Here is a 56,104-nt window from a genome sequence, read left to right on the forward strand (position 1 = left end):
GGGAATCGGGAATCGGGAATCGGGAATCGGGAAAAGCAAGCTTGACCAAGCTTCTACTGTCAAGCACGCACTCGACCAATCTCTTAGCTACAGCATTCCCAGATCGTCAAACCACCGACCAACCGGACGCTGTTGCGATTCCCCATTCCCGATTCCCCATTCCCGATTCCCGATTCACTTTTTAGGCAAATACAGCAACGGATCCACCGGCTTGCCGTTGTAGCGGATCTCGAAGTGCAGCATGTCGCGCGCGGCGCCGCTGCGGCCCATTTCGGCAATCTGCTGGCCGGCCTTGACGTTCTGGCCTTCGTTGAGCAGGCGCTTGCGGTTGTGGCCGTAGGCCGACAGCCACTGGTCGTTGTGCTTGATGATGATCAGCTCGCCGTAGCCGACCAGGCCGGCACCGGAGTACACCACCACGCCGTCGGCGGCGGCACGCACCGCCTGGCCGCTGGCGCCGGCGATATCCACGCCCTGCTTGGTGGTCTCTCCACTCACGAACGTACCGACCACCACGCCATCGGCCGGCCAGCGCCATGAAAAACCGCTGCTGACCGGCGCAGCGACCGATGCTGCCGGCCGCGCCGGAACCACGGTACCGCCGGCCACCGGAGCACTGCTGCCGGGCTTGCTCGCCCCGCCGGGATACAGTTTGAGGGTCTGGCCCGGATAGATCGTGTTGGGAGACGACAGGCCGTTCCAGGCCGCCAGGTCGGCGGCCGTGATATTGGTCCGGCGCGAGATCGCATACAGGGTGTCGCCGCGCTGCACGGTGACGGTGGCACCGGGACGTGGCACCGACGGACGCGGCGCTGCCGCAGGGCGCGACGACGCAGAACCGCCGCCAGCACCGGGCGAACGTACCACCGTGGCACTGCTGCAGGCGGTCAGCCCGATGGCGACCAGGAGCATGACTGCTGTCTTGCGTACCGAATTCATCTGCGTCTTGCTCATCCGTTCGTTGTCTTCCATACCAGCCAGCCAGCGCCGGCCGCGAGCACTGCCATCGCCACCCAGCCCAGCGGCTCGATCCACTTGTGCAAGGCGGCCTCGGCACGCGCGCCACCCAGGCGGATGGCGCCGGCCACCAGGTACACGCGCTTACCGCGCCCCACCAGCATGCTGGCGATGAACGGCAGGATCGGCACGCCGACCACGCCTGAGGCCCAGGTGAAGATCTTCAGCGGAATCGGAGTGAAGCCGACCAGTACCAAGGCCCAGAATGCCTTCCAGGGTGAGTCGGCCACCAGCACGCGCAGGGTCTCGATCTGCGCCTGGATCTTTGTGCTCCAGCCCAGCCATTCGATCAGCGGCTGCAGCGCAGCAAACGCGAAATGCCCCAGCAGGTAGCCGACCAGCGCGCCGCAGACCGAGCCGATCAGGCTCAAGGTGGCGAACCAGAGCGAGCGCTTGGGCTCGGCCAGCGACATCGGCGCCAACATCACTTCCGGCGGCACCGGAAAGATGAAGCCCTCCACGAAGCTGAGGCCGGCCAGCAGCGCTGGTGCGCGGCGATGGCGCGACCAACGGATGGCCACGTCGTACAACGGCCCGAAAATCTTCATCGTGGAACTCTCATGGGGTCAATCCAGCATGCCCGACAACAGCGGGACGAACGTGACCGGGGCCAGAACCTGTTGCTCGATCGCGCCGTCGGCAGCGCGGGTAAGTTGCACCAGCGACTGCGAAGACGCACCACCGACCGGGGCGACCAGCCGCCCGCCGACAGCGAGCTGATCGACCAGCGCGTCGACCAGCGCCGGCGCGGCGGCGGTCACCACGATCGCGTCGTAGGGACCATGTTCGGGCCAGCCGATGCGGCCGTCGTCGTGCTTGCTGCGCACATTCATGCCCAGGTGACGGAAGCGCTTGCGCGCCTGCCGCAGCAGATCGCCGATGCGCTCGACCGTATAGACCTCCAGCCCCAACGCGGCGAGGATCGCGCCCTGGTAGCCGGACCCGGTGCCCACTTCGAGCACCTTGGTCGGCGCCACCTGCAGCACCGCTTCGGTCATGCGCGCCACCACCCAGGGCTGGGAAATGGTCTGGCCATGGCCGATCGGCAGCGCGGTGTCTTCGTAGGCGCGCGAGGCCAGCGCTTCATCGATGAACAGATGCCGCGGCACGGTGCGCATCGCATTGAGCGTGGCTTCGTCCTGGATGCCCGCCTCGCGCAGGCGCTCGACCAGGCGATCGCGCACGCGTTGCGAGGTCATGCCGATCCCCACCGATTCCGGTTGCAGGCGCAGCCTGGGCGTCATGCCGGTCCATCCAGCGCGGCGGTCAGGCCGCCGACCCAGCCGGCCACGGTCTCCAGCGCCTGGTAGCGGGTCAGATCGACATGGATCGGGGTGATCGAAATCCGCCCGGTGCGTACGGCGTGGAAGTCCGTGCCGGCGCCGGCGTCCTGTTCGGGACCGGCCGGGCCGATCCAGTACACGGTGCGGCCGCGCGGGTCGCGCTGCGGAACGCACGGCTCGGAACGGTGGCGGTTACCGAGCCGGGTGACCTCGAAACCGAGCACATCTGACCAGGGCAGATCCGGCACGTTGACGTTGAGGATGGTGTCGGCCGGCAACGGGTCGGCCTTCAACCGCGCAACGATTTCCACGGCTGCGCGTGCGGCGGTTTCGTAGTTGTGCGCTTCGTGATTCAGCGTGACCAGCGACACCGCCACTGCAGGCAAGCCCAGGAAGCGGCCCTCCATCGCGGCGGAGACGGTGCCGGAATAGATCACGTCGTCGCCCAGGTTGGCGGAGTTGTTGATGCCGGAGACCACGATATCCGGGTCGTAATCCAGCATGCCGGTCAGCGCCAGATGCACGCAGTCGGTCGGCGTGCCGGCCACCGCGCAGGTCTGCGCGTCGATGCGGCGGGTGCGGATCGGCACATCCAGCGTCAGCGAATTGCTGGCGCCGGAGCGGTCGCGATCGGGCGCGACCACCATTACTTCATGACCGGCACCACGCAGTGCCTCGGCCAGGATCTGGATGCCGGGGGCGTCGACACCGTCGTCGTTGCTAACCAGTACGCGCATGGGACTCCTCGGAAAACCCGGCCATGATACCGGATGCGTCCACAGGCTTCGCGCTTGATCTTCGCGTGCGTCTGGGGTTGGAACGGGTACGCTGTACCCATGTCGCATCCCGAAGACGAAGACGACGGCGCGCTGTTTCGCGCCGCCATTGGCGCGGTCCAGCCGATCCGCGAGGTCGCGCCGCCGGCCAACGCCAAGCCGCGCCCGAAGCCGCGCGCGCGCATGGCCGAGCGCGACGATGCGCAGGCGCACACCGAATTTGCCCGCCTGCTGCGCGACAGCACGCCGCTGGAAGCCGGCGATATCGCCAGCTATCGGCGCGACACGCTGCCCCCCCGGCTGTTCCAGCGCCTCAAGCGCGGGCAGTTCTCGGTGCAGGACGAACTGGATCTGCATGGCGCCACCGCCGCCCAGGCCCAGGCCTTGCTGCGCCAGTTCTTGCTCGAGGCGCATGCGCACGAGCATGGCTGCGTGCGCATCATCCATGGCAAGGGCCTGCAATCGGACAATGGCGCGCCGGTGTTGAAGAACCTGATGGACCGCTTGCTGCGCCAGCGCAACGACGTGCTGGCGTTTCATTCCGCGCCGCCTACGCAAGGCGGGACCGGCGCGTTACTCGTCTTGCTGGCGCCCAGGTAGGTGACTTCAGGCAATCACGCTTGCTGGCACCCGGCAGCGTCGGCGACCTCGGGCGATTGCGCTGGCATGGGAGGCATGCACCTGATGCCAGGCGAGATGGCCTGCGGCCGAGGCTGGCGATGTGCGTGCGCGCTCATTGAAGGTGTCGCCAGTGCAGTGCCGCCGATACCTGGCGCAACAGCAGCCAGCGCACGAAAGCGCCGACCTGGCGTGCTACCGAAGCGTGCACCAGCCAACCACGTCGCGCGCAGGCATTGTCACGACGGCGCAGCAGATCACTCGGCAGTCGCGTAGACATTCATCCCCGACGCGATGCCCATAGGTTCATCACGATCCGCAGCGGCCTGCCGACAGTGGCATGACTCTCATCGGCAACTCCTCCATCAGCGATGCAAAGCGGACCCGCCTTGACAGCGACGCGATGGAGCAATGTGCCTGGTAATCCAACGCAGCCAAGCGCGGGCCGGCGGCCTGGCGAAGGCATCCCACGCCAAGGCAGCTGATCACAAGGTAGTCGCACCGAAGCTCATCCTCGACGCGATGCCTGTAGCTTCATTGCGATCCGCAGCGCCGTAGCGGGCGTGGCATTGGCCCACCTCAGCAGCCTGCTCTCTCAGCGACGGCCCAGCAACACTGCAACCCGCATGTAGCTCGACAGCGACGCGACGGAGCAAGACGATTAGAGTTACAGCGGGAAATAGGTGTGCGCCTGCCGCCTGGCGAACGGCGCCTTGCGTGCCGGTCAGTCGAGACAACGACTTGAACTTGACATGCGTGGAGCGCCCTGCACCAACGCCGCTGCATCAATCGTCGGAACGCGCAACGGCCGCAGCATGCCCGGCATCGGCAACCTCACCCAACTCCCACAGCACGGCGGTGGCATAGCAGCCAGGCGGCAGTGCAAATTTCACCCGCAAGGTCTGGCTGTCCTGCCAGGCGTAAGCGAGGTTCTGCGGACGCAAGCGCAGGGCGCGGCGTTCCTGCTTCAACCCTGCGGCCTCCAGGCCCTGCTTCAGCGCCTGCGATTGCGGATCCGCCAGCGCGCCCTGCTCCACTGCGGCCGCCAGATCGGTGGGGCGCAGCTCGCCAGCGCCCCACAACGGGCCGCTGGGATGGATGTCGAAGCGCGCCAGCCGCTCGGCCAGCACGTCGCTCCACGGCTCGGGACCGAACACGCTGCGCGAGCCATCCAGCATCCAGGCTTCACCCTCCAGCGCGCTGTCCCAACTGCCCTGCTGCACGCGTGCGGCCAGCACGCGATTGAACAGCGCCGAGCGCGCCGCCGAGAGCAGGATCGAGCGCTGGTCGTTGCGCAGTCGCCGTTTCGATGGCGGCGCCGGCGCCAGGCTGCCGTCGGCGTGCTGCACATGGCCGAACATCGCCAGCGCCGATGCCACGTTGCCGCCATCGCGGCCGAAGCGCTGTTCGCCGAACCAGTTGGGAATGCCGCGCGCAGCGATCGCCTGCAGGCGTTGCTCGATGGCGTCGCGCTCGCCCTGCACCTGGCGCAGCGTCAGCACGAAGCGGTTGCCCAGCAGTGCGCCGCGTTGCAGCTTGCGGTTGTGCCAGGTGTTGTCGATCACCTGCATCTGCGCGTCGTCGAGCGTGGCCAGATCCGGGGCCACGCGCTTGGGCAGGTGCACGCTGAAACGCTGCGTGGTGACTGCATGGCGATCCTTCAGGCCGGCGTAGCTCACCCCCATTTCGGCGATGCCCGCCCAACGCGCAAGCACCTTGGCGACATAGGCAGTGTTCTGGCCACGCTTGCGGATGGTGAGCAACAGATGCTCGCCTTCGCCGGAAGGCTCGAATGCCGGCAACTCATCCACCTGGAAGTCGTCGGGCGTGCTGCGCATTGCCGCGCCAAGGACCGCAGCGCCGTGTGCGCGTGGCAGGAGGGGAGTGTCGCTCATGATGTGCTTTGCCTTCGCGCCGACGCGGCGTGCGCTGTGTGCCGGAAGTTCGGCGTCGAATGTCGTGATGCGTGCCGGCGAGCCAGCATGCAGAAGTGCAGTTTAGAGCAGCCGGCAAGCCGGCTGCGGTGACCACCACACGGCCGCGACCGGCGCTGGATGCGACAGAAACCACTCATGCGATCGTTGCACCGGGTGCGCACCGCGCACGTCCAACTTAAAGCATGCTCGCCAGGTCTTGTTCGTCACGCTTGAACAGCGATCTTGCCCAGCAGCACCGCCGCCTGTGCGGCAATGCCTTCGCCGCGGCCGGTGAAGCCGAGCTTTTCGCTGGTGGTGGCCTTGACGCTGACCGCATCGAGTTCGATCGCCAGCAAGCCGGCAATACGTTCGCGCATCGCCAGCGCATGCGGGCCAACCTTGGGACGCTCGCAGATCACGGTGATATCGGCATTGCCGACCCGCCAACCGCGCTCACGCAGCAACTGATCGCAATGCTGCAGGAATTGCGCACTGTCGGCATCCTTCCAGCGCGCGTCGGACGGCGGAAAGTGCTGGCCGATATCGCCCAGCGCCAGCGCGCCCAGCATGGCATCGCACAACGCGTGCAACACCACGTCGCCGTCGCTGTGTGCGAGCACGCCGTGGCGATGCGCCACGCGCACGCCGCCGAGCATCACGTGGTCGCCGGGGCCGAACGCATGGACGTCGTAGCCTTGGCCGATGCGGAAATTGAAGGACATGCAGACCCTATGGTGATTGAGTGACGTCGTTGCCGTGCCCGGCAGCGACCGACTGGGCAGCGGCTTCGCGCGCGGTGGTCGGCACATCGGTGGCCTGCGCGGCTGACGACGCGGCATCGACCGCAACGCCGCGGCGCGCCAGTTCGAATTCAAACCGTGCCAGATCCGCGGAGGTGGTGACCTTGAAGTTGTCTTCGGCCCCTTCCACCAACAAGGGGCGCAATCCCAGCCGCTCCATCGCCATTGCCTCGTCGGTCACGTCCACTCCAGCGGCCGAGGCCTCGGTGAGGCCGCGGATCAGTTGATGCCGGCGAAACAACTGCGGAGTGAGCGCGCGCCATAGACGTTCGCGCGGCTCGGTGCCATCGATGCCGCCATCGTCGCCGGCACGCTTGAGCGTGTCACGCACCGGTGCCGCCAGAATGGCGCCCACCGGGTCGCCGCGGCCGATTTCCAGCAATCGGTCCAGATCGGCCAATGCCAGATTCGGGCGGGCCGCATCGTGCACCAGCACGAAATCGTCCGCACGTACGCTGTCGGGCAACGCCAGCAAGCCGGCCAGCACGGAGGCAGCGCGCGTCGCACCGCCGAGGCAGGTCAGCACCGGCTTGGACTGCACCGCCGTCCAGCCAGGCCAATCGACATCATCGGCAGCGATCGCCACCAGGATGCCGGCCACGGCCGGGTGTGCGGCCAGTGCCGCCAGGGTGTAGGCCATCAGCGGCTGCCCGGCCGCATGCAGGTATTGCTTCGGCGTGGGCCCACCAAAGCGGGTGCCGCGTCCGGCGGCAGGCACGATGGCCCAGATCGAGCCGGTCATGGGTGATCCACCGGATCGGCGGAGGCCGGGGCTTGCTGCGCAGGAGCCGCAACCTCAGCCGCTGCGGGCGACGGCAGCGGTGCATCCTCGACCACGCGATAGAACGTCTCGCCCGGCTTGATCATGCCCAGCTCGCTGCGCGCGCGTTCCTCAATTGCCGCCTCGCCATCCTTCAAATCCTTGACCTCTGCTGCCAACGCCTGGTTGCGTTGGCGCAGACCTTCGTTGTCCTGTGTCTGATGCGCGACCTGGGCTTCCAGCATCATGACTTCGCCGGAATTCCCAGGCCCGAACCAGAAGCGGTACTGCAGCCAAGCCAGCAGCACCGCCAGCACCAGCAGTAGCCAGCGCCAGTTGCGCACGGCTTATCGCTTGATCGAAACGAACGCGTCGCGGCCGGCGTAACGCGCGCCGGAGCCCAGTGCCTGCTCGATGCGCAGCAACTGGTTGTACTTGGCGACGCGGTCGCTGCGGCACAGCGAGCCGGTCTTGATCTGCGTGGCGGTGGTGGCCACGGCGATGTCGGCGATGGTGGTGTCTTCGGTTTCGCCGGAACGGTGCGAGACGATGGAAGCGTAGTTGGCCGCGTGCGCCATCGCAATGGCTTCCAGCGTTTCGGTCAGCGTGCCGATCTGGTTGACCTTGATCAGGATCGCATTGGCGGTGCCCGAGTCGATGCCCTGCTTGAAGATCTTCGGGTTGGTGACGAACAGATCGTCGCCCACCAGCTGCACCTTCTTGCCAACGCGGTCGGTCAGCAGTTTCCAGCCGGCCCAGTCGTCTTCGGCCAAGCCGTCTTCGATGCTGATGATCGGGTATTGCGCGACCCAATCGGCCAGGAAGTCGACGAACTGCTCGCTGGTCAGGCGCTTGTTCTCGCCGACCAGGTTGTACTTGCCGTTGTCGTAGAACTCGCTGGAGGCCACGTCCAGGCCCAGCAGGATGTCTTCACCGGCGGTGTAGCCGGCCTTGCCGATCGCCTCGAGAATGGTGTCCAGCGCTTCGACGTTGCTGCGGAAGTCCGGCGCAAAGCCGCCTTCGTCGCCCACCGCCGTGCTCAGGCCATGGCCCTTGAGCACCGACTTGAGCGAATGGAAGATTTCGGTGCCGGCGCGCAGCGCTTCGGAGAACGAGCTGCAGCCAACCGGCAGCACCATGAACTCCTGGAAGTCGACATTGTTATCGGCATGCGCACCACCGTTGATGATGTTCATCATCGGCACCGGCAGCGACACATCCGATTCGGTGATGGTGGACAGGTACTGCCACAACGGCTGCTTGCGCGAGGCGGCCACCGCATGCGCGGCGGCGAGCGAGACGCCCAGCAGCGCATTGGCGCCCAGGCGGCCCTTGTTCTCGGTGCCGTCCAGGTCGATCAGGCGACGGTCCAGGCCCTGCTGGTCGGCGGCGTCGAAGTCTTTCAGCGTCTCGGCGATGGTGCCGTTGACGTTGTCCACTGCGTGACGCACGCCCTTGCCCAGGTAACGGGTCTTGTCGCCATCGCGCAGTTCCACCGCTTCCTTGGTGCCGGTCGAGGCGCCCGAGGGGACGGCTGCACGACCGAACGAGCCGTCTGCCAGCGTGACTTCCGCCTCCAGCGTGGGATTGCCGCGGGAATCGAGGATTTCGCGGGCGAGGATCTTGGCGATAGTGGTCATAGGTCCGTTCGGTTACCAGTAAGGGGGGAAGTACACCGGAAACAAGCTGCCGGATTATCGCTGTACACCGCGCCATTGCCAAATCGCAGCGGCTCGATGCGTGCCTGGCCGGCAAGACTGTGCAACTAGGCCCTCAGGCCCAGCAGCGACATGCAAAACAGCAGTAACAAGAGCAGCAGCAGTCCCAAGCCCAAGGCGGCAGCGCCTGGCTGGCGACGCAGCGAGAGCGCCACCGGGCTGACGACAAGACCGGCCACGGTTACCAGCGCGCCTGCCAACAGCGTGACAAACATCGGAATGCGCGTCGCCTGCATCGCCTGATTGCCGTCGCCCGGCATGCCGATGCTGGCGGTCACCAGGAAAGCCATGACGGCCAGGCAGGCCCATGCAGCGAGCGACAGACCTAGCGTCATCCAGCCCCAGGGCCAGTGCCGCCAGTGCCGGCGTTGGCGACGCGATGCCGCCAACGCCGATGGCTCGGACCTCATGCGAAGCGCGCGAACCCGTGCTTCTTGGTCACTGCATCCAGCTCCATCAGCGTTTCCAGCAGCTCTTCCATGCGATCGAGCGGCCAGGCGTTGGGACCATCGGACAGCGCCTTGGACGGGTCTGGATGCGTCTCGGCGAACAGGCCGGAGATGCCCACGGCCACCGCCGCGCGCGCCAGCACCGGCACGAACTCGCGCTGGCCACCGGAGCTGCTGCCCTGACCGCCCGGCAACTGCACCGAATGGGTCGCGTCAAATACCACCGGGCAACCGGTGTCGCGCATCACGCTCAACGAGCGCATGTCGCTGACCAGATTGTTGTAGCCGAACGAGGCGCCACGCTCGCAGACCATGATCTGCTCGTTGCCGGTGGACTTGGCTTTTTCGACCACCGGCTTCATGTCCCACGGCGCCAGGAACTGGCCCTTCTTGATGTTCACCGGCTTGCCGGCGGCGCAGACGTTCTTGATGAAGTCGGTCTGGCGCACCAGAAAGGCCGGGGTCTGCAGCACATCGACCACCGCGGCCACTTCGTTCATCGGGGTGTATTCGTGCACATCGGTGAGCACCGGCACGCCGATCTGCTGCTTCACCGCAGCCAATACCTTCAGGCCTTCTTCCAGGCCGGGGCCACGAAAGCTGGTACCGGAGGTGCGGTTGGCCTTGTCGAAGCTCGACTTGAAGATGAAGTTGATCCCCAGCTTGCCGGTGATCTCCTTGAGCTTGCCAGCAACATCGAGCTGCAACTGCATCGACTCGATCACGCACGGGCCTGCAATCAGGAACAGCGGCTGGTCGAGGCCGACTTCAAAGTCACACAGTTTCATCAGTTCACCTAATTGAGTAAGCCCCGCTCCCGCCGGGAGAGGGGTTGGGGTGAGGGTACGGTTGCGGGGCGCCAGTAAAGCCAGATGGTCTGCCCTGGCTGGCGCGTGGCGACGCGTTCATCACAGCTGCCATCTTCCAGTGTGTTGCGGCGCCCCTCATCCGCCCCTGCGGGGCACCTTCTCCCGAGGGGAGAAGGGAGCTGCCGCGCTTTTTGATTTGAGCCCCTCTCCCACCGGGAGAGGGGTTGGGGTGAGGGTACGGTTGCGGGGCGCCAGTAAAGCCAGATGGTTTGCCCTGGCTGGCGCGTGGCGACGCGTTCATCACAGCTGCCATCTTCCAGCGTGTTGCGGCGCTCCATCATCCCCCCCCTACGGGGCACCTTCTCCCGACAGGAGAAGGAAGGCCTCACGCACGCGCTTCCTTCAACAACTTGCCGCCAGCCTTTTTCTCGCGCGCGGCACGCACAAAGCCGATAAACAGCGGATGCCCGTCGCGCGGCGTGGACAGGAACTCCGGATGCGCCTGGCAGGCCAGGAACCACGGATGCGCATCGCGCGGCAGTTCCACCACTTCCACCAGCGTGTCATCCATCGACTTGCCGGAAATCACCAAGCCGGCATCTTCCAGCTGGGTGCGGTAGCGGTTGTTGAACTCGTAGCGGTGACGGTGACGCTCGGCCACCACATCCTTGCCATAGACCTCGCGCGCCAGCGTGCCCGGCTTCAGCCGCTGCTCCTGCAGGCCCAGGCGCATGGTGCCGCCCAGGTCGGATTTTTCGTCGCGCTTTTCGACTTCGCCGGTGGCGGTGCGCCACTCGGTGATCAGACCAATCACCGGATGCGGCGACTGGCGGTCGTTTTCGGTGCTGTTGGCCGCGTCCAGCGCAGCCACGTGGCGGGCATAGTCCACCACTGCGGCCTGCATGCCGTAGCAGATGCCGAAGTACGGCACCTTGTGCTCACGCGCAAACCTGGAGGTCAGCACCTTGCCTTCGAAGCCGCGGTCGCCGAAGCCGCCCGGCACCAGGATGCCGTCGATGTCCTGCAAGGCCGCCATATCGCTGCCTTCCAGGTCCTGGGCTTCCAGCCACTTCAGGTTGACCTTGGTGCGCTGGCGCAGGCCGCCGTGGCGCAGCGCTTCGGCCACCGATTTGTAGGCGTCCTGGTGATCGACGTACTTGCCGACCACCGCAATGGTGACTTCATCCAGCGGGTGCTTGACCGCATCCACCACCGCCGCCCATTCGGACAGATCGGCCGCGGCAACCTTGTCGCGCAACTTGAACTGATCGATGACCAGCTCGTCCAGACCCTGGCGCAGCAGTTCCAGCGGCATGCCATACAGCACGTCGATGTCCGGGCAGCTGATCACCGCGCGCTCGGACACATTGGTGAACAGCGCGATCTTGCGACGCTCCGAATCCGGCACTGCCTGTTCGGAACGGCACAGCAGCACGTCCGGCTGGATACCGATCGAGCGCAATTCCTTCACCGAATGCTGGGTGGGCTTGGTCTTCAGCTCACCGGCCGCCGCGATATACGGCACCAAAGTGAGGTGCATGAACATGGCCTTCTCGGCGCCGCGCTCGGTACGCACCTGGCGGATCGCCTCCAGGAACGGCAGCGATTCGATGTCGCCGACAGTGCCGCCGATCTCGATCAGCGCCACGTCAAAGCCGGCCGTGGCCTCATCGATGCAACGGCGGATCTCGTCGGTGATATGCGGAATCACCTGCACGGTGGCGCCCAGGTAATCGCCGCGGCGCTCCTTGCGGATCACGTTCTCGTAGATCCGGCCGGTGGTCACCGAGTTCTTGCGCGACAGCCGCGTACGCACGTAGCGCTCGTAGTGGCCAAGGTCCAGGTCGGTTTCGGCACCGTCGTCGGTGACGTAGACCTCGCCATGCTGGAACGGGCTCATCGTGCCCGGGTCCACGTTGATGTACGGGTCCAGCTTCATCATCGTGACCTTCAGGCCACGCGCTTCAAGAATGGACGCAAGCGAAGCAGCGGCGATGCCCTTGCCTAGCGAGGACACTACACCGCCTGTTACGAAAATCAGGGGAGTCATGGGGCTCAAGGCCTCCCGGAAAGCCATAGTTTAACGGGTGACGGGCGAATGCCCAAGGGTTGCGTGATGACGAGGTCATCCCGCGCGGCAAAACTGGCTACAACCATCCGTAAATGCAGACGCCCCGGCCTGAGCCGGGGCGTCCATGGTGCGAGGTGCCGGTGAGCGAGGATCAGCGCGCCGGCTTTTCCTCTTCTTCTTCCTCGCGCGGCGCGCTGTCGGCCTTGGGCTTCTGCGCGGCAGCAGCGGCACGGCGCTCGGCCTTGCGCTCGGCTTCGGTCTTGGCCTTGGCGTCGTCGGCTTTTTGCGCGGTGGCGCCCTGCCCGGTCTGCTGCGGGGCGGCCTGGGCCAGCGCCGGCAATGCCGCCACAGCGGCCGCACCCAGGGTGAGCATCAGAATATGTTTGAACTTCATGGTGTCCTCCGGTTCGGTCACATCCTCAGGTGGGGACGTTCGGCTCCGAAACCAACGCCAGGGTAGCCAAGCCCACCCAGCCCTGCACTGAACGCCTGCCGCGTGCAAAAAGTCGCCCCAGCCCGCACACTTGCGCGTCGTTTCACGTGCCAACGAGATGCATGAACACCCGTTATAACGCCGCCGATATTGAAGTGCTGTCGGGCCTGGACCCGGTCAAACGCCGCCCGGGCATGTATACCGACACCGCGCGCCCGAACCATCTGGCGCAGGAAGTGATCGACAACTCCGTCGACGAGGCGCTGGCCGGCCACGCCAAGCAGGTCGAAGTCACTCTCTACAAGGATGGCAGCTGCGAGGTGTCCGACGACGGCCGCGGCATGCCAGTGGACATCCATCCGGAAGAGAAGATTCCGGGCGTGGAACTGATCCTGACCCGCCTGCATGCCGGCGGCAAGTTCAGCAACCGCAACTACACCTTCTCCGGCGGTCTGCACGGCGTGGGCGTGAGCGTGGTCAATGCGCTCTCGACCAAGGTCGAGCTGTTCATCAAGCGCGAAGGCAGCGAGCACCGGATGGAGTTCCGCGACGGCAACGCCGCCTCCAAGCTCGAAGTGGTCGGCACGGTGGGCAAGAAGAACACCGGCACGCGACTGCGCTTCTGGGCCGACCCAAAGTATTTCGACACGCCCAAGTTCAATGTGCGTGCGCTGCGCCACCTGCTGCGCGCCAAGGCGGTGTTGTGCCCCGGCCTGACCGTCAAGCTGCACGACGAAGCCACCGGCGAGCAGGACAGCTGGTATTTCGAGAACGGGCTGCGCGACTACCTGAAGGGCGAGATGGCCCAGCACGAGTTGCTGCCGGCCGAGCTGTTCGTGGGCAGCCTGAAGAAAGACACCGAGATCGTCGACTGGGCCGCAGCCTGGGTGCCCGAAGGCGAACTGGTGCAGGAAAGCTACGTCAACCTGATTCCGACCGCGCAGCACGGCACCCACGTCAACGGCCTGCGTTCGGGCCTGACCGATGCGTTGCGCGAGTTCTGCGACTTCCGCAACCTGCTGCCGCGCGGGGTCAAGCTGGCGCCGGAAGACGTATGGGACCGGGTCACCTTCGTGCTCAGCCTGAAGATGACCGACCCGCAGTTCTCCGGGCAGACCAAGGAGCGCTTGTCGTCGCGCCAGGCCGCCGGCTTCATCGAAGGCGCTGCGCACGATGCCTTCAGCCTGTACCTCAATCAAAACGTGGAGATCGGCGAGAAGATCGCGCAGATCGCCATCGACCGCGCCAGCGCGCGCCTGAAGACCGAAAAGCAGATCGTCCGCAAGAAGGTCACCCAGGGCCCGGCCCTGCCCGGCAAGCTGGCCGACTGCATCAGCCAGGACCTGTCGCGGACCGAGCTGTTCCTGGTGGAAGGCGATTCGGCCGGCGGTTCGGCCAAGCAGGCACGCGACAAGGACTTCCAGGCGATCCTGCCGCTGCGCGGCAAGATCCTCAACACCTGGGAAGTGGCGTCGGGCAGCGTGCTGGCCTCGGAGGAAGTGCATAACCTGGCGATCGCGATCGGCTGCGATCCGGGCAAGGACGACATCACCGGGCTGCGCTACGGCAAGGTGGTGATCCTGGCCGACGCCGACTCCGATGGCCTGCATATCGCCACGCTGCTGACCGCACTGTTCCTGCAGCACTTCCCCGCGCTGGTGGCCGCCGGCCACGTGTTCGTGGCGATGCCACCGCTGTTCCGCGTGGACGTGGGCAAGCAGGTGTTCTACGCGCTGGACGAAGAAGAAAAGACCACGCTGCTGGACAAGATTGCGCGCGAGAAGATGAAGGGCCAGATCAGCGTGACCCGCTTCAAGGGCCTGGGCGAAATGAATCCGCAGCAGCTGCGCGAGTCCACCATCCATCCGGATACGCGCCGGCTGGTGCAGCTGACCATCGACGATGGCGAGCAGACCCGTTCGTTGATGGACATGCTGCTGGCCAAGAAGCGCGCGGGCGACCGCAAGCAGTGGCTGGAAACCAAGGGCGATTTGGCGTCGCTGGAGGTTTGAATTCGCTGAAAATCTGAAAACACCAAACAGCGAAAGCTTCGCCCCCCATCGGGGCGAGAAGGCACTGCTTGTGCAGGTATCTTCGAGCGCCCGCGCTGCCAGCCCGAGCCGGGTGTGCGAAGCGGAACTTGGGGTGAGGGTGAAGCCGATGATTGACTCTGGTGGCGCGTGGCGACGCGCTTGCCATCGCAGGCAGTGATATCCCTCTGAGGCGCCCTCATCCGCCCCTGCGGGGCACCTCCTCCCCCATGAAGGAGGACACTGTCCCGATGGGAGAAGGGCGTGTTATCGATTGTCTTTGACGTCGATGCTTGTTTCAGCGGACTGCGCAAACCTCACCCCTTGAGTTAGACGGCTGCCTGCTGCGGCACATACTGGTCCAGGCCGGGCAAGGCACCTCGGTCAATGCGACACACATGCCTTTGTGCACATCCACCGAGCGCTGCCGCGGCCTAGCATCGGCACTCCCCTGCTCCGACGTCGATGCTCATGCCCTCCTTCCTCCGTGCCGGCTTGTTGACCTGCTTCCTGCTCAGCGGGGCCGCTCTGGCCGATACGCCAGATCAAGCCGATAAAAGCGAAGCAAAACGCGACGCCAACGCCGCTGCCGCCAAGCAGGCACCGTTGCCGGGCGATGTCAGCGTGCGTCAGAGCACGCGTGTGGCTGGCCGCACGCTGAGTTACACCGCCACCGTCGGCACCCTGCCGGTGCGCGATGCACAGGGCAAGACCACCGGCGAGGTGGTGTTCACCGCCTACACCGTCGACGGCAAGCAGCGCCCGGTGACCTTTGCATTGAATGGCGGCCCGGGCGCGGCATCGGTGTATCTGAATCTAGGTGCGATCGGGCCAAAGGTGGTGTCGTTCGGCGCCGAAGGCGACAGTGCCTCGGCACCGGCCGCGCTGCGCGACAACCCGGGCACCTGGCTGGATTTCACCGACATGGTGTTCATCGACCCGGTCGGCACCGGCTTCAGCCGTGCATTGATCGGCGGCGACGAAGCCAAGAAGCAGTTCTACAACCCGCAGGCGGATGTGGAATATCTCTCGCGCGTGATCTACGACTGGCTGCTCAATAACCGCCGCCTGCAGGCGCGCAAGTACCTGGTCGGCGAGAGCTATGGCGGCTTCCGCGGTCCGCGGATCACCCACTACCTGCAGACCCGGTTGGGCGTGGCGATGAACGGCGTGGTGCTGGTGTCGCCGTATCTCAACCCGACCCTGGACGACAACGGCGATGTCTCACCGCTGGCATGGATGCTGACGCTGCCCTCGATCGCCGCCGCGCACCTGGAGCGGCAGGGCCAGCTCAGCGATGCATCGATGCGCCAGGTGATCGACTACACGCGCAGCGACTACGCGGTGGCACTGATGAAAGGCCGCACCGACCCGCAGGCGCATGAGGCGATGCTGCAACAGGTCGCGCGCATGACCGGACTGGATCCGGCCTATGTGCGCCGCTCCGGCGGACGCCTGGAAACCCAGGCCTATCTGCGTGAGGTGTTCCGCGACAGGGGCGAGCTGGGCAGCCGTTACGATTCCAACGTGACCGCGTTCGACCCGTTCCCCAACGATCCGGCGCAACGCGCCAACGACCCACTGCTGGACAGCATCATCGCACCCACGACCACGGCAATGGTGGACTTCGTCACCCGCATCGTGGGCTGGAAGGTGGATGCCCGCTATCAGGCGCTCAATTACGAGGTCAACACGGCGTGGGACTGGGGCGACGAACTCCGCAAGGGCGCGGTGACGCAGTTGCGCCAGTCGGTTGCGATCGACCCCAGGCTGCGCGTGCTGATCGCGCACGGCTGGAACGACCTCTCCTGCCCGTTCATGGGCTCGGTGCTCACGGTGGACCAGATGCCGGCGATGGGCGACCCCGCACGCGTACAGGTGCGCGAGTATCCCGGCGGCCACATGTTCTACAACCGCACCGACAGCCAGGCCGCGTTCCGCAACGACGTCAAGGCGATGTACGAAGCGCGCTGAGCGCAGCCATCGCTGCCCTCACATGCGGCGTGTCGATGCATCCCCCAGCGACGCGCAAAGACGCAGCGAGCGGCGAAACCATCCGGCAGCGACATCATCTCGAAGCGCCGCGCATGCGTTGCTGCGGTCAGCCTGGAAGTGGCCAGCGCCGTCGCAACAAAGGCAGCCATCGCCGTCCGCACACGCGGATGGCGATGCATCGCCCTGCCGGCGCGAGCAAAGACTTAGCTGGCGGCGAGACCATCATGTCCAAGCGCCGCGCGCCTGCATGGCTACCGTCAAACTGGAAGTGGCAAGCACCGTCGCAAGCACAGCAACCAAGCAGACCTGGCAGCGCACCAGCTGTTACGAATCCCCAATCCCGACTCCCCAACCCCGAATCACAACGCCCCAGGCTCGCTAGCCTTCACGTTCCAGCCCAGCCATTGGTAGAGCTCGTAGCGCGCGATGCCCAGGTACTCGTGCAGGGCGACATCGGTCAGGGTGAAGTTGTAGCTCTGCGGCAGGATCGACCACGAGGCGATCAGCCAGTCGGCGCGCACCGGCACCGCGTCGATGCCGAAGTGGCGGAAGTACAGTTCGGCGCGGCGCAGATGCGTGGCCGACGACACCAGCACGATGCGATCGGGCCGATGCGCGCGCAGCAGCGGTTGGCTGAACTGCGCGTTCTGCCAGGTGTTCATGCTGGACGGTTCCATGATCAGGTCCGCACGGTCGATACCCAGCCCGATCAGCACGCGCTGGTAGACCACTGCTTCGGACAGGCCCAGGCCGCGCGCATCGCCGCCACTGATCTCGATCTTGCAGTCGCCGCCGCCGCGATGGCACTGCTGGTACAGCCGTGCCGCCTCGACGATACGGCCGTACGCAAACAGATTGGCCTCGGCCACCGCATCCCTGCCCTCCGGGCGCACGGTGCCCGCGCCGAGCAGCACGATGACGTTGCGCGCACCCCATGCATTGAAATCGTTGACCCCGGTGCGCTGCAGGTGCTGCAACATCCACGACGGCAGCGGTCCGCACCCCACCGCCAGCACCAGTGCCAGCGTGAGCGCGCCCAGCGTGCGCGAAAACCGCCGCAGTCCGCGGCGGTCGATCAACCAGGCAAGCCCGAACAACACGCACACCAATGCCAGCATCATCGAAGAAGGGTCTCGCTCAGGGCGCGCCGGCGATCGCGCTGCACGCGGACGGCCGGCGCCAATGGCACTGCATCGTGATCACGGTACATGACCGCACCGCGACACCACTCATGTCCAGCCAAACAACTCGAAGGCGCGCAAGATCAGGTACGCCACGCCGCCGGCAGCGGGAATGGTGAGGATCCATGCCCAGACGATGCGCTCGATCACGCCCAGGCGCAGCGAGCGCGGGTTCTTGGCAAAGCCCACGCCCATGATGGCGGTGGAAATGCTGTGGGTGGTGGACACCGGCATGCCGAAATGCGCGGCCATGGTCAGGACCGTCGCCGAGCTGGTTTCGGCGGCAAAGCCATGGATTGGATGCAGCTTGACCATCTTGTGGCCGAGCGTCTTGATGATCTTCCAGCCGCCCGACGCGGTACCGGCCGCCATCACCACCGCGCAGGTCAGCACGATCCACATCGGGATGCCGTCGCCGGCCGCCAGCCCGGTGCCCGGATGCAGGAACGCCAGCCAGCTGGGCAGGTTGTCCAGCGCGCCAGCCGACTGCGCGCCGATCAGGGTCATGGCGATGATGCCCATGGTCTTCTGCGCATCGTTATGGCCGTGGGCGTAACCCATGTACGCGGCCGAGGCGATCTGCGCCTTGCCGAAGAACGCATTGACCCAGCGCGGCCTTGCCAGCCGCCCGATCGGGCCGCCCAGCCTGGACATGCCGGCGATGATCGCCCACAGCAGCACCATCACCACGATGCCGAGCAGGAAACCGGCGATCGGCGAGGTGATCATCGGCACGAACACCTTCCACAACAGGCCCTTGTTCTTGGCCCAGTTGCCGATGTTCTCCGACCAGATCAAGGCGTCCCAGTTGTTGTGCGCGGCGGCCAGGCCGGCGCCGCACAGGCCGCCGATCAGCGCATGCGAGGACGACGACGGCAGGCCCTTCCACCAGGTGATCAGGTTCCAGATGATGCCGCCCAGCAGCGCGCACAGGATCACCTGCGGGGTGACGTCCACCACATTGGTGTTGAGCAGGCCCGAAGCGATGGTCAGCGCCACTGCGGTACCGGTGAGGGCGCCGATCAGGTTCATGCCGGCCGCCAGCATCACCGCCCAGCCCGGCGAGAGCACCTTGGTGGCGACGACGGTGGCGATGGAGTTGGCGGTGTCGTGGAAGCCGTTGATGAACTCGAACACCAACGCCGCCAGGATCACCACCAGAACAAGGGTAAGCACGCGGCGGCCTCAGCTGTTCTTCAACACGATCTGGTACACCACCACCCCCGCCTCGCGGCAACGGTCGATGGCTTTTTCCAGGATCTCGAAGAACTCCTTGAGCAGGAACATCTGCAGCGTGTCCAGGCGGCCGGAATAGATGTCGCGGTACAGCTCCAGCATCAGGCGGTCGGCCTCGTTCTCGAGCATGCGCAGCTTGTCGTTGAGCGCGGTCATGCGATCGATGTTCATGCGCGGCAGGTCGTCGACCATTTCCACCACCACCGCGGCCGCCTGTTCCAGCATCGCTGCGCGCGGGGCGAAGTCGATGTGTTCCAGGTGCTTGGTCGCCAGTGAATAGCGGTCGGCGAATTTCTCCACCTGCTTGGGGATCTTGTACAACGCCGAGCCCAGCGCCTCGATGTCTTCGCGCTCGATCGGGGTCATGAAGCTGTCCACCAGGGCCTGGCCGATCTTGTCGGAGGCCGCGCGTTCGCGCAGGCGGGCGAGCTTGAAGGCGTCCAGCGCGGGCTGCCGATCGGACTCGCGCATCATGGCGTGCAAGGCCTTGGTGCTGTCGTAGGCGGCCTGCGCCGCTTCGTTCAGGAGCGAATAGAACTGCTTGCCGGAACCGAAGATGGTCTGCAACGAGAACATGGGTGGAGAACTTCCTGCCGTCGAGGGAGGACGGCACCAAGGGCGAATTATGACCGTTCCATGACCTGTCTGGGTATATCGGTGCCGCCGACGGCCTTCACACCGGCATTTCCCGGCTCGAACCACCCTGTGGTTTGCTACCATGCCCCCGCGCCTTCGGGTGCACCCTATGGAAGACGACCCTAATCCCCCCGCTTGCCGCCCCGCCTCCGTGCGCGCCGGCCATCGCAGTGCAACCCCGCCCTCCCCTTCATTGACCGGGGACCGTGCCCGTGGTTGAGTTTCTGATCGTCATCGCCCTGATTGTGTTGAACGGCTTCTTCGCCATGTCGGAGATGTCGTTGATGACCTCGCGCAAGAGCCGCCTGAAGCAGATGGCCGGCTCCAGCAAGCGTGCCGCGCGGGCGCTGGCGCTGGCCGAAAGTCCGGAAAACTTCCTGTCCACGGTCCAGATCGGCATCACCCTGATCGGCATCCTGACCGGCGTGTTCGGTGGCGAGGCGATTGGCGAGGCCATCAGCAACTGGCTGCAGGGGCTGTTCCCCGCGTTGTCGGCCACCTTCGAGCTGGTCGGCAAGCCGCGTCCGTATTCGGTGGTGATCGGCAGCACCCTGGCGGTGGCGCTGATCACCTTCCTGACGCTGATCTTCGGCGAGCTGGTCCCCAAGCGGCTGGCGCTGCGCAATTCCGAGGACATCGCAGGCGTCGTTGCGGTGCCGATGGCCTGGCTGGCCAAGATTGCCGCGCCCGGGGTGTGGGTGCTGGCGCGTTCCACCCGGCTGGTGCTGCGCGTGCTGGGCATGGGCAAGGACGAATCGGCCTCGGTGACCGAAGAAGAGATCCGCATGCTGGTGGCCGAAAGCCACGAGGCCGGGGTGATCGACGCGCACGAGCGCGACATGATGAACCGCGTGATGCGGCTGGGCGACCGCACCGCCGACAGCCTGATGACGCCGCGTAACCGCATCGCCTGGCTGGACGCCAATGCCGAGCCGGAACGCAACCTGGCGGTCATGCGCGAACACGAATTCTCGCGCTATCCGGTGTATCGCGGCAGCGACCAGGACATCGCCGGCGTGCTGGAAGTCAAATCGCTGGTCACGCGTCTGGATGGGCACGGCGCGCACCTGTTCCAGGCGCTGCGCGACACGTTGTTCGTGTCCGAATCCACGCATGCGATGAAGCTGCTGGAGATTTTCCGCGAAGAACAGCAGTCGATGGCGCTGGTGGTGGACGAATACGGCGAGATCCGCGGCCTGGTGACCATCAGCGACCTGATGGGCGCGGTGGTCGGGCGTCTGCAGGCAGTGGAAAACACCGACGAGGACGCGTTGGTGGTCACGCGCGCCGATGGGTCGCTGCTGATCGACGGCTCGCTGCCGGTGGAAGAACTGCGCGAAGTGCTGGGCGCCGAATTGCCGGACGCCGAAGATGGCGATTACCACACGCTGGCCGGGCTTTGCATTTACTACTTCGGGCGTATTCCGCAGGCCGGCGAGTTCTTCGACTGGGCCGGCTGGCGCATCGAGATCGTGGACCTGGACGGCGCGCGCGTGGACAAGCTGTTGCTGAGCCGGATCGGCGACGAGGACAGCGATGACATCGTCGGCTGAGGGTGGGCCGCCGCCCGGGGACGCGGACGAGGACCAGATGCGCTATCGCAACGAAGGCATCCGCAGCCTGCTGGCGGCCTTCAGCGATGGCGACCCGGAGCAGGTGCTGCGCGTGCGCGAGATTTTGGCGGACCTGCAACAGAGCGCGTTCGGCGTGTTCCTGTTTTTGGCGATCCTGCCCTCGTTCATTCCGATTCCCGGCGTGGCCGGCGGCATCAGCGGCCCGCTGACCGTGTTGATCGGGCTGCAGATGATGTGCTGCCTGCGCAAACCGTGGGTGCCGGGCTTCATTGGCGAACGCGGGCCGCGGCGGCGTACCAGCCAGCGCTTCGTAGCCAAGCTTGCGCCCACCTTGCGGCGGCTGGACCGCCTGCTCAAGCCACGCCTGCATGGGCTGCTGGATCGCCTGCCAGCGCAGGTGTTTACCGGGTTGCTGCTGGTGTTGGTCGGCATCCTGCTGACGTTGCCGATTCCGTTCACCAACTACCTCTTCGGGCTGATCCTGCTGTTGTTCGCGTTGGCCTTGCTGGAACGCGACGGCGCGCTGCTGTTGGTCGGCTGGGCGGCGACATTGATCTCGGTGGCCGTGTTCGGCGTGACCTCGGATCAGCTGGTGGACCTGATTCGCGGCTGGTGGCCGGTGGCCTGGCGATAAGGCCGGAGGGGGCGCGTGGTTGTAGCGTCCTTGCCTGCGCGTCTTTCGGCGCCGCGCGTGTCTGGGTTACCCGGTGCTGAGCGGTACGCAGGGGATAGTGTTGGCGTGACGTTGCAGCGGGTTTCGCTGGCCTTGAAGCGTAGGCAATGCGTAGTTTGTAGCAGCTCCGCACCCTCACCCCACTCCCTCTCCCGAGGGGAGAGGGGCTGATCCCTCCGGCGTAGGGGCTCATGCGCTATGCGGCACTAGCAGCCGATTCTGCATTCATCAGTGGTGGCCGACTGGGCTTTACTTCAGATCGACCACTCGGTTGTCGGACAGGTTGCCGGGGTCGTCGGTGACGGCGGTCATGACGAAATACAGCGCCTTGCCGAGCAGGCCGCTTGGGCCGTCCCAGTATTCGGCCGATTCGGCGCGTACATGGATCAGGCGCAAGCTTGGATCGTCCTTGCCACCGGGGAAAAACACCTTCATCGCCGGCGACCACAGTTCCTCGATCCTGGCGCGGTCGTGCACCACCTGCGCAGTGCCGGCCACCGACACATAGGTGTTCTTCGATGCCGAGGCGTAGGCCACGTTGACGCGCGGATCGGCGGCGATTTCTGCCACCTTCGGGCTGTCGGCGGCGGTCGCGAACCACAGGTCGCCGTCGAACTCGACTTCCTGCGTGCCCAGCGGGCGGCTCACCAGCTTGCCGTCGGCCGAGACGGTGGTGAACATGGCGATGTCCACCCCGCGGATCAATTCGGCCAGCTGCTTGATGCTCTCGCTGCGTTCGTGAAGTTGCATGCGTGCCTTCCTAATGGATGTGCACGCATCTGAGCGGATTGCCGCGCAAAGCGACGTGAATCACGCAGTGGTCACGTCCAGCTCGCGCACCGCAGCGGCAGCAATTTCGAACGAGCGCAAACGTGCGCTGTGCTCGTAGATGTTGGCGGTGAACAGCAACTCATCGGGCGCGTGCCGCTCGATGAAGGCCGCCACGCCCTGCGCCACCTGCTCGGCGTCGCCCAGCACCGTGCACGCAAGTGCGCGCTCCACTCCGGCGCGCTCGTGTGGCTGCCAGAAACTGTCGATGTCGTCGATCGGCGCTGGAATCTTGCCCGGCTTGCCGCGCCGCAAATTGACGAAGCTCTGCTGCTGGGTGGTGAACAGCCGGCGTGCCTGCGCCTGTGTTTCGGCGGCTACCACGTTCAAGGCCAGCATGACGTGCGGCTTGGTCAACTGCGCGGACGGACGGAATTCGCGGCGATAGATCGCCACCGCTTCATCCATCGCATCGGGCGCGAAATGCGAGGCGAAGGCAAACGACAGGCCCATGGCCGCCGCCAGCCGTGCACTGAACAGGCTCGAACCCAGCAGCCACACCGGCACGTTGAGGCCGGCACCGGGGACGGCCTGCACCAGCTGCCCCGGCACGGCCGGCGCAAAGTAGCGCAGCAATTCGGCCACGTCCTGCGGGAACTGGTCGGCGCTGTCGAAATAACGACGCAGCGCGCGTGCGGTGGGCTGGTCGGTGCCGGGCGCACGCCCCAGGCCCAGGTCGATGCGCTGGGGATACAGCGAGGCCAGCGTGCCGAACTGTTCGGCCACCTGCAGCGGTGCGTGGTTGGGCAGCATGATGCCGCCGGCACCAACGCGAATGGTCCTGGTGCCGCCGGCCACGTGGCCGATCAGCACCGCGGTGGCGGCGCTGGCGATACCCGGCATGTTGTGGTGTTCGGCCAGCCAGTAGCGCTGGTAGCCCCAACGCTCGGCGTGCTGCGCCAGATCCAGCATGTTGGCAAAGGCGTGGGTGGTGTCGCTGCCTTCGCAGACCGGCGCCAGATCGAGCACGGAAATGGGGGTCATGGAATGACTCCGGATCAAAGATGATGTGCCAGAGATGGGGCTGACCGGCGGCTTTGCCAGTCGCCTTGCCGCGACCGCTCGGGATTACAGCATTCCAGCAATCAAACAGCGGGGCGGCCAGCCAGCGGCCTCGGCCGGGCACCGATGGAAGTCGAACACGCCAATGCCCCTTGCTGCCGGCCAGTACGCACGTAGAGACGAACGCGCTGAGCGCCCAACGAAGCACCTGGCAAGGCGGCGAGCGGCCGCTGGCTATGATGGCGTTCACCTGGCTGCAAGGTACGACCATGGCTCCCCCCGCTGCATCCGCGCGCAGTGCCGACGTTGCACAGATTGCCGCGCGTATCGATCGTCTGCCCGCCAGCGCCACCTTGTGGCGGCTGGTCGGCCTGCTGGCGCTGGGCGGCTTCTTCGAGTTGTACGACCTGTTCCAGACCGCCTACATCAGCCCGGGCTTGATCGCCGACGGCATCTTTGCCCAGGGCAGCGATGGCGCATTCGGCATGTCCGATCAGGCTGCATTTGCCGCAGCCACTTTTCTGGGGCTGTTCGTGGGCGCCGCACTCCTGAGCCCGTTCGCCGACCGCTTCGGTCGACGCCTGGTGTTCACCTTCGCCCTGGTCTGGTACACCGCGGCCACCGTGGCGATGGGGCTGCAGAGCACGGCCACCGGCGTGATCGTGCTGCGCTTCGTGGTCGGCATCGGGTTGGGCATCGAGCTGGTGACCATCGACACCTATCTGTCTGAACTGGTGCCTCGGCATATGCGCGGCGCGGCGTTCGCATTTGCGTTCTTCGTGCAGTTCCTGGCGGTGCCGGCGGTGGCGCTGAGTGCGTGGCTGCTGGTGCCGCACGCGCCCCTTGGCGTCAGCGGCTGGCGCTGGGTGGTGCTGCTGAGCGGCGTGTTCGCACTGGCGATCTGGTGGCTGCGCAGCCGCCTGCCGGAATCGGCCCGCTGGCTTGCCACCCAGGGCCGTTACGCGGAGGCCGATGCGGTGCTGGCGCAACTGGAGGCACGCTGCGAGCGTGATCTGGGTGCGTCATTGCCGAAGCCGCAGGCGCCCGACGCGCTGCCCCCCGCCCAGGCGCAGGTGTCGCTGCTATGGCGCGCGCCTTACCGCGGGCGTATCGGCATGCTGGTGGTATTCCATGTCTTTCAGGCGATCGGCTTCTTCGGCTTCGGCAACTGGCTGCCGGCCCTGATCGCCGCGCAGGGCACCGGGGTGACCAAGAGCCTGGCCTATGCGTTTGCGATCTCGCTGGCCTACCCGCTGGCGCCACTGCTGCTACTGCGCTTTGCGCAGCGCTGGGAAAACAAATGGCAGATCACCGCATCGGCGCTGGGCGCGGTGCTGTTCGGCGTGCTGTTTTCGCTGCAGCACCAGGCCGCCGGCATGGTGGCGTGCGGCGCGATGATCGCGTTCTGCAATGCCTGGATGAGCTTTGCCTACCATGGCTACCAGGCCGAGCTGTTTCCCACCGGGCTGCGCGCGCGGGCAGTAGGGTTCTGCTACTCGTTCAGCCGCTTGTCGACAGCGGTGAGCAGTGTGCTGATCGGCTGGCTGCTCACCCAGGTCGGCAGCCACGGCGTGCTGAGCTTCATCGTGATCAGCATGTCGATCGTGGCGAGCGTGATCGCGGTGTTCGGGCCGCGGACACGCAATCGCGCGCTGGAAGAGATCGCCGGCTGACCGCTGTCTGGGGAGGCGGCGCGATCAGGCGCCGCGGCGGGTCGCCATGGCCGTGACCCTGCCCTGCGCTTGGGCTTGTGCGACCGCCGCGCCTCCCAGCGCAACCGTGCGATCGGCCACCGCGGCCAGACTGGTGCGGTGCGACACCACCACCAAGGCGGTTTGCGGCAACCGCTGCCGCAAGGTCACCAGGACCTGCTGTTCGGCATCGGCATCCAGGGCGCTGGTGGCCTCGTCCAGCACCGCCAGGGTCGGGGCGCGCAGCAACACCTGGGCCAGCAGCAGGCGTTGCAACTCACCGCCGGACAGGCGGCCCTCCTGCCCATTGATGACGGTGTCCAGGCCGTGCCCTTCGCGTTGCAGCCGTGCGCTCAGGCCCACATCGCACAGCACGTCCCACATGTGGTCATCGGGCGTCCCCGGCAGCGCCCAGTCCAGGCACTCGCGCACGTTGCGTTGCCAGGGCCGCACGGCCTGACTGACATAGGCGCTATGGCGGATCAGCTGTCGATAGGCGGCAAAATCCAGCCGACGCCCGCTCATCTGCGCCTCGAACAGCAGTGGCGGCGTTTGCCCTGACAGCACGTCCATCAAGCTGCTCTTGCCGATGCCGGACGGGCCGACCACCAAGGTCATCTCCCCCGCCGCCAGCAGCAAGCCGTCGATCGCAAGCGCGGGCAGCGGCGGTGCCAGATCGATGTGCTCCAGATGCAGCACGGCCGGCAGCCGTTCGCCAGCCGCGCTGGATGCAGGCGCACCTGCCCTGCCCAGATCCACGTAGCGCCGCCACAGCTGCAGGGCGGGCCAGGCTGAGCGCAACTGCTGCACGCTCTGCCGCGTGGTGACCAGGTACGGCAGCAGGCGACCAAGCAACAGACTGACCGTGATCAGCGCCGCGCGGTCGGCGCCCTGCCACAGGTTGGCGAGCACCAGGATGCCGGCAATGGCAGCCACCGCGGTGAGCTCCAGCACCAGGCGGCTGGCGGCCACCAGTTCCTGCTGCTGCGCGTATCCGTGTCCCAGGCGGGTGGACATGTGCTCGTACTGCCGGGTTTCCACCGCTTCGCGCTGAAACGAGCGCACATGGCGCAGGCGGCGCGGGAAGTCCTCGCTCAACCAGAACAGCTGGGTCATGTCGGCGACGTAGTCGCGGCTGATGCGCGCCTGCACATCGCTGCGGGAGATGCGCAGCCCCAGCCATGCCAGCAGCGCGAGCAGCGGTGTCGCAAGCAGCAACGCAGGCACGATCAACACCGCCACGCACACGCTGACCAGCGCGGTGATACCGGCCACCAGCAACTGCAAGACCGCGCTGAACCCTTGCGTTGCGATTTCGATGTTATAGGTCAGCACGTTGGCGATTTCCGCCGAACTGGCGCCCGACAAGGCCGGCAGCGGCGCATCCATCAGCGCCGCATGCACGCGCCGGCGCAGGCCCAGCGCATAACGGCTGGTCAGGCGCGCGGCCAGCCGCGCGCCGTGCCAACGCAACAGCGCGAACAGCACGCTGACGACCACAAACACACCGGCCTGCATCGGCAGGCCACCGGGCACGGCCAGCCGATAGCCGGCCAGCTGCACGCTGTGGCCGGGTTGCACCAGCGGCAACAGACACACCGCCACGAGGCTGCCAACGAATGCGGCCGCCAGCGACACTGCCACGTACAGTGCGACGGCCGGCCGGTCCGCCGGCACCAGCGTGTCGACGAAGCCATGCAGCACTAACCGGATTCGATTGCGTGCGTGCCGAAACATCAGCCGCCCACATCGCCTGCAGTGCCGACCCGCGCCAGCTGCCGGTCGCGCAGCGGCCTCATCGCAGCACCTGCAACAAGGCGTCCAGCGAGGCCCGCGGATGCGCGCCACGGTGCAGGGTGAACATGCCGACGCGCTGCACCTGCGCCACGAAGCGTTGCCACCCCGGCTGGCCGGCGGCATACGGCTGGTCGCGCTGCAGGCACTGCGCAATCTGCGCGGCTGGCACGGGCATCAGGCCGTTGCCCGATGCACTGGCCGGTTGCTTGGACAGCATCACCACGGCACTCAGCTGCAAGGGCCTGGATGCAAGCGTGGCATGGCCGTGACGGATGTCGACTTCGAACTTTTCCACGCCGCTGCGGCGACGAATGATCGGCGAGGCCGCGATCCATGCGCGAGTGGGCGCATCGACCAAGCCTAGGGCCTCGGGCCGCAGATGCAGGAAGTTGGCCACGCCGGTGGTCAGCAGGCTGTCCGGCGCCACGAATACGCCATCTTCGGCGATGAACTCCAGCCCGTGCAGCAGGCTGTGCAGCGCCAGCGTGGATTTGCCCGCGCCACTGGCGCCGAGCAGCAGCACGCTGCGGCCGCGCCGGCCCACGCAGGCGCCGTGCAGCGGCACCAGCCCCATGCCACGCGCGGCCAGCAGGAACACCGCAAACTCGATCAGCTCGTAGCGCACGTGGTACGCATGCGCCAACATGTCCTCCGAGACCACCAGCATGGCGCGGCGCTCCGGAATCGACAGCATCAGGTAGTTGCAGGCATCCATCACGCCACAGACCAGGCCGCCCACTGCATGCGTGCGCACCGGCGGCGGCTCGGCGACCACGCTGCCGTGCGCGCGCGGCAACAGATCCAGGGTGATGTGGAACTGCGGCGCACCCGGCAGGTGATGTGCCGGCAAGCCGGCATAGGCGGCATCGACCAGGGCCAGCAGCGCCGGGCTGTCGCTGTGGAAGTGGAACAGCGCACCGAGAATCTGCCGCTGCACGCTGAAGACGCGCGCGCGTTGCTCGCCGAACGGGTCCGCCGCCTCGGCGGCCTGCGCCGCGGCGCGTGCGCGCTCTTCCAGCGGCTGGTATTGCGCCAACGCAGCCGACTGCGGCATGCCTGTCATCCAATGCACCGATCAGCCGGTGTGTGCCGACTGCACGCGCAAAGGTTGCATCGCTATACGCGATAAACGGGCGTCACCGGTTGCCATGTCACGCAGCGCAGCAGCGCAACCAAAGACGCCTGTGCGCGCACCTACTGCCGAGCCGAATGCCGGTGTCTGCGCACGCCGCCGCTGCGCGCCACCTGGCGACAGAACGAGAGCCTTGTGCAGATGCTAAAGATCCAGGTCAGTCATTCGTATTTCCTGCGTTACGACCCCAAGCAATGGGAACGCGGCAAGCCGTACCCCCCGCTGGCCACCTTGCAGATTGCGGCATTGCTGCGCGAACGCGGGCATGTCCTGAGCCTGTTCGACGCCATGCTGGCCGACGATGTCGAGGACTACGCCGGCGCGCTGCACGATGCGCACCCGGAGCTGGTGGTGTTCTATGAGGACAACTTCAACTTCCTCACCAAGATGTGCCTGAGCCGCATGCGCGAGGCGGCGTGCCGCATGATCGGACAGGCGCGCGCGGCCGGCTGCCGGGTGCTGGTGGCGGGCTCGGATGCGTCCGACAACCCGGACGCGTTTCTGGCCGCCGGTGCGCATGCGGTTTTGATCGGCGAAGGCATCGCACCGTTGATCGAGTTGATCGAGCGGGTTGAACGCAATCCGCAGATCGACACGCAGGCCTGGTTGTCCGGTGTCGCACGCATCGCCACCAGCGATCCGGCAGCGGTACGCGCGCATCCGGGTGCACAGCCACCGGATGCGCGCCTGGGCGGCCTGCCCGCCTGGGACCTGGTCGACATGCCGCGCTACCAGCGCTTCTGGCGGGAGCGACATGGCTATTTCAGCCTGAACATGGCCGCCTCGCGCGGTTGTCCATTCCGTTGCAACTGGTGCGCCAAGCCGATCTGGGGCAACCACTACAAGCGTCGCGATGCCGAGGACGTGGCTGCCGAGATGATCCATCTCAAACGCACCTTCCAGCCCGATCACCTGTGGATGGCCGACGACATCTTCGGCTTCCATATCGACTGGGTGGAGACGTTTGCGCAGCGCTTGAGCGAGGCCGACGGCGCCATTCCATTCACCATCCAGACCCGCGCAGACCTGGCCAGCGAGCGCATGGCCGCGGCACTGGCGCGCGCCGGATGTGCGGAGGCCTGGATCGGTGCGGAAAGCGGCAGCCAGCGCATCCTCGACAGGATGACCAAGGGCACCGAGGTGGCCGAGGTGATCGCCGCCCGCCAGCGGCTGGGCGCGCACGGAATCCGCGTGGGCTTCTTCATCCAGCTGGGCTATCTGGGCGAAGAGCTCGACGACATCCTGGCCACGCGTGCACTGGTGACCCAGGCTAATCCGGACATCATCGGCGTCAGCGTGTCCTATCCGCTGCCGGGCACCAAGTTCTACGAAGAAGTGAAGAACCAGCTCGGCGGCAAGACGCATTGGCAGGATAGCGACGACCTGGCGATGATGTTCCACGGCGCCTACGACTCGGAGTTCTACCGCAGCGTGCGCGATCTGTTGCACACCCAGGTGGACCTGCAGCAGGCGCGGGGCACGATGACGGCCGATGCCGTTGCGCAGGCCTGCGAGCAGCTGGAAGCGCGCTGGTCCGCCTTGATCGCCTCCGAACAGCTGCACCGTACCGAGCCGCTGGCCACCCTGACCGCACGGCCACCCCGGCAGCTGTCCACGGTGCTGGTGGGCTAGCGTTTCATGTACTTGCCGGTGGACGCGAAATCGCCGCGTGCGCATCACGCCATCGCTCGCACGACCGAGCAGGAGCGCCACCCGCCAACGTGCTCGACGCCTCCCACGCAATCGTGGCGTGCAACACCGCCATCGCTGAGCCGTTCGCCGATACACCGCCACCACGCAGCACCACCGTTGTGCCCCGCCCCTTCGACCTCCCGGATCACGCCCGCATGCAGCCTTCGCTTCGCACCATCCGACACGGCCTGCACACGGCCACCGAGCAGCTGGCGCACGAGCTGGCGCAGCCAGGCGACGGCTCGCCGCAGTGGGACCGCCTGCAGTGGCAGCTGGCCGCAGCGGCGGCAGCGGCACATGGCGTGTCGCCGCTATTGCAGCGCCGCTCGTTGTGGCAGAACGCGCAATGGAACAGCTTCCTGAGCGAGCAGCGCGATCATGTCGAAGACCGCCATCGACGTATCGCGCTGCTGCTGACCCGCATCGACAGCGCCGCGCGTAGCGCCGGCATCGCGCTGGTGGGATTGAAGGGCACCGCCCTGCATCGGCTGGGCGTCTACCTGCCCGGCGACCGCCCGATGGCGGACATCGACCTGCTGGTGGCGCCCGAAGACGCGTTGGCCACCGCTGCGCTGTTGTGCGAACTCGGGTATGAAGCCGCGTTCCAGCAATGGAAGCACCAGGTGTTCAAACCGGTGCAAGGCGACGCCGTGGCGGGATTGGGCGAACACCGCGATGCTCCCATCAACATCGAAGTGCATACGCGCATCCAGGAACGCCTGCCGGTGCGCAGCGTGGACATCACTGCACGGATCTGGCCGGAGCACGCGCAGCCTGGTCTGAACCCCTACCCTTCCATTGGCGCCCTGATGTGCCACCTGCTGCTGCACGCAGCCGGAGGCATCTGCCATCGCAGCATCCGGCTGATGCATCTGCACGATCTTGCGTTGCTGGCGACCCGCATGGGCCCACGCGACTGGCAGCAATTGTGGGAAGACGCGGCAGTGTCGCCCTGGTGGGCGTTGCCGCCGCTGCGCTTGCTGCAGCGGTATTACCGCGCGGTCGTGCCGGCGCAGGTGATGGCGCGGCTGCATGCCGAGTGCCCGCGCCTGCTGCGCCTGCGTGCCGGCCGGCAGACCCTGACCACCGCCTCGTGCTCCAACCTGTGGCTGTCGGCCCTGCCCGGGATCGAGTGGTCTGGCTCGTTGAGCGAGGCGCGGCAGTACGTGCGCGAACGCGTGGTGCCGTCGGCGGAAAGCCGCAAGGAGCGTGCCGACATGCTGCACACCCAACTCTGGCTGCAGGATCAGCCATGGGTGCGCCAGACCCAGGCACGCCGGCTGATGACGCGGCTGACCCGCCCGGTCCCGCGCACCGACATGCTGTACGTCGTGCGCGCGGCGCTGGATGGATATCTGCAGCCGGCGTGAGTCCTGGCCGGCTACCGGGTGGTCGCTGTGCTATTCCCCTTGATTGACGTGCTGGCCCGGCACCGCCAGTTGCCGGAGCATGCGCCGCACTATCGCGCTGGACAGCTGAAACCGCATGAGAAGACGCCCGCTCAACCTCCGCGATGTGTCACTGCACACGCGGCGGCGGTAACCCTACTCCAGCGCCGAGACCGGCCAGCGCGGCCGCAACGGTCTGACGGCGCGCGTTCCTGGACCCACACACTCAGTGCAGCGGTCGCCGCTCGCACAGCTGACGGTAGAGGTGTTCAAACTGGCGTGTGGTGAACGCCGCATCTTCGCGGACCGCGCGGCATTGCGCGGCCCAGGCCAGGCGCAGGCGGAGTTCGTCATCGCCAAGCACCTGGCGGATGGCCTCGGCCATGCCCGCCCAATCGCCTGGCGGAACCGCCAACGCTGCGACCGGTGCCCACTCGATGAGGTGGCCAACCGCGGTGCCGACGGTGGGAACGCCGGCAACAGCGGCTTCCAGCAGCACCAACGGGCCGGCTTCATGCAACGAGGACAGCACCAGCAGATCGGCCGCCAGCATGATCGGGCGCAATTCGCGCTGGGTCTTGAAGCCGAGCAAGCGCACCTGCTCCTGCAGGCCAAGCTGCTGCACCAGGCGCTGCATGGCACCGTCCAGCGTATCGACGCCGACCATGTCCAGCGTAAAGGCGACGCCGGCGCGCTTGAGCGCGGCCATTGCTTGCAGCAAGGTGCGCTGATCCTTGACCGGATTGAGGCTGGCGACATGCAGCAACCGTGCGCTCGCACCGTGGCGTGCACGCGGCGGCGCCGCCGGCCATGCGCGCAGATCCACACCCAACGGCACCCGCTGCGCGCGCAGGCCCAGTGCCTGCAGGGAGGCAATGATCGGTTCACTGGCAGCGGTCACCCGGTTGGCCAGGCGCAGGATCACCGCTTCGCGCAGGCGTCCACGCCAACGCCGGCGGCCGCCGTAGCCGATCGCATGCAACGCCACCAGTTCACCGCCGGCGATATGCACCACGCTGGGACGCCGCAGCAGCCGCGCCGCAACAACGGCGATCAGGCTGCAGTAGCCGGAGAAGATCGCCTGGATCACATCGAACGGCGCACGCCGATGTTCCTCGACGATGGCCGCCACTGCACGCAGGCGCGTGCGCCGCTCACCGATGTTGTGCACCTTGGCGCCGCGCAGCATCCAGGTGGCCGGCAGCGGCTCCTGATGCAGGACGAACACGTGCACCTCATGGTGGCGCGCCAGCCACTCGATCAAGGTCAGGAACACCGGGATCACGCGGACCTCGCCACTGCGGTCCACCCCTCCCGGCACCACCAGCGCCAGTTTCATCGCGCATGCCCCTGCGCATGGCCCAGCAAGCCGGCGTAGGCCTGGGCCCACTGCCGCCCCACTGCGGCAAACGACAGGTGTGCGTCGAAATGGGCGCGCACGTGCGCGCGGCTGGGCCGCTGCCGAGAGACGCGTATCAACAGTTCCGACAGCGCAGCGGCATCGCCCACCGGCCAGAGTTCGCCCACCGTGCCGGCAGCGCTGAGCGCATTGAACGCAGGGATCTCGGTCAGCAGCGGCAGGCTGCCGCAGGCATAGGCCTCCAGCGCTGCGTAGCCGCAGCTTTCGGTATGACTGGCGGAGACGAAGATGTCGCTGGCCTGCAGCAAGGTCTGCACACGCGCATGCTCCACCTTGCCCAGCAAATGCACGCAGCGCGCCAGCAGCGGATCCTCGCGCAGCCGCTGCTGGATCTGCGTCAGCAGCGGCGCCTGGTCGAAGACGCACCACAGGTGCAGGCCAGGCACGCCACGCGCGGCCATGGCGACCGCATCGAGCACGCACAGGGGATCCTTGCCCGGGCTCAGATGACCCACCCACACCACACAGGGGTCGCCATGCAGTCCGGTCTGCTCGCGCGCCAGCGCCTGTGCGCCCGGCGTAAAGCGGCTGCTGGATTCGGGAATGGCAAAGAGCTGCGTGCCGGCACCGAACAGACGCGCACGCTGGAACGGCCGCGCCAGCGCCAGGGAGGTGAACGCGATTCCGGCAGCGGCCCCGTAGCGTGCCCGCCACACCAGGCGGCTCCACCATCGCGGCGGACGATTGGCATGATCCTGCAGCAGGATCGGCGTATGCGGCAGCAGACGCGCAAGCCGTCGCGCATCGCCGGCGAACTCCAGGCCATGCACATGGATCACATCGACGTCGAGTTCCTGCAGGAGCGCTTGCAGCATGCTGGCGCGTGCAGCGCTGCCACGCAGGCCGAGCGCGCTAAACCAATACTGCACGCCGTGCCGCGACAAGCGTGCCTCCAGTGCAGAGGCCTGAATCACCGACACGCGGATACCCGCACTGGCCACCGCTTCGGCGATGTCGGCCAGCGACGGCCAGTGCGCGAACACCTGCTCGATGCTCAGACCATCAGGAGTCGCCACCAGATTGAGCTGGGCCACATGCAGGGTCATGGCGTGCCCAGCGGCGCGCGATGGATGTGCACGCCACATCGCCCAGGTCCGCAGCACAGCGGCGGACAGCCGGCACCGCTCGTACGGCGCGGCCACCGCCTATCGATCCGCGCGCTCACGCGACGCGCCGCAACCGCAGCACCAGGGCCACCGGGACCTGCAGCGCCACCTTGTCGAACCGCGCACCGGCGGGAATATCGGCCGGATCCAGCATCGGCTCGGCAACGGCTTCGATCGCAAAGCCCAATGCCGTGCAGGCCGAATGCCAGTGGCTATACAGATGCTGGGTGTGACGCACGGCGTAGTGGCGGCCGTCGGACTTGAAATCGCGGCGCCAGCCCAGCGCATCGCCGATCGGGTGCACGTCGCTGCACAGCACGATGCCATCGGGACGAGTGACGCGATGCAGCTCTTCCAGCGCCGGCCACAAGCGCGGCAGATGCCCGACCACCAGCCCGCAGACACTGAAATCGGCCACCGCATCGGCGAGCGGCAAGTGATCGAGGCTGCCCTGCTGCAGGCTCACCCGCCCAGGCGGCCAGTGCTGCGCCAGTTCGGTACCGGCACGCTGCAGCATCTGCGGCGACAGATCGACGCCGGTAACGTGCCGCGCACCCCGCCGCAAGGCATGAACCATGTAACGGCCGCTGCCACAGCCTGCATCCAGCACATGCTGGCCCTGCAGCACCGCCGGCATCAGGCCGAGCATGGCGCGCTCTTCGGCCAGCATCACCGGATTGTGCGCATGCGGCGGATATGCCTGCGCCCATAGCGCATACGCATCCACCGGATCGAGAACCGGCACTGCGCTCACGACGCGGCCCCGATGGCGACCAGCGCGTCAGATGCCGAAGGCGCTGCGTGCTGTACGCATTGCAGACCGGGTTCCAGTGCCAGCACCGCCGGATCTGCCAGCGCAGCGTCGAGCAACTTGGGGCGGCCGTCCAGCAGCACCGGAATGGTCTGCAGGCCGGCAGCATCGAACCACGGCGCAAAATCCGGATCGGCAATGCGTGGCTTGCCGTCGCGGATCACTGCGCGCAGCGCGCTGCGATCGCAACCGATGATGCAGTTGGCGGGCTCGCCGCCGTGGTCGCGCACGATCACCAGATCCGCAACCGCACCAGGCGCGATACGCCCGCGCGTTGCCATCCGCAGGATGCGTGCGGCCTGCTCGGTAACCAGGCCAAGCAGCAGGTCCGGCGCCAGGCCACTGTCGGCGGCAACGTGCAGTTCGTCGAGCAGATCGCGCGAACCGCTCACGCGCGAATCGCTGCCCAGCGCGAGCCGCCCGGCCATGCACAGGCGCCAAGGATCCAGGGTGCGACCGAGCAGATTGAGATTGCTCGATGGGCACCACACCACCGCCGCGCCGCGCGCGATGACCCGTTCGATGTCCTGCTCGCCCATGCCCACGCCATGGATCAATACCGTATTGGACGCCAGGCACCCCAGCCGGTCCAGGTCGTCCAGCTCGGCGCGTGCCACCGCATCGGTGCCTTCGGCCAGGTGGATCATCCATGGATGCGCCGACGGGGTGGCCGCAAAGCTGCCCTGCACCGGCGGCCCGTAGCCCGTCCAGCCCAGCGCGTAGCTCCAACCGAACTCGCGCAGCACGTTCACCGGATACCCGGCTTCATCCAGGGTGGCGTGCCAGGGGTCGTGCTGCGCCACGCAGGTCACGCCGGCAAGCAGATTCTTCAACCCGCCGTGACGCAGCCGCACTGCCTTGGGCACGCGCAGTGCGGCGGCCACGTCCGGATGCTGGAAATGCGCCTGGAACGCCTCGATCCACGCATAGCTATTGGCGAACGGCGCCACCTGCGGCAGCGACGGGACGCAGTTGACCTGCAAATGCTCATGCGCGTTGATCAGGCCCGGCACCAGCACATGGCCCTGCAGATCCAGCCGCAAGGTTCCGGTGCCGACCGTGCCACCGAAGCGGCCATTTCGCATGCTGACCGCCGCGTGCGACACGCCAGCCAGGGTGATCGCACGCGCACCGTGCAGACAGACATCGGCCATGGCCATCGAGCTCTCCACTCAGCGCTTGCGCATCACGATCAGGAAGTGATCGCCCATGTCGCGCAACACTGGCAGTCCGCCCAACCGATCGTCCAACGCACCCAGGCGCTGCGCCAGGCGTGGGTGGCGCTCGCAGACATCCACCAGATACGGTGGCGGCAGGAACAGGCTCAGGGCGCGATAGCTGTCCAGCACGAAGTACTGCGCAAAGGCACGATAGAACTCGCGCGGCAGGTGGTACCAGGTCCAGATGGTGTGGCCGTTCATGCCGACCGCCGTTGCGCCCCTGGCCGCCCGCACCGCCGCCCGCTTGAAGCGGCCGCGCAAGGCGTAGTGGCCGATTTCCCACGGACAGATCCGCCCGATCACCGAAAACACCAGGCAGCCATCGGCACGCAGCAGACGTGCGCATTCGGCGGCCACTGCCGGCAGGTCCGGCGCGCAGTTGAGCGGGCCGAAATTGGAGTACATGCCGTCGAACGTGCCGTCCAGCTGATCGAGCTGCTGGATGCCCACGTGCGCGGCAGCCAGCCGTTCTTCCAGGCCCTGGCTGGCAGCGCGATGGCGGGTGCGCTCGACCATGGCCGGCGACCAATCGGTGGCCAGCACGCGGTATCCGCGCCGTGCGAATTCGCCGGCATCCAGCCCGGTTCCGCAGCCCAGGTCCACCAGCCGCGATCCCACCGGCAATTCCGCCGCCACCGTGTCCCACAAGGTGGTGCGCATGCGCTGGATCAGCGCATTGTTGCCGCGTGGGCCGTCGTAATCGGGAGCGACGCTGTCAAACGCACGTTGCGTCTCCAGCAATTGCTCCGGTGCGACCGTCCCGCCACGCGCCGCATGCTCACTGACCACCGACATGCATCGCCTCCCACACCTGTCCTGCTGAACTCACGGCACTCTCCGGACGCGGAGCCGCCACTGCGGCATCGCTTGATAGACCCGTGAGTGCCAGCGCCCGCCGGTTTGGTTGCAGGCGCGTCGGCACACAGATGTGGGGGATCGTCTGCAAACCGCAGCAATTGACTGGCACCCGGCGCACTCACGAAAGCAGCGGTCATGCGACAGGCATGCGCACCGCAGCCTTGCCGAGCGCTGGCCCCAAGCGCCGAGCTGCAACAGCCGATGTCAGGCGACCGCCGCCGACGTTGCCACCCCGCGACGGCGCCAGGCATTGCGCAGTACCGCCACCAGCACCCCCAGCCCCGCACCACCGAGCAGACCGAGCGCACCCACCATCGCAGTATTGGGAAATGCGCGCTGCTCTGGCACAAACACCGGCCAGGCCAACGAGGTCTGATAGGTATAGCGATCGGTCAGCCGCGCAACCAGATCGTCGCGCTCGGTCTTGATCGCGCGGATGGTGGTGTTGCTTTCGGTCAGCAGCACACCGGCCAGTACCTGCGCCGGGCTCGTCGCTCCACCCTGCCCGGCGTCGAGTTGCCGTTGCAGCTGTTCGCGGTTGCGCGTGGCAACACGCAGGTCCTCGCTCAGCCCCTGCAGACGGGTTCGAGCGAGCACGAGCGCGGTGGTATTGGTGTCGCCATGCAGGCGTTTCAGCGTGTCCACCGTCGCCATGGCCAGGCGGCGCGCCTGCTGCGACGAATCGGCACGGATGGTGATGCCGATCAGGTTGGCATATGGGTCGGGATCGGGCTTGAGGCTGCCGCGATACAGCTGCGCGGCGCGGCTCTTGAGCGGCACGCCGGCCCGCTGCAGCACCGCATCCTGAAACAGCCGCGTCTTCATGCGGTCGATTACGCGCTGGAACGGCTCGACCTTCGGATCGCGGCCTGCCGGCGTCGGGCCGATCTCACCCACCTGGATCCATGCAGTGGCTTCCCACTGTGGTTTGGCCACGCGCAGGAACACAACGCTGAGCCCCACGACCACGACGAACGCGGCCAGCGCCCAGCGCCATTCGCGGCGCAGGATGCGCCACAGGTCGATCAGATAGATTTCGTCGTGTTGATTCATGGTGCGCAGGCTCTGCAACAGGAGGATGGAATCGCCGCGTTCACGCGGCAGACGGATAGGCCGCGTGGCGGTTGGGCAACAGCACGGTGCAGGCATGCAGCACCAGGCACAGCGCGATAAAGCCGAAGTTGGTCCAGGTAAAGGCCTGTGGCGCGAATGGCGACATCAGGCACGCGTAGGCCAGGCGCAGGAAGATCAGCACGTGGAAGATCGACAGCGATCCGTTGAGCCGCCGCACGCTCCACACCAGCCCCGCATACAGCGCCAGCAGCGCCAGCAAGGCGCCCGGCGCGCCCCAGGCCATCAGGAACGGGAAAAACTCGGTACCCACATTGATATTGGGCGCGTCCAGCGGAATGCTGGTACCGGCGGTGGCGATGGAGCCGCTGAATGGCACCAGCTGGTTGATCAGGAAGCTGGCGTTGAGGTAACCCTTGGCCAGCATCGCGCCGAAGTTGTACGGCCCGGCACTGATGTACAGCAGCAGCCACTGCACGCCTTGCGGCATGGCGCGATAGAACGCGCCAAACGGCAACGCCACCGTGGCCAATGAGCCCGAACGCAGCGCGCCCAGCACCGAAAACACCCCGCCGCCGGCCAGCATCAGCACGCCGATCGTCTTCCACGGCAGCCGGCGCACCGGGTCGCGCCGTAGCAGCATCACCAGCACAAAAGAGAACAAACCGGCAAAGATGCGATTACGGTCGATCACCACGATCGGAAAGACGAATCCAAACACCACCATCGCCGCACGCAAGCCACGATGGCGCACGCAGAGCAGCGCAATCGGCGGCAGGATCCAGCACATGTTGGAGATATGCCGCACATGCGAGCGCAGCGGGCTCAAGGTGGCATACGAAGACGGATCGCTGAACAGCGGAATCGGAAACAGCATCACGTCGGCGATGCAGAACAGCGTGACCACCGCGGCCAGCGTCATCGCCAGAAAAGCGTCGCGGGTGCCTGCATAGCGATAGCTGCGGAACTGCTCCACCGCCGGCAACCGGGTCCGCAGGAGCACGTCCAGCACGATCGTGGTCGCCGCGGCCATGGCCAGCACTACGATGCCGTCCAGGTAGCCATCGGGCAACCTGTAGGTCACCACCGTCACCGCGCTGCTGAGCAGCATCGGCAGCGCCAGATACGTCGCAGGACGTCGCAACAACGCACTCATGCCGGCTCCGTCGCGCTGCGCGCCTGCCTGGATCGCACGCGGGCCGGCAGACAGAGCCAGGCGTAGGCCAGCAGGTGTGCGATCACCGCATGCGGGCGACGTTGCAGGAACGCGACCTTTGCAGCGATGTAGCGTGCCTGTGCGCGCAGCAGGCTGCGCTCAGGATCCTCGAACAGCCCCGCACAGCGCAGCGCCACCTGTCGTGACTCGGAGAGATTGGCGATACGCGCCGGCACATTCACCGTCTTGCTGAGGTTGCTGCCGTGCAGCCGGTACGCACAGACCTGCATGTCCACGAAACCCAACGCGTCGCGCGCGGCCAGCCGTAGAAAGAAATCCCAGTCCTCGATCCGCAGCGACTCGTCCCAACCGGTGCGTGCGTCGAATGCACTGCGTCGCAACAAGGCGACCGCGCCGCTGACCGCCCAGTGCCGGATCACCGCACGACGGATTCCGGATGCCGACCGATACAGATCCACCTCCACATGATGCAGATCGCGCATGGCGCTGGCATGCAACAGCTGTCCATGCTGGTCGACCACGCAGGCATCGCCGATCACCGCCAGTTTCTGCGGATGCGCGCGCAGGTAGCGCACCTGTGCATCCAGCCCGCCGGGCATTAGATAGTCGTCACTGGCACCCAGGCGCAGATACTCGCCGTTGGCACGCAACGCCAGCTCGTTGAGCGTGGCCGCCACCCCGCGGTTGGGTCGCTGCACGAACTGCACCGGCACGCGCTGCCCGTTGGCGGCGATCCATTGAGCGATCCGTTCGCCAGTCGCATCGCTGGAGCCATCGTCGACGATCACGATCTCTTTGCACGGATACGGGTCTTCCAGCACGCTGTCCAGGCACCGCTGCACGAAGCGCTCATGGTTGTATGCAGGGATCAGCACCGACACCAGCGGCCAGCGGGCACGCCCCGGCGCTTGCGCATGCGCGCTCATGCCGGCTGCACCAGGTAGCGGCGCACCACCACGATATTGAACAGCAAATACAGGACATAGTTGGCCGCGAACGCATACATCGCGCCGACCAGCCCGAACCGCGTGGTGAACACGTACACCAAGCCCAGGTAACTGGCTGCGAAGACGCATTCGGACACCACGAACAGACGCGTCATCGCCTTGGCCAGCATCAGATACGACAGCACGAACGCCGCGATCTTGATGACGTCGCCCACCAGCTGCGCGCCATACAGCGACCTGGCCGCAGTGAACTGCGGATCGAACAGCAGCCATGTCACCCAATCGCGGCAGACATACACGCCCAGCGCCATCACGATCACCGACGGCATGACATACCGATACGCGGCACGCAGCTCACGCGCCAGTGCCGCACGTTCGTGCAGGGCGGCCAGCTTGGGCAGGTAGTACACGTTGATGGCGGTGGTGAAGAACAGCAGGTACGCGTCCGACACCCGGCTCACTGCCTGCCAGTACCCCACCTGTTGCCATCCGAACCGGGCGACCAGATGGTCGCGCACCAGCATGATCACCAGTTGCGGCACCAGCGTGGAGGTGAGCGTCATCACCGAGAACGCCGCCAGCCGCCGCGTCATCACCGCATCGAAGCGCATGCGCAACATCTCGCGCCGAAAGTACGGACTGCGCCGCAGCGCCGGCACGCCGGCCAGCAACCAGAGCACCTGCCCCAGCACCAGACCCAGCAGGGCACCCTGCAGCTGTGCCCTGCTGGACAGCCACGCCACCAGCGCAACGCTCAGCACCGCACCGCTCACCTGCACCAATGCCAGGCGCCGCACGTCCATGAAGCCGTTGATCACCGCGAGCAGGTAATTGACCACCGCGATGCCCAGTTGCGCGACCGCCAGCACGCAGATCAGCGGCTGGTAGCTGGCATCGCCGAGCAGTCGCTCGGCAAGCGCACCACTGAACACCACCGCCAGCAGCGCGAGCAGGCAGGACGCGCAGAAGGCGTACCACAGTGCTGCGCCCAGCAGCCGCGCCTGCGCCTGCGGATCGTCGCGATACTCGGCCACATACTTGACGATGCCGGCACTGATACCGCCACCGGCCAGGACCGCGAGCACCGACATCAGGTTGAGGAACTGCCCGAGCCTGCCCACTCCCTGCGGACCGGCGTAGATGGCCACCAGCTTGACCACCACCAGCGCAGCGAGCAACTTCGCCAACGTCGCAACGCCGGTGTATGCGCTGCTGCGCAGCAGGTTCATGCGCGGGCGCCGAAGGTCTGGCAAGCGGCAATCACCCGGTCCACCGACGCTGCATCCAGCGCCGGACCCATTGGCAGGCTCAGCACTTCGCGATGCAACTGCTCGCTCAGCGGCAGGCAGGCATCTCCCAGGGTGGCGTACGCCGGCTGCCGGTGCGGCGGCACCGGATAATGGATCTGGGTATGAATGCCACACTGCAGCAGATGCGCCTGCAAGGCATCACGCTGCGCACTGCGCACCACGAACAGATGCCACACATGCTGTTCGCCGGAGGCCACTGCCGGCAGCATGATCAACGGGTTGTCGATCTCCTGCAGATACCGCTGCGCCACCGCACGCCGCAACGCAATCTCCTCGTCCAGATAGGCCAGTTTGACCCGCAGCAAGGCGGCCTGCAGCTCGTCCAGGCGCGAATTCACGCCCTGATGCAGGTGGTGGTATTTCACCTCCGAACCGTAGTTGCGCAGGGCGCGGATGCGCTCGGCCAGGCGCGTATCGGAGGTCACCACGGCACCACCATCGCCGAGTGCCCCGAGATTCTTGGTGGGGAAGAAACTGAAGGCGGCCGCATCGCCAAAGGCACCGGCGCGCGTTCCGCGCGCAGTGGCGCCGTGTGCCTGCGCGGCGTCTTCGATCACTAACAGCCCGTACCGGTGCGCCAGTGTCTGCAGCGCTGCCATATCGGCCAGCTGGCCATACAGATGCACTGCCATGATGGCGCGCGTGCGCGGACCGATTGCCCGTTCGACACGTGCCGTATCCAGGTTGAAGGTTGCCGGGTCCGGCTCCACCGGCACCAGCACCAGCTGGTTCTGGCTGATCGCCAAAAACGTGGCGATGAAGGTATTGCCGGGCACGATGATTTCGTCGCCCTCGCGCAACACGCCCAGTTCGCGATACCCACGCAGGATCAGCGACAGCGCATCCAGCCCGTTGCCCACGCCAACTGCATGCGCAGCGCCGCAATAGCGGGCGAATTCATCCTCAAACGCGGCCAGCTCCTGGCCAAGCACATACCAGCCGGCATCGATCACGCGCGCGGCCGCGGCCTTGAGCTCGTTCGCGTAGCGCGCGTTGGCCGCACGCAGATCCAGGAAAGGCACGTCCATTACAAGGTCCATCGATAGAAGTCCTGTACAACCGCACGCGCGCCGAAGCGCTCCTTCTGTTCCACCAGGCCCTCGTTGAGCACCTGCCCACCCTGCTCGGTGGAAATCCCGAAACTGAAGTAATCGCGCCCTGCGTAGACTTGCGTGATCAGCTCGGCCAGCAGCAGGCTCAGCGCATCCAGCCGGCGCCCCGGCTCGGAGACGGCCAGATACTGGGTGTGCACACTGCGACCGAAGTCATACATCAGCGCCGCTGCCAGTAACTGCGTGTCCACGCGCGCTTCGTGCAGCACGATGTGGTGTGGAAACCGACGCTGCAGCAGTTGCAGTTCGTCCAGCCGGTGGGTGGGTGCCACGCCGTGGCGCTGCAGCACCTCGGTCAGCAATGCGTGGAACGCATCCAGGGCGCTGCTGGTCTGGATCTGCACGCCGGCTTTGCGTGCCTTGGCGATCGACCGACGGCGCTCGGCACTGAAGGCAAACGGCTGGCGCAGCGCGATCACCGAGGACAGGTCGCGCCGATACACCCGCGCGCCCACGCGATGCAGGGCGTACAGTTCCTCTTCGGCCGGGTACGCATGGAAGACATGCGGCACCGGCTTGTAAACGATTTCCTGCGCGCCTGCGGCTCGGTAATGCGTGGCAATCTGCTCGAACACCTGCAAGGTCGCACCGGCCCGCATCGCCATCGACGACACCAGGCCGGCATAGGTGAGTCCGGCATGGCTGCTGACGCAGCCGCCCTGCATGCTCGCAGGAAACACCGCAATCACCTCGCCACCGCGTTCCACCAGCAACGACGCATCCACGAAACGGTCGGCGTGATAGTCCATGTAGCCACGCCGATGCAACAGGTTGCCGTTGCGCGAACTCGCCACCAGTGCGTCCCACGCAGACGCATCGCCGGCACGATAGGGCCTAACCGAATACATGGCAGCCCTGCAGTTCCACCGGCAGCGCCGCATCGGCCAGGCCAAAGCCGGCATGCCCCATCGCATTGCCGTTGTAGAACATCAGCACGCGCTCGCCCTGCTGGATCAACGCGGGGTAGCACAGCGTCTGCGCATCCCAGCCCTGCGCGGACAGCCGCAGCCCGAGCTGCCCATCGTCGCGCTCCCAGTGCAGGCCATCGCGGCTGAAGGCGATGCCGGGGAAGTAGCCACCGAGGGTGTCGCCGCGGGTGAAGTACATCAGGTAACGCTCGCCAAGCCGGTACACGCGCGGGCGGCCGATACGGTATTCGTCGCCGCTCGGACGCAGGCAGACATGATCGTCGCCGGAGATGCAGGCCAGGTCGTCGGTCTCCGCATAGCGAATGTGGTAACGCGGATACGGCCGGCCCGCGATGATTTCCCAGTCATCGCCCACCGCATACCACAGCCGCCAGCGCCCATCTTCGTACCGTGCAGAATGCACTGCGGCAATCGTGCTGCGGCCGGGTGCGCGGTCCAGCAGCGGCGTCTCCTGGCGGCGCTGAAACGTACTGCCGCCATCGCGCGATACCGCCAGGCCGGTGAACGCCAGAAATTTCGCCTTGGCCACGCGCTGGAAGCCCACGTAGAACATGTACAGACCATCCGGCCCGGCCACGACATCGCCCAGGATCATGCCGTTGTCGTCGAAGCAGCCATCGCGCCCGATATCCAGCACCGGTTCCCGGCTGACACCGACAACCTGGGTGGGCGCATCGGCACGCACATCCACATAGCCGATCCGGCTCACGCCATGCGCATCGCGGAAGCCTGCATACACCCGCAGGATCTGCGCAGACAGGCGGTACGGCGTCGGCGTCAGTGCCGCATGCTGCATCCAGCCGCCAACGCCATCGCGTGCCACATCGAAGACCAGGCCGCGCTTGATCCATTCGAACATGGCTTTCAAAGCTCCACGTCGACACTGGACCGGCCGGCCACCGCGCGTGCCGGCGAACCGACATAGACGCGGCCGGCTTCGGTGTTCCGGGTCACCAGTGCCCCGGCGCCGATGATGTTGTCTGCAGCAATGCGTACCTTGTCGCTGAGCGTGGCGTTGACGCCGATGAAGCTGCCCTGCCCGATGTCGCAATATCCGGAAATCACTGCATGCGAGGCAATGAACACGTGCTCCTGCACCACGGTGCGATGACCGATATGGTTGCCGCTCCACAGAATGCAGTTGTCGCCGATGCGGGTGAACGGCTGGATGACATTGCCTTCGAAGATAAAGCAGTTGGCCCCGACCTGCGCATTGCGCCACACGAAGGCGCGCGAGCTGACGTAGCTGGCACAGCAGTAGCCGCGTTGCACCATGTCCTGATAGAACCGCCTGCGCAGGCGGTTCAACTGGGTGGCGGGAATGGCGACGAACACCTCGTACTGGGCAGGCGGATACCGTTGTTCAAGTTCTTCATAAGCCACCACCGGCAATTCGCCCAGCGTGGGCCGCAGCAGATAATCGCGCTCCACGCTGAAGGCCACCACCTCGTAGTCGCTATCGTGCTGGAAGTATTCGCAGGCGATCTGTGCGAACTCGCCTGCGCCGACGATCACCAGCGGTTTGCGCGCGCTCATGCTTCCAGCCTGCGGTCTTGGATGCAGTGTTCGCCACGCACTTCGCTCAGGAACTGGTCGTAATCCAGGATGTAATCGCCCGGATCATAGAAGTGGTCGGCCAGCACCATCAGCACGCAGTCGGGGCTGAAGTGGTGCAGGTCGCGCCATACCATGCGGCCCAGCAGCAGTCCTTGCGATGGGTCGTCCAGGCGTACCTCGGTCGGGCCATCACCCTTGCCGTCGTCCAGCAGAATCGTCACCGAGCCATGCAGGGCCACGGCCAGTTGATTGAGCTGCCGGTGCGCGTGCTGGCCACGATGCACGCCATCGCGGGTGCCGAACAGGTAGTACACGCGACGTATCTCAAACGGGACATTGCGCTGCTGCTCCAACGAAACGAGCAAGCCGCGATCGTCGCCGTGGATATGCAACTGGATGGGTTCGAAGGCCATGATCGGATGGACGTAACCACTGACTGCACGTAGTGCGACATGCCTGAGTGCGCCGGGATGCGCGAAAGGTTGCGCGGCGTCATGGCCCTGCGAAGCCGCGTCCGCGCAAGCGCAGCAGCCGGTGCTCCGCCTCATCGACTACGCAGCGGTGCGATAAAAATTCGTTGGCGCGATGCAACCTTTCATCGGCATCGCCGCACATATCGGTGCACGTTCACCTGGCCGCCGCTGTTGGCCGGCGTGGGGAGCCAGGCCTGGCAGCGCACTGCGAACTGCCGGAACCAACGACCACCACCGGTGAGGACACCGACCAGATGCGTTCATCCCCCCAGGCGACCGACCCGGCAGCCACTGCCAGCGCCCCCGCGCTGCCACTGCCGGAACAGACCGCGCCAGCCGCGCGCGTCGTTCCGCTGCCCAAATCCATGCGCGTGCTGCACTGGCTGACGGTGCTGTGCCTGGTAATGGCGGCCACCTTGATCCTGTTGCGCGCCGAGCTGGATGGACGCGCACTGCGCCAATGGCTGCTGGAAGGCCATCGCCATTTCGGCCTGATGGTGCTGCTGTTGTTCGTGCTGCGGGTGGGCCTGCGCCTGCGGCTGCGCCGGCTGCCGCCCGGCCCGCCTGCAGCGCTGCTCATGCGTCTGGCCGCCGGCGGCACCCATCTGGCGATGTACGGGCTGATGCTCGCGCTGCCGCTGATCGGCTGGTCGCTCAGCAACGCCTTCGGCAAGACGGTCTATCTGTTCGGCCTGGCCCTGCCCAACCTGGTGGAGGCCGACGCAGACCTGGGCGACACCCTGGGTGCCTGGCATCTGAATGCCGCCTGGGCGTTGCTGGCCCTGGTGCTGGTGCACATCGGCGCCGCGCTCTGGCACCACCTGGTACTGCGTGATGGCCTGCTGCGCCGCGTGTTGCCGGGCAAGCGCGCATGAGTCCTCGCACCTCCCCCGCCCTGGCCCGCTCTTCCTCCGTTGAACCCCGCACCGTCGAACAAGGACTTTCCATGCCTATCTCCCAGCCTGCTTCGCGCCGTGCCAACGCATCGCGCACCGCCTCCCTGACGTCCTTGTTATGCGTGTCCGGCCCGTTACTGCTGCTGGCCAGTACGCAGGCACAGGCGATTCCCTCGTTCGCCCGCCAGACCGGTTCTTCGTGCGCGGACTGCCATATCGGCTCCTACGGTCCCTCGCTCACGCCCTACGGCATGCGCTTCAAGCTGGGCGGCTTCACCGATACCAATGGCGAGGGCACCAAGATTCCGGTGTCCGGCCAGCTCACCTGGGCGCGCAGCAATCCCAGCCGCGGCGACAGCACCGCGCGGCTGACCCAGGCCGACCTGTATCTGGCCGGCCGGGTCAGCGACAACGTGGGCGGTTACTCCAAGATCCGCTCCAACAACAGCGGCAACGCCACCTTCGATACGCGCCTGGACGATGTGGATCTGCGCGTTGTCAGCAAGCCGTTCGAAATGGCCGGCAAGGACACCATGATCGGTGTCAGCGTCAACAATAATCCGGGCATTTCCGACCCGATCCACGTGTTGCCCAATGCCTCCACGCTGACCCCGGCTTCCAACGGCGGCGCGTCCACCATGCTCAGTTCCTCGTCGCTGTCCAACCGCGTGATCGGCGCCAGCGTGTACGGGCTGTACGACAAGAACTGGTATGGCGAAGTGGGCAGCTATAGCGCCTTGTCGCCCTCGGCGCAGGACCGCCTCGGCTGGCCGATCAACGGCGACCCGGGCAAGCTCAGCGACACCAGCTATGCGCGCCTGGCCTACATGAAGGACATGAAGCGGCAGTTCTTCTCGGTGGGCCTGACCGCGCTCAATACGCGGCGCCAGCGTCCGCGTAACGGGCCCAGCGACGACCTGACCGACTTCGGTTACGACCTGACCTATCAGTTCCTCGGCACCCGCGAGCATGTGCTGTCGCTGGCCTACGTGAACATCTACGAGCGGCGCAAATACGGCAGCCCGCTGGTATCGGCCGACCCGACCTTGCCGGTACTCGACCGCGGCAGCGTGCGTGACCAGACCATCAGCATGAACTACGCGTTCAAGCAGACCTACGGCGTTCTGGCCGCGCACATGATCAACAGCGGCTCGTTCGATGCGGCGCGCTATCTGCCGGTGGGCATTCCCGACACCACCAGCAACCTGATCCTTCTGTACTGGACCCCGTTCGGCAAGGACGGCACCTACACCTCGATCGCCAACCTGCGCCTGTCGGCTGGCTGGTTCCGTTTCGACAAGTTCAACGGCAGCACGTCCAATGTGTTCGGCGGGCCGCCGCTCACCAATCCGCGCGATCTCAACAGCTTCACGATGTCGGTCAACCTGACGTTCTGACCTCCCCCACGCTGCACGCAACCGTACGGACCCACATGCATCCATTCAACAAGACCCTGATGTGCGCTTCGCTGGCCGGCCTGCTGCTGGCCGGCACCACCCTGGCGACCCCGGCACGTGCCGCCGATGGCAAGAGTGTGTTCACCACCGAATGCGCCGAATGCCACAGCGCCACCCAAGGCAAGAACAAGAAGGGCCCTTCACTGTTCGGCATCGTCAACCGCATCCCTGGCAGCGTTGCTGATTTCAGCGGCTACTCGCCTGCGCTCAAGAGCTATTCGGCCGTCCTCAAGAGCCGTTCGGCGGACCCGGCGTCGAGCAAGGGCGCTTGGGACGCAAACAGCCTGAAGGCCTTCCTGAAGCAGGACTCCAAGACAGCCCTGCCCGGTACCAAGATGAAATACGAGGGCCTGGAAGACGCAGACGAACTGAACGCACTGATCACCTACCTCAACACCTTGCACTGAGCCGTGCCGCGCAGGACAGCGCCACGGCGGCCGGCACGGCGCCGTTGACGAAGAGGAAGAGGCAGGCGAAGACGCGATGGCCCGGGGCAGCGGGCCTGCTGGACATGAGCACATTGCCCAACGCCCGGGCCTGCTTCAAGCCCGGTACAGCCGGCACGCCGCAGTCTCCGCCGCCGGCAGCCGGAACACCCGCAGCAGCACCGCACAGGTGCGCGGGACCGCGTTGCCCGATGCAGTCCCTTCGCGTATACGGACGGAACCGTCGCAGCTGCGGCGGTCTCGTCCTGCGTGATGGGTCACTATCGCGCCCCGCTCCGAGCCGACGTCCCACGCCCTTGCCGAACGTGTTGCCTACCAAGCAGCCCCCTTTCCGAACGCGGCGCCAGTGCGCCTGCGGCGGGCAGCCGTGGGCCGCGCTCGGCCCGGCGTCGCGGCGGCACCCATTCTTTTCCGCCGGTCTGAAGTGCGCGCACCCACGCTGCCGGCAGCTGCAGCAGCGTCGCCGCATGCGGTTGCGCCGGGGCCTGCTGCTCGCGCTGATGGCCAGCCCCTGCGGCAGCGCACTGGCGGACAACCTGGGCGGCGCGGTCGCGGTCGCCTCGACCCTGATCGACCGCGGCATCTCCATCGCACCCAATCGCGTCACCCTGCAGGCGGCCGGCTACTGGCTGCCGGCACCCGGCTGGTCGATGTCGGCCTCCGCGGCGCTGCAATCGCCCTCCTTCAGCAAGCCGGTGGCGCTCACGTTGCAGGGCGCGCGCGGCTGGATGCTGGGCGACCGCTGGCAACTGCAGGCCAGCCTGCTGTATTACGCCTACCCGGCCGACCGCCAGTCGCGCACCTTCGACCGCCAGGAAGCCAGCCTGGCCTGGTCCTACCGCGACATGCTCACCTTCTCGCTGTCCACCTTCAATTTCCCGCGTGCGCAACGCTCGCCCTGGAACAAGGTGATCGATGTCACCGCCAGCGTGCCGCTGTCGGCCAGTTTCAGCCTCTCGGCCGGTGCTGGCGTCTCGGACTTTCCGGCCATGACCTACGGTGCCCCGAGTTCCGGCCGCTATCGGTATGGGCAACTGGGCCTGAAGTGGAACCACGCCGCGTGGACCGTGAAGCTGGACCGGGTACTGACCAGCAGCAACACCCCGCGCGCGCAGGGCGGCCCCGGCGAAACGCCGTGGGTGGGCATGGTGTCGCGCGCGTTCTGATCCAACCGCAACCTTTTGCCCGCTTGCGGGCACCTAGACGTGTCCTCTGCCATGCCTGCTTCGATGAATGACTCCGACACCCTCGGCGATGCCACCGATCGCATGCTGCTGCGCCGCATGGCAGCGGGCGATCGCGACGCCCTGGCGAGCATGTACCACAGCTACCACGGTCGGCTCTGCCGGTTCCTGTCGCGCCTGACCCGCCGGCCGGACATCATCGAAGAGGCCATCAACGACTGCTTCTGGATCGCCTGGCAGAAGGCCGGCGACTTCCGCGGCGATTCGCAGGTGTCCACCTGGATCATGGGCATCGCCTACCGCTGCGGGCTCAAATGCCTGCGCCAGCACGACGGCGAGGCCATCGACGACACCGCCGTGGTGGAAGACCACGCCCCCAGCACCGACGACGGCGACGACCGCGAGCTGCGCGACTGGCTGGACAAGGGCATGGAGCGGCTGTCGCCGGACCAGCGCCTGGTGATCGAACTGGTCTACGGCGTCGGCCACAAGCTGGAAGAGGTCGCCGACATCATGCAGTGCCCGGTGGGCACGATCAAAGCCCGGCTGTTCCACGCCCGGGTCAAATTACGCAATGTGCTGCCCGGCCTGGCCGGCAGCGCTCCTTACACGGAGACCCTGCAATGAAGACGTTTTTCATCGCGCCTGGCAAGGAATGCTCGCACGCCTGGGAGCTGATGCCAGCTGTCTTGCTGGATAGCGCCACCGAGGAAGAGAGTACCTGGCTGATCGCGCACGTGGCCAAATGCGCCTCCTGCGGCGCCGAGTTCGCCCAACAGAACCGACTGCGTCAGGCGCTGGCATTGCCGTGCGCGGTCAAGCTCGACCCCAACGCCGGATTGCAGCGCCTGCTCGGACGCCTGGACGCGCCCGAACAGCGCATCGCGCCGCCGCCGGCCGCCCGCCGCTCCGGCAGCTGGACGGTGCGCGCCCTGGCCGCCGCTGCATTGGTACAGGCCATCGGCCTGGGCGTCATGGGCGTCAAGCTGGCTTCGCCGACGCCGTCGCACGACTACCGCACACTCAGCAGCGCCACCGCGTTGCCGGTGCCGCAAGGCGCCATCCGCGTGGTGCCCGACGCCAGCATGACCGTGGCCGACTGGGATCGGCTGCTGCATGCGCAGCAGTTGCAGGTGGTGGGCGGACCCAACGACATGGGCGCTTACACGGTGGTGCCTGCCGCACCGCAGCCGCCGGCCCAGCCACAGCAGACCGTGCAGCAACTACGCGCCAATCCGGGCATCCGGCTGGCCGAGATCGTCTCCGCCCCATGAACCGTCTGTTCGCCATCGGCCTGGTCGCCGCCTTGCTTGGCACGGGCCTGCAGGGCACCGCGCAGGCCGCCGCTGCCCTGCAGGACACCGCGCAAACCGCTGCCGCCGGCACCGCGCCGGCAGCCGCTGCCACCGGTGCGCACACGCCCGACAGCAGCCGCGACATCCTGCTGGCAGTGGCCAACCCGCTCAGCGCACCGCCGGCCCGCGCCGGCTCCAGCCTGATCGGCTATGCCTCCAGCTATTACGGCGCCGGCCAAAAGGCGGCCGTGCGCATGGAAGCCATCAAGCAGCGTTACAAGCTGCGCGAAGTGTCCGGCTGGCCGATCACCTCGCTGGGCCTGTATTGCGCCGTGCTGCAACCACCACCGGGCGTGTCGCGCGATGAGCTGGTCAGCACCCTGGCCAACGCCGAAGGCGTGGAGCTGGTGCAGCCGGTGCAGGATTTCTCGGTGTTTTCGGCCGATGCGGCGGAAAAGACCACGCCGTTGTCTGGCTACAACGACCCGTACGTGGACATGCAGCGCGGCTTCATCGACACCGATGCGGCCAGCGCCCAGGCTGTCACCCAGGGCCGCGGTGTGGTGGTGGCGGTGGTCGATACCGGCGTGGACACCGCCCACCCCGATCTGAAGGCGCGCATCCGCGAGGTACACGACCTGGTCGACGACAAGCCGGTCATGACCAGCAGCGATTCGCACGGCACCGAAGTGGCCGGGATCATCGCCGCCGGCAGCAACAACCATCAGGGGATCGTCGGCATGGCGCCCAAGGCCATGCTCAACATCTACAAAGCCTGCTGGTATGCGCCCACCGTCGGCGCCACGGCACGCTGCAATACCTTCACCCTGGCCAAGGCGCTGGCGGCAATCAACAACAGCTCCGCGCGTGTGGTCAACCTGAGCCTGGGTGGGCCAGCCGATCCGCTGCTGAGCAAGATGCTCATCCATCTGGTGCAGCAGGGCCGCATCGTGGTGGCCGCCATGCCACCCAATGGCCGGCTGGATGGGTTTCCCAATGATGTGCCGGGCGTGCTGGTGGTGCGCAGCAGCAGCGCCAGCGCGGCCATGCCCGGCGTGCTGAGCGCACCCGGCAAGGACATCCTGACCACGCAGCCGAACGGCCGCTACGACTTTACCTCCGGCTCGTCGATGGCCACCGCGCATGTCAGCGGCATGGCCGCGCTGCTGCTGTCGCTGTCGCCTTCCATGGATGCCAGTGCGTTGCGCGAGCTCCTGCAGCGCACCAGCAAGGTCTCCGACGGCCAGTTGCAGGTCAACGCCGGCGCCGCAGTCGATGCGCTGTCGCCTTCCAGACATTCCAACTGACGACACCGGCATGGCCAACTGGATCCCGTTGTGGCTGCACAAGCTCAGCTCGCCGCCGATGTTCTACCGCTTCGCAGGTGCCGTGCGCCCATGGGCGCTGGCGCTGGCGCTGCTGCTCGGCGCAGTCGCCGCTTACGGCGGGCTGGTGCTGGCGCCGCCGGATTATCAGCAGCACGATGCCTACCGCATCATCTTCATCCACGTGCCCAGTGCCTGGATGAGCCTTTTCATCTACGCCGCAATGGGCGTGTCGGCGTTCATTGCGCTGGTGTGGCGGATCAAGCTCGCCGAAGTGGTGACCATGGCCTCGGCACCGATCGGTGCGGCGTTTACCTTCATCACCCTGTGCACCGGCGCGCTGTGGGGCAAGCCGATGTGGGGCACCTGGTGGACCTGGGACGCGCGGCTGACTTCGGAGCTGCTGTTGCTGTTTCTGTACCTGGGCGTGTTGGGCCTGTACCACGCGGTGGAAGACCGCCGTCAGGCGATGCGTGCCGCCGGCCTGCTTGCGCTGGTCGGCCTGGTGAATCTGCCCATCGTGCATTACTCGGTGGTGTGGTGGAACACGCTGCACCAGGGCTCCACCGTGCGTCTGCTCGGCCCGTCCAAGATGGGCGCAGACATGCTGTGGCCGTTGCTGACGATGATGCTGGCCACCAAGTGCTACTACATCGCCAGCCTGTTCGGCCGCGTGCGCGTGGACCTGCTGGCGCTGGAAAGCGGCAAGGATTGGGCACGCCGCATCGTATTGACGGAGCGCACTGCATGAGCGGGTTTTTGGCGATGGGCGGCTACGGCCAGTACGTGTGGACGTCGTATGCGTTGTTCGTGCTGGTGTTGCTGGCCGACCTGGCAGCGCCGTGGTTGCGACGCCGGCGCCTGCCACGCGAACTGCGTGGCCAGTTGCAGCGGCAAACCCCGCGGCATCTGCGCGATCAACCCGCGCCAACGCTGGAGCGCGACGCACCATGAATGCAACGCGCAAACACCGTCTGTGGCTGGTGCTTGGGGTGATCGCCGCCGCCGCGCTCGCGGTGACGCTGATCGTGCTGGCGCTGCAGCGAAACATGAGCTACCTGTTCACGCCCAGCCAGGTACACGCCGGCAAAGCGGCCAGCTATCAACAGTTCCGTCTCGGCGGCATGGTCAAGGCCGGCTCGATCCAGCGTGCCAGCGACTCGCTGAAAGTCAGCTTCACCGTCATCGATAAAAATGCAGCCACCCAGGTCGACTACACCGGCATCCTGCCCGACCTGTTCCGCGACAACCAATCGGTGATCGCCAACGGGCGCATGCAGGGCGAGCGGTTTGTCGCCAACGAAGTGCTGGCCAAGCACGACGAAACCTACATGCCGAAAGAACTCAAGGACGCGATGGCCGAAGGCCATGTCGGCAAGCCGATCCCCGCCGCCGCCATGCCGCTGGCCGCGCCGCGTTGATGCGGCATCGGCCGCATGTCGCCCACTCGATGACCTCTTCCTGCCGCACCTTGCGACGTACTCATGACGCCTGAACTCGGCCAGATCGCACTGATCCTGGCACTGCTGCTATCGCTGGCCCAGGGCGTGTTGCCGCTGATCGGCGCCTGGCGCGGCAATACCGCCTTGATGGGCATTGCGCGGCCGGCAGCGGTGGGCCAGGCCCTGTTCGTGTGGATGGCGTTCGGCCTGCTGGCCTGGTCGCTGCTGTCGCTGGATTTTTCGGTCGGCTATGTCGCCGCCAACGCCAACATCGCCCTGCCCTGGTACTACCGCTTCGCCGCGGTGTGGGGCGCGCATGAAGGCTCGTTGCTGCTGTGGATCGCCATCCTTGCCACCTGGACGGTGTTGCTGGCCGCTTTCAGCCGGCATCTGCCGCAGTATTTCGCTGCCCGCGTGTTGGCGGTGCTGGGACTGGTGTCGGTGGGCTTTCTGGCCTTCATCCTGCTGACCTCCAATCCGTTCGGGCGGTTGTCGCCGATTCCGCTGGACGGCAACGAGCTCAATCCGGTGCTGCAGGACCCGGGCATGACCTTCCACCCGCCGGTGCTGTACACCGGCTATGTCGGTTTCTCGGTGGCCTTCGCGTTTGCGGTGGCGGCGCTGCTGGGCGGCGAACTGGAACCGGCCTGGGTACGCTGGGCGCGGCCGTGGACCAATGTGGCCTGGGCCTGCCTCACCGCCGGCATCGTGGCCGGCAGCTGGTGGGCCTACGCAGAGCTTGGCTGGGGCGGCTGGTGGTTCTGGGACCCGGTGGAAAATGCCAGCTTCATGCCATGGCTGGTGGGCACGGCGTTGATCCACACCCAGGCGGTCACCGAAAAACGCGGCAGCCTGCGTGCGTGGACGATTTTGCTGTCGATCCTGGCGTTCTCGCTGTCGCTGCTGGGTACCTTTCTGGTGCGCTCGGGCGTGCTGACCTCGGTGCACGCGTTCGCCGCCGACCCGCGGCGCGGGCTGTACATCCTGATTTTCCTGGTCGCGGTGGTCGGCGGTTCGCTGCTGCTGTACGCGTTGCGTGCGCCCAAGATCGCCAGCGGCAAACCCTTCGCTGCCGCTTCGCGCGAGACCGGCATCCTGATCGGCAACCTGCTGCTGACCGTGGCCGCGGCGATGGTTTTGCTGGGCACGCTGTTCCCGCTGATCGCCGACGCGTTCGGCATGGGCAAGGTCTCGGTTGGCCCGCCCTACTTCGGCCTGCTGTTTCCGCTGCTGATGCTGCCGGTGGTGCTGCTGCTGCCGTTCGGCCCGTACCTACGCTGGGGCAAGGCCGAGGCCGCGCCGCTGAAGGCGCTGGGCACGCGGGCCGGCATTGCCGCCATCGCCTGTGCAATGGGTGGCAGCCTGGTTGCCGAGGGTGAGGCCAAGGCGATTGCCGGGATTGGTGTCGCCGCATGGGTGGCTGCCGGCACCGCGTTGTACGTGGTCAAGCGCTGGCGCGAGATGCCGCGCGGGCGCCGCTTTCCGGCGGAGATGGCCGGCATGCTGATCGCGCATGCGGGTGTGGCTGTGTTCGTGGCCGGCGTACTGGTGTCCGACAGCCTGTCGGTGGAACGCGATGTGCGGCTGTCGCCCGGCCAGAGCGCGCAGATCGCCGGCTACAGCTTCCGCTTCGACGGCGTGCAGCTGGTCGACGGGCCGAACTGGAAGGCCGAACAAGGCAGCGTGCAGGTCAGCCGCGATGGACAGGTGGTGGCGCAGCTGCATCCGCAAAAACGCCTGTACAGCAGCGAGCGCATCCAGACCGAGTCGGCGATCGACCCCGGCATCACCCGCGACCTGTACGTGGCGCTCGGTGAGCCGCTGGACGATCAGCACATCGAACACGACTGGACGCTGCGGCTGTACTACAAGCCGCTGATCCGCTGGATCTGGGCGGGTGGCCTGCTGATGATGCTGGGCGGCGTCATCAGCGCCTGCGCCCGCCGCTTCCGCGCGCCGGTGGCCACAGCCACGGCTGCTACGTCGCCGGCATACGATGCGCGCGGCATCGCGCAGGAGTCGCACCCGTGAAGCGCATGCTGCCCCTGCTGGGGTTCTTGTTGATCGCCGCACTGTTCGGCTTCGGCATCTACTGGACCATGCAGCACAACCCGCGCGAGGTGCCCTCGCCGTTGATCGGCAAGCCAGCGCCGGCGTTTTCGCTGCCGCGACTGGATGCGCCGGCCCAGCACGTCACCCGCGAACAACTGCTGGGCAAGCCCTATGTGCTCAACGTGTTCGGCAGCTGGTGCGCCGAATGCGTGCATGAGCACCCGGTGCTGATGGCACGGGCCGGCACGCTTGGCGTGGCGTTGATCGGCTACAACTACAAGGACGCACCGGCCGATGCCACCGCGTGGCTGGCGCACTACGGCAACCCGTATGCGCTGGTGATCGCCGACGAGGCCGGCCAGACCGCGATCGACTTCGGTGTCTACGGCGCGCCGGAAACCTTCCTGATCGATGCGCAGGGCATGATCCGCTACAAGCATATCGGCGTGCTCACCCCCGCCGTCATCGATGCCGAGTTGCTGCCCGCCATCGCCGCGTTGCCCAAGGCGGC

53 protein-coding genes and 1 pseudogene (1 of these 54 running past the window's edge) are annotated in these 56,104 nt (G+C 66.4%); 20 read left to right on the forward strand and 34 right to left on the reverse strand.

Features of this window, described 5'->3' with window-relative positions; genetic code table 11:
- Window positions 1-174 precede the first annotated feature (174 nt).
- The 4 genes from A7D17_RS06465 to surE are packed head-to-tail and all read right to left on the reverse strand — an operon-like array spanning window position 175 to window position 3,037.
- A complete protein-coding gene (locus A7D17_RS06465) occupies window positions 175-954 on the reverse strand; it encodes a peptidoglycan DD-metalloendopeptidase family protein (protein WP_064508405.1) in 780 nt (259 codons plus the stop codon).
- Window positions 951-1,565, reverse strand: a complete 615-nt coding sequence (locus A7D17_RS06470; protein WP_064508348.1) for a YqaA family protein — start codon at window positions 1,563-1,565, stop codon at window positions 951-953. The genes A7D17_RS06465 and A7D17_RS06470 overlap by 4 nt, the downstream gene beginning before the upstream one ends.
- Before the next feature lie 18 nt (window positions 1,566-1,583).
- Window positions 1,584-2,261 (reverse strand): protein-L-isoaspartate(D-aspartate) O-methyltransferase, encoded by a 678-nt coding sequence (locus A7D17_RS06475; protein WP_010365684.1) that lies wholly within the window; start codon window positions 2,259-2,261, stop codon window positions 1,584-1,586.
- Window positions 2,258-3,037, reverse strand: coding sequence for a 5'/3'-nucleotidase SurE (surE, locus tag A7D17_RS06480; protein WP_064508349.1), 780 nt, complete (start codon window positions 3,035-3,037; stop codon window positions 2,258-2,260). The genes A7D17_RS06475 and surE overlap by 4 nt, the downstream gene beginning before the upstream one ends.
- A 99-nt stretch (window positions 3,038-3,136) precedes the next feature.
- Here surE and A7D17_RS06485 point away from each other — a divergent pair, with 99 nt between their 5' ends.
- Window positions 3,137-3,676 (forward strand): Smr/MutS family protein, encoded by a 540-nt coding sequence (locus A7D17_RS06485; protein ID WP_064508350.1) that lies wholly within the window; start codon window positions 3,137-3,139, stop codon window positions 3,674-3,676.
- An 803-nt stretch (window positions 3,677-4,479) separates the two neighbouring features.
- Here the strand turns inward: A7D17_RS06485 and truD are convergent.
- The 9 genes from truD to A7D17_RS06530 form a co-directional block, all read right to left on the reverse strand.
- Window positions 4,480-5,589, reverse strand: coding sequence for a tRNA pseudouridine(13) synthase TruD (gene truD, locus A7D17_RS06490; protein WP_064508351.1), 1,110 nt, complete (start codon window positions 5,587-5,589; stop codon window positions 4,480-4,482).
- A gap of 245 nt (window positions 5,590-5,834) precedes the next feature.
- Window positions 5,835-6,332 (reverse strand): 2-C-methyl-D-erythritol 2,4-cyclodiphosphate synthase, encoded by a 498-nt coding sequence (gene ispF / locus A7D17_RS06495; protein WP_064508352.1) that lies wholly within the window; start codon window positions 6,330-6,332, stop codon window positions 5,835-5,837.
- A 7-nt stretch (window positions 6,333-6,339) separates the two neighbouring features.
- Window positions 6,340-7,152 carry a 2-C-methyl-D-erythritol 4-phosphate cytidylyltransferase gene (ispD, locus tag A7D17_RS06500; RefSeq protein ID WP_064508353.1) on the reverse strand — a complete coding sequence of 271 codons (813 nt, stop codon included), beginning with the start codon at window positions 7,150-7,152 and terminating at the stop codon, window positions 6,340-6,342.
- A complete protein-coding gene (gene ftsB, locus A7D17_RS06505; protein WP_029219573.1) occupies window positions 7,149-7,514 on the reverse strand; it encodes a cell division protein FtsB in 366 nt (121 codons plus the stop codon). The genes ispD and ftsB overlap by 4 nt, the downstream gene beginning before the upstream one ends.
- A gap of 3 nt (window positions 7,515-7,517) precedes the next feature.
- Window positions 7,518-8,810, reverse strand: a complete 1,293-nt coding sequence (eno, locus tag A7D17_RS06510; RefSeq protein ID WP_064508354.1) for a phosphopyruvate hydratase — start codon at window positions 8,808-8,810, stop codon at window positions 7,518-7,520.
- A gap of 125 nt (window positions 8,811-8,935) precedes the next feature.
- The gene (locus A7D17_RS25085; RefSeq protein WP_323209450.1) at window positions 8,936-9,166 is read right to left on the reverse strand and encodes a hypothetical protein; all 231 of its coding nucleotides are present in this window, start codon (window positions 9,164-9,166) and stop codon (window positions 8,936-8,938) included.
- Between the two features lie 128 nt (window positions 9,167-9,294).
- Complete coding sequence (gene kdsA / locus A7D17_RS06520) at window positions 9,295-10,125, reverse strand: 3-deoxy-8-phosphooctulonate synthase (protein WP_064508356.1); 831 nt, start codon at window positions 10,123-10,125, stop codon at window positions 9,295-9,297.
- Window positions 10,126-10,531: 406 nt separating this feature from the next.
- Window positions 10,532-12,196 (reverse strand): CTP synthase, encoded by a 1,665-nt coding sequence (pyrG, locus tag A7D17_RS06525; protein WP_064508357.1) that lies wholly within the window; start codon window positions 12,194-12,196, stop codon window positions 10,532-10,534.
- A gap of 172 nt (window positions 12,197-12,368) precedes the next feature.
- A complete protein-coding gene (locus A7D17_RS06530) occupies window positions 12,369-12,611 on the reverse strand; it encodes a hypothetical protein (protein ID WP_064508406.1) in 243 nt (80 codons plus the stop codon).
- A 161-nt stretch (window positions 12,612-12,772) separates the two neighbouring features.
- Between A7D17_RS06530 and parE the strand changes: the two genes are divergently transcribed.
- Window positions 12,773-14,662: a DNA topoisomerase IV subunit B gene (gene parE, locus A7D17_RS06535; protein WP_064508358.1), complete on the forward strand. Its 1,890-nt coding sequence runs from the start codon at window positions 12,773-12,775 to the stop codon at window positions 14,660-14,662.
- 489 nt (window positions 14,663-15,151) lie between these two features.
- Complete coding sequence (locus tag A7D17_RS06540) at window positions 15,152-16,654, forward strand: S10 family peptidase (protein WP_064508359.1); 1,503 nt, start codon at window positions 15,152-15,154, stop codon at window positions 16,652-16,654.
- 380 nt (window positions 16,655-17,034) lie between these two features.
- Here the strand turns inward: A7D17_RS06540 and A7D17_RS06545 are convergent, their stop codons facing one another.
- The 3 genes from A7D17_RS06545 to A7D17_RS06555 form a co-directional block, all read right to left on the reverse strand.
- Complete coding sequence (locus A7D17_RS06545) at window positions 17,035-17,796, reverse strand: YdcF family protein (protein ID WP_064508360.1); 762 nt, start codon at window positions 17,794-17,796, stop codon at window positions 17,035-17,037.
- A gap of 108 nt (window positions 17,797-17,904) precedes the next feature.
- Window positions 17,905-19,032, reverse strand: a complete 1,128-nt coding sequence (locus A7D17_RS06550; RefSeq protein ID WP_064508361.1) for an inorganic phosphate transporter — start codon at window positions 19,030-19,032, stop codon at window positions 17,905-17,907.
- A 9-nt stretch (window positions 19,033-19,041) separates the two neighbouring features.
- Entirely contained in the window at window positions 19,042-19,668 is a 627-nt protein-coding gene (locus A7D17_RS06555) for a DUF47 domain-containing protein (RefSeq protein WP_029219564.1), read from the reverse strand.
- A gap of 272 nt (window positions 19,669-19,940) precedes the next feature.
- Here A7D17_RS06555 and A7D17_RS06560 point away from each other — a divergent pair, with 272 nt between their 5' ends.
- On the forward strand, window positions 19,941-21,281 hold the full coding sequence (locus A7D17_RS06560; protein ID WP_064508362.1) for a hemolysin family protein: 1,341 nt from the start codon (window positions 19,941-19,943) through the stop codon (window positions 21,279-21,281).
- Window positions 21,265-21,936 (forward strand): exopolysaccharide biosynthesis protein, encoded by a 672-nt coding sequence (locus tag A7D17_RS06565; protein WP_064508363.1) that lies wholly within the window; start codon window positions 21,265-21,267, stop codon window positions 21,934-21,936. The genes A7D17_RS06560 and A7D17_RS06565 overlap by 17 nt, the downstream gene beginning before the upstream one ends.
- 288 nt (window positions 21,937-22,224) lie before the next feature.
- On the opposite strand, the gene A7D17_RS06570 is transcribed toward A7D17_RS06565, so the two are convergent.
- Window positions 22,225-22,725, reverse strand: coding sequence for a pyridoxamine 5'-phosphate oxidase family protein (locus A7D17_RS06570; protein ID WP_064508364.1), 501 nt, complete (start codon window positions 22,723-22,725; stop codon window positions 22,225-22,227).
- Window positions 22,726-22,785: 60 nt separating this feature from the next.
- Window positions 22,786-23,787: an LLM class flavin-dependent oxidoreductase gene (locus tag A7D17_RS06575; protein WP_064508365.1), complete on the reverse strand. Its 1,002-nt coding sequence runs from the start codon at window positions 23,785-23,787 to the stop codon at window positions 22,786-22,788.
- Window positions 23,788-24,074: 287 nt separating this feature from the next.
- On the opposite strand from A7D17_RS06575, the gene A7D17_RS06580 reads away from it, so the two are divergent.
- Entirely contained in the window at window positions 24,075-25,478 is a 1,404-nt protein-coding gene (locus tag A7D17_RS06580) for an MFS transporter (RefSeq protein ID WP_064508407.1), read from the forward strand.
- A gap of 24 nt (window positions 25,479-25,502) precedes the next feature.
- Here A7D17_RS06580 and A7D17_RS06585 read toward each other — a convergent pair whose 3' ends face one another.
- Window positions 25,503-27,233: an ATP-binding cassette domain-containing protein gene (locus tag A7D17_RS06585; protein WP_064508366.1), complete on the reverse strand. Its 1,731-nt coding sequence runs from the start codon at window positions 27,231-27,233 to the stop codon at window positions 25,503-25,505.
- 58 nt (window positions 27,234-27,291) lie between these two features.
- Window positions 27,292-28,347 carry a phosphoenolpyruvate carboxykinase (ATP) gene (locus A7D17_RS06590; protein ID WP_064508367.1) on the reverse strand — a complete coding sequence of 352 codons (1,056 nt, stop codon included), beginning with the start codon at window positions 28,345-28,347 and terminating at the stop codon, window positions 27,292-27,294.
- 155 nt (window positions 28,348-28,502) lie between these two features.
- On the opposite strand from A7D17_RS06590, the pseudogene A7D17_RS06595 reads away from it, so the two are divergent.
- Both A7D17_RS06595 and A7D17_RS06600 read left to right on the forward strand, forming a co-directional pair.
- Window positions 28,503-30,057, forward strand: a pseudogene (locus tag A7D17_RS06595) (B12-binding domain-containing radical SAM protein).
- A 215-nt stretch (window positions 30,058-30,272) separates the two neighbouring features.
- Complete coding sequence (locus A7D17_RS06600) at window positions 30,273-31,487, forward strand: nucleotidyltransferase family protein (RefSeq protein WP_064508369.1); 1,215 nt, start codon at window positions 30,273-30,275, stop codon at window positions 31,485-31,487.
- A gap of 244 nt (window positions 31,488-31,731) precedes the next feature.
- Here the strand turns inward: A7D17_RS06600 and A7D17_RS06605 are convergent, their stop codons facing one another.
- The 14 genes from A7D17_RS06605 to A7D17_RS06670 all read right to left on the reverse strand — a co-directional run bounded on the left by A7D17_RS06605 (window position 31,732) and on the right by A7D17_RS06670 (window position 45,436).
- Complete coding sequence (locus tag A7D17_RS06605) at window positions 31,732-32,844, reverse strand: glycosyltransferase family 4 protein (RefSeq protein ID WP_064508370.1); 1,113 nt, start codon at window positions 32,842-32,844, stop codon at window positions 31,732-31,734.
- A complete protein-coding gene (locus A7D17_RS06610; protein WP_064508408.1) occupies window positions 32,841-33,971 on the reverse strand; it encodes a glycosyltransferase family 4 protein in 1,131 nt (376 codons plus the stop codon). Before A7D17_RS06610 ends, A7D17_RS06605 begins: the two co-directional genes overlap by 4 nt.
- 115 nt (window positions 33,972-34,086) lie before the next feature.
- The gene (locus tag A7D17_RS06615) at window positions 34,087-34,785 is read right to left on the reverse strand and encodes a class I SAM-dependent methyltransferase (RefSeq protein WP_064508371.1); all 699 of its coding nucleotides are present in this window, start codon (window positions 34,783-34,785) and stop codon (window positions 34,087-34,089) included.
- A complete protein-coding gene (locus tag A7D17_RS06620) occupies window positions 34,782-36,002 on the reverse strand; it encodes an amidohydrolase family protein (protein WP_064508372.1) in 1,221 nt (406 codons plus the stop codon). The genes A7D17_RS06615 and A7D17_RS06620 overlap by 4 nt, the downstream gene beginning before the upstream one ends.
- A 12-nt stretch (window positions 36,003-36,014) precedes the next feature.
- Entirely contained in the window at window positions 36,015-36,857 is an 843-nt protein-coding gene (locus A7D17_RS06625; RefSeq protein ID WP_064508373.1) for a class I SAM-dependent methyltransferase, read from the reverse strand.
- Window positions 36,858-37,124: 267 nt separating this feature from the next.
- Window positions 37,125-37,973, reverse strand: coding sequence for a Wzz/FepE/Etk N-terminal domain-containing protein (locus A7D17_RS06630; protein WP_064508409.1), 849 nt, complete (start codon window positions 37,971-37,973; stop codon window positions 37,125-37,127).
- Between the two features lie 40 nt (window positions 37,974-38,013).
- On the reverse strand, window positions 38,014-39,147 hold the full coding sequence (locus A7D17_RS06635; RefSeq protein WP_064508374.1) for a hypothetical protein: 1,134 nt from the start codon (window positions 39,145-39,147) through the stop codon (window positions 38,014-38,016).
- On the reverse strand, window positions 39,144-40,094 hold the full coding sequence (locus A7D17_RS06640; RefSeq protein WP_064508375.1) for a glycosyltransferase family 2 protein: 951 nt from the start codon (window positions 40,092-40,094) through the stop codon (window positions 39,144-39,146). The genes A7D17_RS06635 and A7D17_RS06640 overlap by 4 nt, the downstream gene beginning before the upstream one ends.
- On the reverse strand, window positions 40,091-41,344 hold the full coding sequence (locus A7D17_RS06645) for an O-antigen translocase (protein ID WP_064508376.1): 1,254 nt from the start codon (window positions 41,342-41,344) through the stop codon (window positions 40,091-40,093). The genes A7D17_RS06640 and A7D17_RS06645 overlap by 4 nt, the downstream gene beginning before the upstream one ends.
- Window positions 41,341-42,453 carry a DegT/DnrJ/EryC1/StrS family aminotransferase gene (locus tag A7D17_RS06650; RefSeq protein WP_064508377.1) on the reverse strand — a complete coding sequence of 371 codons (1,113 nt, stop codon included), beginning with the start codon at window positions 42,451-42,453 and terminating at the stop codon, window positions 41,341-41,343. The genes A7D17_RS06645 and A7D17_RS06650 overlap by 4 nt, the downstream gene beginning before the upstream one ends.
- Window positions 42,453-43,385 (reverse strand): GNAT family N-acetyltransferase, encoded by a 933-nt coding sequence (locus A7D17_RS06655; protein WP_064508378.1) that lies wholly within the window; start codon window positions 43,383-43,385, stop codon window positions 42,453-42,455. The genes A7D17_RS06650 and A7D17_RS06655 overlap by 1 nt, the downstream gene beginning before the upstream one ends.
- Window positions 43,372-44,325, reverse strand: coding sequence for a glycoside hydrolase family protein (locus A7D17_RS06660; protein ID WP_064508379.1), 954 nt, complete (start codon window positions 44,323-44,325; stop codon window positions 43,372-43,374). The genes A7D17_RS06655 and A7D17_RS06660 overlap by 14 nt, the downstream gene beginning before the upstream one ends.
- A gap of 5 nt (window positions 44,326-44,330) precedes the next feature.
- Window positions 44,331-45,002, reverse strand: a complete 672-nt coding sequence (locus tag A7D17_RS06665) for an acetyltransferase (protein ID WP_064508380.1) — start codon at window positions 45,000-45,002, stop codon at window positions 44,331-44,333.
- Complete coding sequence (locus A7D17_RS06670; protein WP_064508381.1) at window positions 44,999-45,436, reverse strand: sugar 3,4-ketoisomerase; 438 nt, start codon at window positions 45,434-45,436, stop codon at window positions 44,999-45,001. The genes A7D17_RS06665 and A7D17_RS06670 overlap by 4 nt, the downstream gene beginning before the upstream one ends.
- A gap of 314 nt (window positions 45,437-45,750) precedes the next feature.
- Here A7D17_RS06670 and A7D17_RS06675 point away from each other — a divergent pair, with 314 nt between their 5' ends.
- From A7D17_RS06675 to A7D17_RS06730, 12 genes are all read left to right on the forward strand, one after another.
- Window positions 45,751-46,371 carry a cytochrome b gene (locus tag A7D17_RS06675; RefSeq protein WP_064508410.1) on the forward strand — a complete coding sequence of 207 codons (621 nt, stop codon included), beginning with the start codon at window positions 45,751-45,753 and terminating at the stop codon, window positions 46,369-46,371.
- Between the two features lie 71 nt (window positions 46,372-46,442).
- A complete protein-coding gene (locus A7D17_RS06680; protein WP_064508382.1) occupies window positions 46,443-47,789 on the forward strand; it encodes a hypothetical protein in 1,347 nt (448 codons plus the stop codon).
- Window positions 47,790-47,824: 35 nt separating this feature from the next.
- Window positions 47,825-48,256 carry a c-type cytochrome gene (locus A7D17_RS06685; RefSeq protein WP_064508383.1) on the forward strand — a complete coding sequence of 144 codons (432 nt, stop codon included), beginning with the start codon at window positions 47,825-47,827 and terminating at the stop codon, window positions 48,254-48,256.
- Window positions 48,257-48,762: 506 nt separating this feature from the next.
- A complete protein-coding gene (locus A7D17_RS06690; protein WP_064508384.1) occupies window positions 48,763-49,461 on the forward strand; it encodes a hypothetical protein in 699 nt (232 codons plus the stop codon).
- 51 nt (window positions 49,462-49,512) lie between these two features.
- A complete protein-coding gene (locus A7D17_RS06695) occupies window positions 49,513-50,106 on the forward strand; it encodes a sigma-70 family RNA polymerase sigma factor (protein ID WP_193395322.1) in 594 nt (197 codons plus the stop codon).
- The gene (locus tag A7D17_RS06700) at window positions 50,103-50,753 is read left to right on the forward strand and encodes a zf-HC2 domain-containing protein (protein WP_064508386.1); all 651 of its coding nucleotides are present in this window, start codon (window positions 50,103-50,105) and stop codon (window positions 50,751-50,753) included. The genes A7D17_RS06695 and A7D17_RS06700 overlap by 4 nt, the downstream gene beginning before the upstream one ends.
- Window positions 50,750-52,081 carry a S8 family serine peptidase gene (locus A7D17_RS06705; protein WP_064508387.1) on the forward strand — a complete coding sequence of 444 codons (1,332 nt, stop codon included), beginning with the start codon at window positions 50,750-50,752 and terminating at the stop codon, window positions 52,079-52,081. The genes A7D17_RS06700 and A7D17_RS06705 overlap by 4 nt, the downstream gene beginning before the upstream one ends.
- 10 nt (window positions 52,082-52,091) lie before the next feature.
- Window positions 52,092-52,850 carry a heme ABC transporter permease CcmC gene (gene ccmC, locus A7D17_RS06710; protein WP_064508388.1) on the forward strand — a complete coding sequence of 253 codons (759 nt, stop codon included), beginning with the start codon at window positions 52,092-52,094 and terminating at the stop codon, window positions 52,848-52,850.
- The gene (ccmD, locus tag A7D17_RS06715; protein ID WP_064508389.1) at window positions 52,847-53,053 is read left to right on the forward strand and encodes a heme exporter protein CcmD; all 207 of its coding nucleotides are present in this window, start codon (window positions 52,847-52,849) and stop codon (window positions 53,051-53,053) included. The genes ccmC and ccmD overlap by 4 nt, the downstream gene beginning before the upstream one ends.
- Complete coding sequence (gene ccmE, locus A7D17_RS06720) at window positions 53,050-53,520, forward strand: cytochrome c maturation protein CcmE (RefSeq protein ID WP_064508390.1); 471 nt, start codon at window positions 53,050-53,052, stop codon at window positions 53,518-53,520. The genes ccmD and ccmE overlap by 4 nt, the downstream gene beginning before the upstream one ends.
- A gap of 63 nt (window positions 53,521-53,583) precedes the next feature.
- Window positions 53,584-55,572, forward strand: coding sequence for a heme lyase CcmF/NrfE family subunit (locus A7D17_RS06725; protein WP_064508391.1), 1,989 nt, complete (start codon window positions 53,584-53,586; stop codon window positions 55,570-55,572).
- A protein-coding gene (locus A7D17_RS06730; protein WP_064508392.1) for a DsbE family thiol:disulfide interchange protein crosses the window boundary here: on the forward strand, window positions 55,569-56,104 show its 5' portion. It continues 7 nt past the right edge of the window; 536 of the gene's 543 nt are visible here — the first part of the coding sequence; it begins with the start codon at window positions 55,569-55,571; its stop codon lies off the right edge, out of view. Before A7D17_RS06725 ends, A7D17_RS06730 begins: the two co-directional genes overlap by 4 nt.

It is taken from the genome of Xanthomonas floridensis (genome assembly GCF_001642575.1).
Classification (GTDB): Bacteria; Pseudomonadota; Gammaproteobacteria; order Xanthomonadales; family Xanthomonadaceae; genus Xanthomonas; species Xanthomonas floridensis.

What these genes read in the sequence shown, in the direction of transcription:
- A7D17_RS06465 (WP_064508405.1), bottom strand. Translation starts at nt 954, where the DNA reads ATGAGCAAGACGCAGATGAATTCGGTACGCAAGACAGCAGTCATGCTC.
- A7D17_RS06470 (WP_064508348.1), bottom strand. Translation starts at nt 1,565, where the DNA reads ATGAAGATTTTCGGGCCGTTGTACGACGTGGCCATCCGTTGGTCGCGC.
- A7D17_RS06475 (WP_010365684.1), bottom strand. Translation starts at nt 2,261, where the DNA reads ATGACGCCCAGGCTGCGCCTGCAACCGGAATCGGTGGGGATCGGCATG.
- surE (WP_064508349.1), bottom strand. Translation starts at nt 3,037, where the DNA reads ATGCGCGTACTGGTTAGCAACGACGACGGTGTCGACGCCCCCGGCATC.
- A7D17_RS06485 (WP_064508350.1), top strand. Translation starts at nt 3,137, where the DNA reads ATGTCGCATCCCGAAGACGAAGACGACGGCGCGCTGTTTCGCGCCGCC.
- truD (WP_064508351.1), bottom strand. Translation starts at nt 5,589, where the DNA reads ATGAGCGACACTCCCCTCCTGCCACGCGCACACGGCGCTGCGGTCCTT.
- ispF (WP_064508352.1), bottom strand. Translation starts at nt 6,332, where the DNA reads ATGTCCTTCAATTTCCGCATCGGCCAAGGCTACGACGTCCATGCGTTC.
- ispD (WP_064508353.1), bottom strand. Translation starts at nt 7,152, where the DNA reads ATGACCGGCTCGATCTGGGCCATCGTGCCTGCCGCCGGACGCGGCACC.
- eno (WP_064508354.1), bottom strand. Translation starts at nt 8,810, where the DNA reads ATGACCACTATCGCCAAGATCCTCGCCCGCGAAATCCTCGATTCCCGC.
- kdsA (WP_064508356.1), bottom strand. Translation starts at nt 10,125, where the DNA reads ATGAAACTGTGTGACTTTGAAGTCGGCCTCGACCAGCCGCTGTTCCTG.
- pyrG (WP_064508357.1), bottom strand. Translation starts at nt 12,196, where the DNA reads ATGACTCCCCTGATTTTCGTAACAGGCGGTGTAGTGTCCTCGCTAGGC.
- A7D17_RS06530 (WP_064508406.1), bottom strand. Translation starts at nt 12,611, where the DNA reads ATGAAGTTCAAACATATTCTGATGCTCACCCTGGGTGCGGCCGCTGTG.
- parE (WP_064508358.1), top strand. Translation starts at nt 12,773, where the DNA reads ATGAACACCCGTTATAACGCCGCCGATATTGAAGTGCTGTCGGGCCTG.
- A7D17_RS06540 (WP_064508359.1), top strand. Translation starts at nt 15,152, where the DNA reads ATGCCCTCCTTCCTCCGTGCCGGCTTGTTGACCTGCTTCCTGCTCAGC.
- A7D17_RS06545 (WP_064508360.1), bottom strand. Translation starts at nt 17,796, where the DNA reads ATGATGCTGGCATTGGTGTGCGTGTTGTTCGGGCTTGCCTGGTTGATC.
- A7D17_RS06555 (WP_029219564.1), bottom strand. Translation starts at nt 19,668, where the DNA reads ATGTTCTCGTTGCAGACCATCTTCGGTTCCGGCAAGCAGTTCTATTCG.
- A7D17_RS06565 (WP_064508363.1), top strand. Translation starts at nt 21,265, where the DNA reads ATGACATCGTCGGCTGAGGGTGGGCCGCCGCCCGGGGACGCGGACGAG.
- A7D17_RS06570 (WP_064508364.1), bottom strand. Translation starts at nt 22,725, where the DNA reads ATGCAACTTCACGAACGCAGCGAGAGCATCAAGCAGCTGGCCGAATTG.
- A7D17_RS06575 (WP_064508365.1), bottom strand. Translation starts at nt 23,787, where the DNA reads ATGACCCCCATTTCCGTGCTCGATCTGGCGCCGGTCTGCGAAGGCAGC.
- A7D17_RS06580 (WP_064508407.1), top strand. Translation starts at nt 24,075, where the DNA reads ATGGCTCCCCCCGCTGCATCCGCGCGCAGTGCCGACGTTGCACAGATT.
- A7D17_RS06585 (WP_064508366.1), bottom strand. Translation starts at nt 27,233, where the DNA reads ATGTTTCGGCACGCACGCAATCGAATCCGGTTAGTGCTGCATGGCTTC.
- A7D17_RS06590 (WP_064508367.1), bottom strand. Translation starts at nt 28,347, where the DNA reads ATGCCGCAGTCGGCTGCGTTGGCGCAATACCAGCCGCTGGAAGAGCGC.
- A7D17_RS06600 (WP_064508369.1), top strand. Translation starts at nt 30,273, where the DNA reads ATGCAGCCTTCGCTTCGCACCATCCGACACGGCCTGCACACGGCCACC.
- A7D17_RS06605 (WP_064508370.1), bottom strand. Translation starts at nt 32,844, where the DNA reads ATGAAACTGGCGCTGGTGGTGCCGGGAGGGGTGGACCGCAGTGGCGAG.
- A7D17_RS06610 (WP_064508408.1), bottom strand. Translation starts at nt 33,971, where the DNA reads ATGACCCTGCATGTGGCCCAGCTCAATCTGGTGGCGACTCCTGATGGT.
- A7D17_RS06620 (WP_064508372.1), bottom strand. Translation starts at nt 36,002, where the DNA reads ATGGCCATGGCCGATGTCTGTCTGCACGGTGCGCGTGCGATCACCCTG.
- A7D17_RS06625 (WP_064508373.1), bottom strand. Translation starts at nt 36,857, where the DNA reads ATGTCGGTGGTCAGTGAGCATGCGGCGCGTGGCGGGACGGTCGCACCG.
- A7D17_RS06630 (WP_064508409.1), bottom strand. Translation starts at nt 37,973, where the DNA reads ATGAATCAACACGACGAAATCTATCTGATCGACCTGTGGCGCATCCTG.
- A7D17_RS06635 (WP_064508374.1), bottom strand. Translation starts at nt 39,147, where the DNA reads ATGAGTGCGTTGTTGCGACGTCCTGCGACGTATCTGGCGCTGCCGATG.
- A7D17_RS06640 (WP_064508375.1), bottom strand. Translation starts at nt 40,094, where the DNA reads ATGAGCGCGCATGCGCAAGCGCCGGGGCGTGCCCGCTGGCCGCTGGTG.
- A7D17_RS06645 (WP_064508376.1), bottom strand. Translation starts at nt 41,344, where the DNA reads ATGAACCTGCTGCGCAGCAGCGCATACACCGGCGTTGCGACGTTGGCG.
- A7D17_RS06650 (WP_064508377.1), bottom strand. Translation starts at nt 42,453, where the DNA reads ATGGACGTGCCTTTCCTGGATCTGCGTGCGGCCAACGCGCGCTACGCG.
- A7D17_RS06655 (WP_064508378.1), bottom strand. Translation starts at nt 43,385, where the DNA reads ATGTATTCGGTTAGGCCCTATCGTGCCGGCGATGCGTCTGCGTGGGAC.
- A7D17_RS06660 (WP_064508379.1), bottom strand. Translation starts at nt 44,325, where the DNA reads ATGTTCGAATGGATCAAGCGCGGCCTGGTCTTCGATGTGGCACGCGAT.
- A7D17_RS06665 (WP_064508380.1), bottom strand. Translation starts at nt 45,002, where the DNA reads ATGAGCGCGCGCAAACCGCTGGTGATCGTCGGCGCAGGCGAGTTCGCA.
- A7D17_RS06670 (WP_064508381.1), bottom strand. Translation starts at nt 45,436, where the DNA reads ATGGCCTTCGAACCCATCCAGTTGCATATCCACGGCGACGATCGCGGC.
- A7D17_RS06675 (WP_064508410.1), top strand. Translation starts at nt 45,751, where the DNA reads ATGCGTTCATCCCCCCAGGCGACCGACCCGGCAGCCACTGCCAGCGCC.
- A7D17_RS06680 (WP_064508382.1), top strand. Translation starts at nt 46,443, where the DNA reads ATGCCTATCTCCCAGCCTGCTTCGCGCCGTGCCAACGCATCGCGCACC.
- A7D17_RS06685 (WP_064508383.1), top strand. Translation starts at nt 47,825, where the DNA reads ATGCATCCATTCAACAAGACCCTGATGTGCGCTTCGCTGGCCGGCCTG.
- A7D17_RS06690 (WP_064508384.1), top strand. Translation starts at nt 48,763, where the DNA reads ATGCGGTTGCGCCGGGGCCTGCTGCTCGCGCTGATGGCCAGCCCCTGC.
- A7D17_RS06695 (WP_193395322.1), top strand. Translation starts at nt 49,513, where the DNA reads ATGCCTGCTTCGATGAATGACTCCGACACCCTCGGCGATGCCACCGAT.
- A7D17_RS06700 (WP_064508386.1), top strand. Translation starts at nt 50,103, where the DNA reads ATGAAGACGTTTTTCATCGCGCCTGGCAAGGAATGCTCGCACGCCTGG.
- A7D17_RS06705 (WP_064508387.1), top strand. Translation starts at nt 50,750, where the DNA reads ATGAACCGTCTGTTCGCCATCGGCCTGGTCGCCGCCTTGCTTGGCACG.
- ccmC (WP_064508388.1), top strand. Translation starts at nt 52,092, where the DNA reads ATGGCCAACTGGATCCCGTTGTGGCTGCACAAGCTCAGCTCGCCGCCG.
- ccmD (WP_064508389.1), top strand. Translation starts at nt 52,847, where the DNA reads ATGAGCGGGTTTTTGGCGATGGGCGGCTACGGCCAGTACGTGTGGACG.
- ccmE (WP_064508390.1), top strand. Translation starts at nt 53,050, where the DNA reads ATGAATGCAACGCGCAAACACCGTCTGTGGCTGGTGCTTGGGGTGATC.
- A7D17_RS06725 (WP_064508391.1), top strand. Translation starts at nt 53,584, where the DNA reads ATGACGCCTGAACTCGGCCAGATCGCACTGATCCTGGCACTGCTGCTA.